Annotated in this window: 41 protein-coding genes (1 of these 41 running past the window's edge); 32 read left to right on the forward strand and 9 right to left on the reverse strand. The window is 43.5% G+C overall.

The genetic code is table 11. The annotated features are described in order from the left end of the window. Positions 1-42 precede the first annotated feature (42 nt). The 6 genes from ACK4EX_RS02525 to paaA all read left to right on the forward strand — a co-directional run bounded on the left by ACK4EX_RS02525 (position 43) and on the right by paaA (position 10,946). Positions 43-5,901: a PKD domain-containing protein gene (locus ACK4EX_RS02525; protein ID WP_409770373.1), complete on the forward strand. Its 5,859-nt coding sequence runs from the start codon at positions 43-45 to the stop codon at positions 5,899-5,901. 9 nt (positions 5,902-5,910) lie between these two features. Next, a complete protein-coding gene (locus ACK4EX_RS02530; protein WP_409769412.1) occupies positions 5,911-7,017 on the forward strand; it encodes a PorP/SprF family type IX secretion system membrane protein in 1,107 nt (368 codons plus the stop codon). Between the two features lie 144 nt (positions 7,018-7,161). Further along, positions 7,162-7,287: a hypothetical protein gene (locus tag ACK4EX_RS02535; protein ID WP_409769414.1), complete on the forward strand. Its 126-nt coding sequence runs from the start codon at positions 7,162-7,164 to the stop codon at positions 7,285-7,287. Positions 7,288-7,644: 357 nt separating this feature from the next. Continuing rightward, positions 7,645-7,779 carry a hypothetical protein gene (locus tag ACK4EX_RS02540; RefSeq protein ID WP_409769415.1) on the forward strand — a complete coding sequence of 45 codons (135 nt, stop codon included), beginning with the start codon at positions 7,645-7,647 and terminating at the stop codon, positions 7,777-7,779. An 85-nt stretch (positions 7,780-7,864) separates the two neighbouring features. After that, the gene (ligA, locus tag ACK4EX_RS02545; protein WP_409769417.1) at positions 7,865-9,892 is read left to right on the forward strand and encodes an NAD-dependent DNA ligase LigA; all 2,028 of its coding nucleotides are present in this window, start codon (positions 7,865-7,867) and stop codon (positions 9,890-9,892) included. Between the two features lie 106 nt (positions 9,893-9,998). Then, on the forward strand, positions 9,999-10,946 hold the full coding sequence (gene paaA, locus ACK4EX_RS02550) for a 1,2-phenylacetyl-CoA epoxidase subunit PaaA (protein WP_409769419.1): 948 nt from the start codon (positions 9,999-10,001) through the stop codon (positions 10,944-10,946). A 69-nt stretch (positions 10,947-11,015) separates the two neighbouring features. On the opposite strand, the gene recG is transcribed toward paaA, so the two are convergent. Beyond that, complete coding sequence (gene recG / locus ACK4EX_RS02555; protein ID WP_409769421.1) at positions 11,016-13,124, reverse strand: ATP-dependent DNA helicase RecG; 2,109 nt, start codon at positions 13,122-13,124, stop codon at positions 11,016-11,018. A 125-nt stretch (positions 13,125-13,249) separates the two neighbouring features. On the opposite strand from recG, the gene ACK4EX_RS02560 reads away from it, so the two are divergent. Beyond that, positions 13,250-13,807: a 1-acyl-sn-glycerol-3-phosphate acyltransferase gene (locus ACK4EX_RS02560; protein ID WP_409769423.1), complete on the forward strand. Its 558-nt coding sequence runs from the start codon at positions 13,250-13,252 to the stop codon at positions 13,805-13,807. Between the two features lie 57 nt (positions 13,808-13,864). Next, a complete protein-coding gene (locus tag ACK4EX_RS02565; RefSeq protein ID WP_124396803.1) occupies positions 13,865-14,704 on the forward strand; it encodes a mechanosensitive ion channel family protein in 840 nt (279 codons plus the stop codon). A 39-nt stretch (positions 14,705-14,743) separates the two neighbouring features. Here the strand turns inward: ACK4EX_RS02565 and ACK4EX_RS02570 are convergent, their stop codons facing one another. After that, a complete protein-coding gene (locus ACK4EX_RS02570) occupies positions 14,744-14,995 on the reverse strand; it encodes a type B 50S ribosomal protein L31 (protein ID WP_124396804.1) in 252 nt (83 codons plus the stop codon). Between the two features lie 86 nt (positions 14,996-15,081). On the opposite strand from ACK4EX_RS02570, the gene ACK4EX_RS02575 reads away from it, so the two are divergent. From ACK4EX_RS02575 to ACK4EX_RS02655, 17 genes are all read left to right on the forward strand, one after another. Next, a complete protein-coding gene (locus tag ACK4EX_RS02575) occupies positions 15,082-16,572 on the forward strand; it encodes a right-handed parallel beta-helix repeat-containing protein (RefSeq protein ID WP_124396805.1) in 1,491 nt (496 codons plus the stop codon). Between the two features lie 12 nt (positions 16,573-16,584). Beyond that, a complete protein-coding gene (locus ACK4EX_RS02580) occupies positions 16,585-17,025 on the forward strand; it encodes an NfeD family protein (RefSeq protein ID WP_124396806.1) in 441 nt (146 codons plus the stop codon). A 77-nt stretch (positions 17,026-17,102) separates the two neighbouring features. Then, entirely contained in the window at positions 17,103-19,397 is a 2,295-nt protein-coding gene (gene topA, locus ACK4EX_RS02585) for a type I DNA topoisomerase (RefSeq protein WP_409769426.1), read from the forward strand. A 12-nt stretch (positions 19,398-19,409) separates the two neighbouring features. Continuing rightward, on the forward strand, positions 19,410-20,594 hold the full coding sequence (locus ACK4EX_RS02590) for a formimidoylglutamase (RefSeq protein ID WP_409769428.1): 1,185 nt from the start codon (positions 19,410-19,412) through the stop codon (positions 20,592-20,594). Between the two features lie 88 nt (positions 20,595-20,682). Then, complete coding sequence (locus ACK4EX_RS02595; protein WP_409769430.1) at positions 20,683-21,630, forward strand: type IX secretion system membrane protein PorP/SprF; 948 nt, start codon at positions 20,683-20,685, stop codon at positions 21,628-21,630. A 43-nt stretch (positions 21,631-21,673) separates the two neighbouring features. Next, a complete protein-coding gene (locus ACK4EX_RS02600) occupies positions 21,674-23,137 on the forward strand; it encodes an SUMF1/EgtB/PvdO family nonheme iron enzyme (protein ID WP_409769432.1) in 1,464 nt (487 codons plus the stop codon). A 43-nt stretch (positions 23,138-23,180) separates the two neighbouring features. Continuing rightward, positions 23,181-23,855: a gliding motility protein GldL gene (gene gldL / locus ACK4EX_RS02605; RefSeq protein ID WP_409769434.1), complete on the forward strand. Its 675-nt coding sequence runs from the start codon at positions 23,181-23,183 to the stop codon at positions 23,853-23,855. Positions 23,856-23,891: 36 nt separating this feature from the next. Continuing rightward, on the forward strand, positions 23,892-25,433 hold the full coding sequence (gldM, locus tag ACK4EX_RS02610; RefSeq protein WP_409769435.1) for a gliding motility protein GldM: 1,542 nt from the start codon (positions 23,892-23,894) through the stop codon (positions 25,431-25,433). A 2-nt stretch (positions 25,434-25,435) separates the two neighbouring features. After that, positions 25,436-26,263 (forward strand): gliding motility protein GldN, encoded by an 828-nt coding sequence (gldN, locus tag ACK4EX_RS02615; RefSeq protein ID WP_409769437.1) that lies wholly within the window; start codon positions 25,436-25,438, stop codon positions 26,261-26,263. A gap of 104 nt (positions 26,264-26,367) precedes the next feature. Further along, positions 26,368-27,687, forward strand: coding sequence for a T9SS type A sorting domain-containing protein (locus ACK4EX_RS02620; RefSeq protein WP_409769439.1), 1,320 nt, complete (start codon positions 26,368-26,370; stop codon positions 27,685-27,687). A gap of 2 nt (positions 27,688-27,689) precedes the next feature. Further along, complete coding sequence (locus ACK4EX_RS02625) at positions 27,690-29,861, forward strand: hypothetical protein (protein ID WP_409769441.1); 2,172 nt, start codon at positions 27,690-27,692, stop codon at positions 29,859-29,861. Between the two features lie 13 nt (positions 29,862-29,874). Beyond that, a complete protein-coding gene (locus ACK4EX_RS02630; RefSeq protein WP_409769442.1) occupies positions 29,875-32,133 on the forward strand; it encodes a T9SS type A sorting domain-containing protein in 2,259 nt (752 codons plus the stop codon). Between the two features lie 56 nt (positions 32,134-32,189). Beyond that, positions 32,190-33,638: a hypothetical protein gene (locus ACK4EX_RS02635; RefSeq protein ID WP_409769444.1), complete on the forward strand. Its 1,449-nt coding sequence runs from the start codon at positions 32,190-32,192 to the stop codon at positions 33,636-33,638. Then, positions 33,622-36,489, forward strand: coding sequence for a TonB-dependent receptor domain-containing protein (locus ACK4EX_RS02640; RefSeq protein WP_409769446.1), 2,868 nt, complete (start codon positions 33,622-33,624; stop codon positions 36,487-36,489). The genes ACK4EX_RS02635 and ACK4EX_RS02640 overlap by 17 nt, the downstream gene beginning before the upstream one ends. Positions 36,490-36,496: 7 nt before the next feature. Further along, complete coding sequence (locus tag ACK4EX_RS02645; RefSeq protein ID WP_409769448.1) at positions 36,497-37,507, forward strand: PorV/PorQ family protein; 1,011 nt, start codon at positions 36,497-36,499, stop codon at positions 37,505-37,507. A 1-nt stretch (position 37,508) separates the two neighbouring features. Then, on the forward strand, positions 37,509-38,708 hold the full coding sequence (locus tag ACK4EX_RS02650; protein WP_409769450.1) for a hypothetical protein: 1,200 nt from the start codon (positions 37,509-37,511) through the stop codon (positions 38,706-38,708). Positions 38,709-38,818: 110 nt separating this feature from the next. Then, the gene (locus ACK4EX_RS02655; RefSeq protein WP_409769452.1) at positions 38,819-39,229 is read left to right on the forward strand and encodes a gliding motility-associated C-terminal domain-containing protein; all 411 of its coding nucleotides are present in this window, start codon (positions 38,819-38,821) and stop codon (positions 39,227-39,229) included. A gap of 18 nt (positions 39,230-39,247) precedes the next feature. Here ACK4EX_RS02655 and sufD read toward each other — a convergent pair whose 3' ends face one another. The 4 genes from sufD to ACK4EX_RS02675 are packed head-to-tail and all read right to left on the reverse strand — an operon-like array spanning position 39,248 to position 43,141. Beyond that, positions 39,248-40,567, reverse strand: coding sequence for a Fe-S cluster assembly protein SufD (sufD, locus tag ACK4EX_RS02660; protein WP_409769454.1), 1,320 nt, complete (start codon positions 40,565-40,567; stop codon positions 39,248-39,250). Between the two features lie 19 nt (positions 40,568-40,586). After that, positions 40,587-41,339: a Fe-S cluster assembly ATPase SufC gene (gene sufC / locus ACK4EX_RS02665; protein WP_409769456.1), complete on the reverse strand. Its 753-nt coding sequence runs from the start codon at positions 41,337-41,339 to the stop codon at positions 40,587-40,589. 35 nt (positions 41,340-41,374) lie between these two features. Then, complete coding sequence (sufB, locus tag ACK4EX_RS02670) at positions 41,375-42,805, reverse strand: Fe-S cluster assembly protein SufB (protein WP_409769458.1); 1,431 nt, start codon at positions 42,803-42,805, stop codon at positions 41,375-41,377. 12 nt (positions 42,806-42,817) lie between these two features. Continuing rightward, on the reverse strand, positions 42,818-43,141 hold the full coding sequence (locus ACK4EX_RS02675; RefSeq protein WP_409769460.1) for a HesB/IscA family protein: 324 nt from the start codon (positions 43,139-43,141) through the stop codon (positions 42,818-42,820). Between the two features lie 141 nt (positions 43,142-43,282). Between ACK4EX_RS02675 and bshA the strand changes: the two genes are divergently transcribed. The 5 genes from bshA to ACK4EX_RS02700 all read left to right on the forward strand — a co-directional run bounded on the left by bshA (position 43,283) and on the right by ACK4EX_RS02700 (position 52,366). Next, complete coding sequence (gene bshA, locus ACK4EX_RS02680) at positions 43,283-44,404, forward strand: N-acetyl-alpha-D-glucosaminyl L-malate synthase BshA (RefSeq protein ID WP_409769462.1); 1,122 nt, start codon at positions 43,283-43,285, stop codon at positions 44,402-44,404. Positions 44,405-44,474: 70 nt separating this feature from the next. Further along, positions 44,475-45,497 carry an endonuclease/exonuclease/phosphatase family protein gene (locus tag ACK4EX_RS02685; protein WP_409769464.1) on the forward strand — a complete coding sequence of 341 codons (1,023 nt, stop codon included), beginning with the start codon at positions 44,475-44,477 and terminating at the stop codon, positions 45,495-45,497. A 13-nt stretch (positions 45,498-45,510) separates the two neighbouring features. Beyond that, positions 45,511-45,897, forward strand: a complete 387-nt coding sequence (locus ACK4EX_RS02690; RefSeq protein WP_409769466.1) for a response regulator — start codon at positions 45,511-45,513, stop codon at positions 45,895-45,897. Between the two features lie 29 nt (positions 45,898-45,926). Then, positions 45,927-48,797, forward strand: a complete 2,871-nt coding sequence (locus ACK4EX_RS02695) for a chemotaxis protein CheB (protein WP_409769468.1) — start codon at positions 45,927-45,929, stop codon at positions 48,795-48,797. Between the two features lie 11 nt (positions 48,798-48,808). After that, positions 48,809-52,366, forward strand: a complete 3,558-nt coding sequence (locus tag ACK4EX_RS02700) for a PAS domain S-box protein (RefSeq protein ID WP_409769470.1) — start codon at positions 48,809-48,811, stop codon at positions 52,364-52,366. Here the strand turns inward: ACK4EX_RS02700 and ACK4EX_RS02705 are convergent. Then, positions 52,363-52,923: a MarC family protein gene (locus ACK4EX_RS02705; RefSeq protein WP_409769472.1), complete on the reverse strand. Its 561-nt coding sequence runs from the start codon at positions 52,921-52,923 to the stop codon at positions 52,363-52,365. The two genes, ACK4EX_RS02700 and ACK4EX_RS02705, sit on opposite strands and share 4 nt — an antisense overlap. Before the next feature lie 86 nt (positions 52,924-53,009). Between ACK4EX_RS02705 and ACK4EX_RS02710 the strand changes: the two genes are divergently transcribed. Further along, positions 53,010-54,380 carry a PAS domain S-box protein gene (locus tag ACK4EX_RS02710; RefSeq protein ID WP_409769474.1) on the forward strand — a complete coding sequence of 457 codons (1,371 nt, stop codon included), beginning with the start codon at positions 53,010-53,012 and terminating at the stop codon, positions 54,378-54,380. A gap of 98 nt (positions 54,381-54,478) precedes the next feature. On the opposite strand, the gene ACK4EX_RS02715 is transcribed toward ACK4EX_RS02710, so the two are convergent. Together ACK4EX_RS02715 and ACK4EX_RS02720 are read right to left on the reverse strand one after the other, a co-directional pair. Next, on the reverse strand, positions 54,479-56,791 hold the full coding sequence (locus ACK4EX_RS02715; RefSeq protein WP_409769476.1) for a TonB-dependent receptor domain-containing protein: 2,313 nt from the start codon (positions 56,789-56,791) through the stop codon (positions 54,479-54,481). Further along, entirely contained in the window at positions 56,775-57,344 is a 570-nt protein-coding gene (locus ACK4EX_RS02720) for a hypothetical protein (RefSeq protein ID WP_409769477.1), read from the reverse strand. The genes ACK4EX_RS02715 and ACK4EX_RS02720 overlap by 17 nt, the downstream gene beginning before the upstream one ends. 213 nt (positions 57,345-57,557) lie before the next feature. On the opposite strand from ACK4EX_RS02720, the gene rpsA reads away from it, so the two are divergent. Beyond that, positions 57,558-57,671 carry the 5' portion of a 30S ribosomal protein S1 gene (gene rpsA / locus ACK4EX_RS02725; protein ID WP_409769478.1) on the forward strand. 1,812 nt of this gene lie beyond the right edge of the window, so 114 of the gene's 1,926 nt are visible here — the first part of the coding sequence; it begins with the start codon at positions 57,558-57,560; its stop codon lies beyond the right edge, outside the window.

Here is a 57,671-nt window from a genome sequence, read left to right on the forward strand (position 1 = left end):
GCATCCTTTTCGGTACCTACATCGGGCTGTTCGCCCTTGCAGGTGCAGGTGGTCAATGCTTCATCGCCCGGGGTGAGCTATCAGTGGTATCTGAACGGACAGCTGCAGGCCACCACTGCGGAGAATCCGCTGTTCACCTTCACCAACGCAAGCCACACCCAGGACAGCATCATTCAGATCAAGCTCGTCGTAACGGCCGGCACCGGTTGTAAGGACTCCGTCACCCAGACAGTGACTGTATATCCAAGGCCATTGGCACAGTTCAGCATTCCATCGCCTGTGTGTGCCACTTCCACAGTCACAGCTGTCAACACCAGCCAGGGCAAGGGGCTGAGCTATCAGTGGTATGTAAACGACCCGGCCGTACTGATCAGCAATGCGACGACAGCAGCACCGACTTTTACTTTCCCCGACAATCAGACAGCCACACCGATCACCTATACCATCAGTCTTGCAGTAACTTCAACGGATGGCTGTAAGGACTCAGCCTGGCAGGCCGTGGTAGTGAACCCGCGTCCCACAGCAGCCTTTCAGTTGCCCGCACCGGCCTGTTCGCCCGCTGTGCTGCAACCGACAAACCAGAGCACCGGAAGCGGATTGCAGTATGCGTGGAGCATCACCCCGGCGGTATCCTCCACAGGGCTGAACACGGCTACGCCCACCTTCAATCTGCCATTAACCACCAGCGACAGCGCAGTCTATACCTTAAAACTGGTGGTGACCGACGCCAACGGCTGTGTGGACAGCCTCAGCAAGCAGTACTGGGTATATCCCAAGCCGAAGGCTGACTTTACGGCATCGGCCGACACGGTGTGCGACGGAGTAGCCATCACCTTTGTAAGCACCTCTTCATCGAATCAGTCAGGCTTTCCACAGGTGAGCCATCAATGGAACTTTGGCAACGGACAGACCTCGACGGATTCGTTGCCTGTGCCGGTACTTTTTACCAACAGCGGCACCCAGGACACCACCTACACCGTGCGGCTGATTGTGACCAACGCCTTTGGGTGTGTAGATACGGTGTATAAAAACATTCTCGTCCGTCCGAACGCCAGGGCACAGCTGCAAGTAAACGCTGCCTTTGACTGTGCACCCTTTAAGATCGACACATCGGTAGTGAAAGCCGTTCCTTATCCATTTGCCAACGCCACCTATACATGGAAGATTTTTGACAAGAACTTCAACGTGCTATCTACCCAGACAGGTCAGCACGCCCTGAACCACACCATTGTAAACGATGGCGACACGGTGTATGTGCGGTTGGTGGTCAGCTCGCTGTATGGCTGCAAGGCCGACTCGGTGACCCAGATGATGTACACCATTGTCAATCCAGTGGCATCCTTTTCGGTACCTACATCGGGCTGTTCGCCCTTGCAGGTGCAGGTGGTCAATGCTTCATCGCCCGGGGTGAGTTATCAGTGGTATCTGAACGGACAGCTGCAGACCACCACTGCGGAGAATCCGCTGTTTACCCTATTGAACAACAGCCACACCCAGGACAGCACAATAGTAGTCAAGCTGGTGGTAACAGCCGGCACCGGTTGTAAGGACTCCGTCACCCAGACGGTGACTGTATATCCAAGGCCATTGGCACAGTTCAGCATTCCTTCGCCTGTGTGTGCCACTTCCACAGTCACAGCCTCCAACACCAGCCAGGGCAAGGGGCTGAGCTATCAGTGGTATGTAAACAACCCTGCCGTACTGATCAGCAATGCGACGGCAGCAGCGCCGACTTTTACTTTCCCCGACAATCAGACGGCCACACCGATCACCTATGCGATCAGCCTGGCCGTGACCTCAACGGATGACTGTAAGGACTCAGCCTGGCAGGCTGTGGTGGTGAACCCGCGTCCCACAGCAGCCTTTCAGTTGCCTGCGCCGGCTTGTTCTCCAAAAGTGTTGCAACCCACCAACCAGAGCAGTGGCAGCGGATTGCAGTATGCGTGGAGCATCACCCCGGCGGTATCCTCCACAGGGCTGAACACGGCTACGCCCACCTTCAACCTTCCTCTGACCACCAACGACAGTGTGGTATATACCTTAAAACTGGTAGTGACCGACGCCAATGGCTGTGTGGACAGCCTCAGCAAGCAGTACTGGGTATATCCAAAGCCAAAGGCTGACTTTACGGCATCGGCCGATACGGTTTGCGACGGAGTGGCTATCACCTTTGTCAGCACCTCATCTTCCAACCAGAACGGCGTGCCGCAGCTGAGCCATCAATGGAACTTTGGCAACGGTCAGACCTCGACCGACTCATTGCCTTCGCCTGTGGTTTTTGTCAATACCGGCATCCAGGACACCACCTATACTGTGCGACTGATTGTGACCAACGCCTTTGGCTGCCTGGATACGGTGCACAAAAACATTCTCGTCCGTCCGAACCCGATTGCTCAATTAGACACCGGCCTCACAGTGGCTTGTGCGCCTTTTACCATAGATTCCACAAACATCAAAGCAATTGTCTATCCGTTGGCCAATGGGGCTTATACATGGCAGGTTATTAATAACAATCAGATTTTAGCCACATTCAATGGCCATAACGCAGTAAACTACACCATGACGAGCGATGGCGATACGGTAATAATCCGATTGATTGCCACTTCGCTCTTCGGCTGTGGAAGCGACACAGCTGACCAGCTTTTCATCACCATACCCAATCCGAACCCAGGTTTTGTGCTGTCGGATACAGCTGGTTGCCATCCGCTCACGGTGCAGATCACCGATACCTCATCGGCAGGCGTTACCTACCAGTGGTATGTGAACGGGGTACTTTCTTCCACTGTAAAAAATCCTCAATTTACCCTTACAAACACATCCTTCACCACAGACTCCATTTATACCATCAAACTGGTCATCACATCCATAGCCACCGGCTGTAAAGACTCAACAGTGCAGACCGTAAAAGTCTATGCTCGTCCGCTGGTCAACTTCCAGACTACTGAAGCCTGCCACAGCTTTGCCACACAGTTTACAGACCTAACCACCACCGTCGATACCATCATTCAGCGCATTTGGATATTGGGTAACGGGGATACCCTCTTTGGAAGCGCAAATCCGTCCTATACCTATGCTGTGCCTGGCGTTTACAACGTTACCCTAATCGCCGTGGACAGCCGCGGATGCAGCAACTTTATCACTCAACCCGTCATCGTGCGGCCTAATCCTGTGGCCAACTTTTTTACTCAATCGACTTGCGGACAGGACACACTTTGCATAGGCCAGCCCTTTGCTCTGATCAGCACCTCTACAATCGATTCGACTTTAGGCGGTACCCTGACCTATCAATGGGACATCCTAAACAACGGCACCATCGACTACACTTCGGCACAGCCGACCCATACTTTCACCCAGACAGGCACCTTCCCGATTAAGCTGCGCGTAATCTCTCAGTACGGCTGTGTGGATTCCGTGGTTAAAAATGTATATGTCATTCAGCCTCCAATAGCCAAATTCTCTCTTAGTGACGACTCCATTTGTGGCTCAGTCAATATTGGCATCATCGACTCAAGCTCCGGCCGACGGGATTTTTACTATTGGGAAATATTTGTAAAAGGTCCTCAAAACAACGAAATTATATTCTACACCGATAGCAATCCTAACCTGACACAAGGCCCGCTGCTCACTCCTTCGTACAACAACACCGATACGACCTACTATGTGCGACTGACTGTGGGCAATTGCTGCGGCATCTCTCAGGCTTTGGACAGCGTGGTCGTGATTCCGATACCGGTTCCTGACTTTCAGATTTTGCCTGACTCTGGCTGCTCGCCTCTCACCGTTACGCTCCAGCTCGACGGGCTTATTCCGCCCAATGCCGATTCGTTGACCATCGATTTCGGATTTAACAATCAAAAAACTTCCGTCACACCTACTATCGTCCAGACCGGCAACGGCCCAATTAAAATCTGGGGTCAGCCGTCGTTCACCTACACCTATACCGGTACTTCAGCAGATACCACCTACTACATCACCTTGCGTGCCTTCAATGCCTGTGGTGACACCACCAAAGTACTCCCCGTAAAGGTGGCTCCCAATACCGTGCAGGCATTTTTCCAGAGCGTTCCGAACATCGGCTGTGAACCACTGACTGTCAACTTTCAGAACCTATCCTTTGGCGCTTCCTTCCACAGCTGGTGCTTCGACTACAACCCTGTCACTAAACAGTGCAACGGTCAGACCTCCGTAGCCCAGAACCCAAGCTACACCTATCCGGTAGCAGGTACCTACACAGCGGCTCTCTTTGCTACCAATGGCTGCGGATACGACACCATTATGACCCAGATCCAGGTATTTCCCAGTCCAATCGCTGATTTTATTTACAACAACAACGTGTGTGCTGGAGATACCGTCTTTTTCACCAATACATCCATCTTCCCGCAAGGCCAGATCGTTCAGTACAACTGGAATTTCGGCAATGGCCAGACCTCCAATCTCATCAATCCCTATATGGTGTACAATCAAGCCGGAACCTACAATGTATGTCTCTACATTCAGTCAAATACCGGCTGTGGAGATTCCGTGTGCTATCCGGTTACAGTATTCGGAAAGTCATCCATCAATTTCTACGCGCAGAACAAGTGCTTTATCGATCAGCCCATACAGTTTTTTGACTCCACCAGTTCGGCGGGTGTGATCCAGACAATTTGGAAATTTGGAGACGGAAATACTTCTATCGCGGCCAATCCACAGCACACCTATTCAGCGCCGGGCATCTATCAGGTGACCCTCATCAAACAGATCAACCAGGGCTGCATCGACAGCATTACCAAGCCGGTACATGTATATCCCATGCCCACAGCAGCCTTTGCTATGCAACTGATTGCCGGCGACAGTTGCAACATTCCACAAACCTATAAGTTTATCAACCAGAGTCAGGGAGCGTTCGGATTTCAATGGGACTTTAACTTCAACAACAATCCCGGACAATTCACTTCTGTACTAAACGAACCCACTTTCACCTACAGTCAGCCCGGCGTATATCAGATCCGGCTGATCGCTACCAATGGCTATGGTTGTACCGATACTGCCTACCGCACCATCATCATCGGCAATGGAGTCTTCCCCGACTTCACCCCCGACTCGGCTGCCGGATGTGTGCCACTCACCGTACACTTCCAGGATGCATCGATTTACTCCGTAGGTATCGATACCGTCAAAAACTGGCATTGGAACTTCGGCGATGGCAATACCCTCTCCGGCATACCCAATCCCACCCACACCTACACCATAGCCGGTAAATACACCGTCACACTTACCGTTGAAATGGCCTCAGGCTGCATTGATAGCGTGACCAAAAACGGCTTTGTGGACGTCTATCACCGTCCGGAAGTCAATTTCGACATCCTCTTCGAATCGCTCAGACGCATCCGACTAGTAAACTATACCTTCGAGGGCGGTGTGCTCACAAATTATGAAATCGACTTTGGCGACGGCACCACCTCAAAAGACAGCACCCACCAGTACGACATCCAGTTGCTCGGCCGCGACTCGATCCAGATTTGTCTCAAAGCCACCAACTCCCTTGGCTGTGACTCAACCCTTTGCAAGCGCATATGGCTATGGAAGCACCAGCTCGACGTACCCAACGCCTTTGCTCCTGACCTTACCGAGGTAGGCGAAGGCAACGTTTTCTTACCTAAAGGGCACAACCTCAAGGAATACCATCTCCGCATCTACGACGCCTGGGGTAACCTGATCTTCGAATCGCGCTCCCTCGACGATAAAGGCTCACCAAACGAACCCTGGGACGGCCGGCACAAAGGCACCGGCAATGTCCTGCCAATGGGTGCTTATGTCTGGACGATTCATGCCCGCTTTAACGACAATACCCTCTGGGAAGGCAAACTCATGCCAAACGGCGAACGGCTCACCTTTGGCACCGTAACCCTGATTCGTTAAAAAAATTAGATGAAAACTCTGCTCCCCATACTCCTTGCCCTTATTGCTTTGCTCCCGGCGAAAGCACAAGACCCCGTCTTCTCCCAGATGCTGCTCAACAAAAACTACATCAATCCGGCCTACGCCGGCTATACAGGCGACATATCCTTCGACCTGCAGTCGCGCGTACAGTGGCTGCGCATACCGGCCTACTTTCTCACTAATGCCTTCTCCTTTCACGGCGGCTGCAATGCCACAAGGCTCGGCTACTCCATCACCGGCATGCACGATATGCGCGGTGAAGGCTTCTTGCAAAATACCCGTATCAACGGTGCCGTGTCTGTAAACATTCCGGCTTACTCCAGCCGACGTCTGCGCCCCCGCTGGCTTCGCGACAAAAAATTAATCTGGTCCACAGGCCTAAACATAGGCGTAGGCCAGCGGTATCTGAACTGGGATCGACTCACCTTCACCGACCAGTACGACATCTACTTCGGATTCGTACGCCCGCAGTCGCTCGTACAGCCCCAAAACGTAGCTTCCAACATCATCATTGACCTCTCGGCCGGCACACGCGCACGCATGCAGCTCGGCGATGCCGGCTCTTACGCGTCAGCCGGGTTTGCCATCTGGCATCTCAACCGCCCGGTAGAGTCCTTCTTTTTCACCGACAACCGGCTGCCCATGCGCTACACTGGCCACGCCTTCTTCCACTGGCAGACCGAGCGCTATACCAACAGCCCCCGCTATCTATCCATCGGATGGATCGGCAACTACCAGCTCGAGATGCAAACCAACGTCGTAATGGCCTACCGCGACTTCGGCCTTGGCTACATGCTCGGGGCCGGCTATCGCTCTGAGCGCATCTATGCCCTCACACGCAGGGTCGATTCCTGGGTCTTTCAGATACACGTCCGCCAGGAGCCCTTCTACCTCAGCTATTCCTTTGATCTCACCATGTCGAGCCTCGGCCCGCACCGCACCTTCGGCACACACGAGTTTGGCATTAGCTACCTGCTCAAGGGCTACAACATGTGCACCGGCGCATTTCGCCGATCCCGGCGCAAGAAGGCCGACTGCTTCTACCTGAACGACGACCTCTACGGCAAACTCGGCTTCACCGGATACCACATGTAGAGCACCCGTATCGTGCAGGCTGACTTGTTTTTTGAGTTTTTTTGTAGGGCGTGCCCCCTGACAAGGCGCCTGCAGCGCCTTCGTCAGGGGTCGGGCTATCCGCTCATATTCGCCTTGCGGGTGTAGGCGGCACATCGGGCTGCGGTGGCTTCGCCTGTCGCCTCCTCGCCCTGTGTGCCGCATGCTCCTCCCGCTGCGGCTCATATCCGCTTCTATCCCTCACGCAGCGCGCGACCCTTTAGGTCGCGCAACGATTATCCTGGATACTGATCACCTTCCAACACCCGCATTGCCCTGTTAGAGTCCTCCCTTGCTAAAACCTGTTCTCAAAATCCAGTAAACCCAGGCTTACATCACCTTCGTTCAAATGCTCACATCTTAGCCTCAAGATATAGGTCATGTGTGCACTTAAAACCCGACATCCTCCCACCACAATCTACAAGGAGACCTCATGAATTGCTACCTTCCGAACCGGGATTTGCTTCCGGATTTTCAAAAGTCGTTTACAGGTTTTGAAAATTAATTAGCAGCATTCATCTATCAAAATTTAACATCAATAGTCATCAGCTCTACAGAGATCAAGGGGTTTAGTCTGGTGTTCTGGCAGTGTGTGGTGCCGATTGCGTAATGCATGCGAAGGGCGCGCGACAGCGCGGAGCAAAGACTGAGCCTGCCGAAGCTGAGCACAGAAGCGAACGTGTACTCCGAAGCACGCCAACCCGAACGACTGAGCTAAGCGAAGGAAGTGAGGGGCACGCCTAAATAAAATTCTATCTCAAAATTTATAAACCCCGATCCGAAAGTGGTGCACACCCTAAGTTTGTAGGCACGATTAAGCCTTACATGTATGACTGAATTGGAGGCTTTGGCACGTATCGAAGAGCTTCGAGCCCAACTGCACCACCACAACTACTGCTACTACATCCTCGACAAGCCTGAAATCAGCGACCGCGAATTTGACCGGCTGATGAAAGAGCTCGAAACACTTGAGGAGCAATACCCACAGTTTGCCGACGAAAACAGCCCTACCCGGCGCGTAGGCGGGGGAGTGCTCGAAGGCTTCGAAAATGCACCCCATCGCTACCCGATGCTCTCGCTGGGTAATACCTACAGCGAAGGCGAGTTGCGCGACTATGTGGCACGTACCGAACGCATGGCCGGTGGTAAATGCCAGTTTGTATGCGAACTGAAGTACGACGGCACGGCCATCAGCTTACTCTACCGCGATGGCAGGCTCGTACAGGCCCTCACCCGTGGCGATGGTGCTGTGGGCGATGTGATTACTGATAATGTGCGTACGATCCGCTCCATACCTCTAAGGCTTACCGGCGACTATCCGAAGGAATTCTACATTCGCGGTGAAGTATTTATGCCCCTTGAGGGTTTCAGGCGGCTTAATAAAGAGCGCCTGGAGCAGGGACTGGAGCCATTTGCCAATCCTCGCAACTGTGCCTCAGGTACACTTAAACTGCTCGATACCAGCGAAGTAGCACGCAGACCTCTGGATTCGTATATGTACTTCGTCATCGCTGATCCGCCCGTAGCCGCATCTCACTACGAATCCATGCTTAAGGCACGTCAGTGGGGGTTTAAGATTCCAGATCCGGAGAAGCGCATGGTACAATTGGCTGACAGCGTGGAGGAGATAATGGACTTTGTGCACTACTGGGATGCGGCTCGCCACGATCTGCCTTTTGAGACCGACGGTATAGTCATCAAGGTAAACCAGTACCACCTACAAGAGGAGCTCGGCTACACGGCCAAGTCGCCGAGATGGGCCATTGCCTATAAGTTTAAGGCAGAGCAGGTGCGTACACGACTGCTCGACATTACTTACCAAGTAGGGCGAACAGGAGCCATTACACCCGTAGCCGAGCTCGAGCCGGTCTTCTTGGCAGGCACCACAGTAAAGCGCGCTTCCTTACACAATGCCGATCAAATTGCCCGACTTGACATACGCATTGGCGACTTTGTGTACGTGGAAAAGGGCGGGGAGATCATCCCAAAGGTGGTAGGAGTAGACCTTACGGCACGTGCTGCTGATTCGAAACCCCATCAGTACATCGCTCAATGTCCGGAGTGCGGCACTGACTTAATCCGTTTGCCAGGCGAGGCACTGCACTATTGCCCCAATCAGGAAGGTTGTCCGCCCCAGATCATCGGTAGGCTTGAGCACTTCGTAAGCCGAAAGGCAATGGACATAGAAGGCCTCGGTAGCGAAACAGTGGAACTGCTCTATCGGAATGGTTTAGTAGCCGACGTGGCCGATTTATATACCCTCAAAGACAAAAAAGACCAATTGCTTGCTCTCGAGCGCATGGCTGAAAAAAGTGTGACTAACTTGCTGGAAGGCATTGAGCGAAGCAAGCAGCAGCCCTTTGAGCGGCTGCTCTTCGCGCTGGGCATTCGCTACGTGGGTGAAACAGTGGCTAAAAAAGTGGCAAGGGCCGTTGGCAGCATCGATCGACTCATGACTGCCACTGTTGCCGAACTTATGGCCATTGACGAAGTAGGTGAAAAAATAGCAGAAAGCATCGCGGAGTACTTTTCAAAAGAAAAAAACCGCCAGCTCGTGGAGCGCCTGCGCACTGCAGGGCTGCAGATGGCTGTAACGGTTGAAGAAACAGAGCCAAAGTCTGATAAATTAAAGGGATTAACAGTGGTGATTTCTGGCGTCTTTCATACCATAAGCCGCGACGACCTGAAGGCACTGCTCGAAAGTCATGGGGCTAAGGTAGGCAGTGGAGTTACCGGAAAGACAGACCTGCTAATCGCCGGCGACAACATGGGCCCAGCCAAGTTGCAGAAAGCTCAACAGCTCAATGTGCGCATCATGACAGAAAAGGAATTTTTTGCGTTTTTAGAATGCCACTGACGATTTTTACCGTTCAGAATGCATTTTTAAAAAGAACAGAGAACTTTTTTCCATCTCGGTAGTATTGAAAAGTGGTATCTTTACATCGTTAAATTATTCATTTGAAATGATTAAAGACGAAAATGAAATGCTGGAGCGCTTCCAGCAATATGTGGATGGAGAAAACAAAGTAGAGCCCAAAGACTGGATGCCCGAGGCCTATCGAAAGACGCTGATCCGGCAAATCAGTCAGCACGCACATAGCGAAGTAGTAGGTATGCTTCCCGAGGCCAATTGGATAACACGTGCCCCTTCGCTACGGCGTAAGATTACTCTGCTAGCCAAAGTTCAGGACGAGGCAGGACACGGTTTGTATCTCTATTCAGCGGTGGAGACCCTCGGCGTAAAGCGCGAAAAAACGATCGAAGATCTTCTCAGCGGCAAAGCCAAATATTCCAGTATTTTCAACTATCCTACACTCACATGGGCCGATATCGGCGCCATAGGTTGGCTCGTCGATGGTGCTGCCATTGCCAACCAGGTGATGCTGTGTCGCACAAGCTATGGCCCGTATGCCCGTGCAATGGTGCGCATCTGCAAGGAGGAGAGTTTCCATCAGCGCCAGGGATATGAAATAATGATGACCCTGGCCTTCGGCACACCAGAGCAGAAAGCGATGGCACAGGATGCACTGAACCGCTGGTGGTGGCCTGCACTGATGATGTTTGGCCCGTCTGATGACCACTCGCCAAACAGTGCCCTGTCAATGAAATGGAAAATCAAACGCAAATCAAACGACGAACTTCGTCAGGAGTTTATCGACAAGACTGTTCCACAGGCCGATTACCTTGGACTTACCATTCCAGATCCTCACTTGAAGTGGAACGAAGAGCGCGGTCATTATGACTTCGGCCCAATCGATTGGGAAGAATTTTACAATGTGATTTCAGGCAATGGACCGTGCAACAAGCAGCGACTCGATGCCCGTCGCAAGGCGCACGAAGAGGGCCGTTGGGTTAGGGAGGCTGCTGCAGCCTTCGCCCGTAAGCGCGCTATGGAATTGCAGGAAGCGTAATTTTAATAGTAAAATCCACTTCAATTCCCGACTCCACGAGGGTCGGGTTTTTTTATTTGTAAAAATTCTTCAACTAATCTTCGCATACGAAGCGCTGGAGGCGTACAAGTGCTGGTAGTAGAGCAGAGAAGGGCGGTGTTCTGGTTTGGTGAGTTTTGGATCGTCTTTGTAAAGAGATAAAGCTGCATCGCGGGTTACTTGTACTAAGTGTTGATCGGTGGCCAGATTGGCGATTTTCATATTGACCAAGCCACTTTGCCGGGTGCCCATAATGTCTCCTGGGCCACGCAATTGAAGGTCAATTTCGGCAATTTCAAATCCGTCGTTGGTACGGCACATAGTTTCGATGCGCACTTTAGCATCCGATGAAAGCTTGTTGCCCGTTACCAAGATGCAATACGATTTTTCAGCGCCCCGGCCTACCCGTCCGCGTAACTGATGCAACTGTGATAGGCCAAAGCGTTCAGCATTTTCAATCACCATCACCGTAGCGTTTGGCACGTTTACACCCACTTCGATCACTGTGGTAGCCACCATGATGTTTGAAATACCCTTTACAAACCGCTCCATCTCATGGGCTTTGTCTTCGGGACTCATGCGGCCATGTACCACGCTGAACTGGTAATCGGGCAGCGGAAATGCCCGCTGAAGGTTTTCAATGCCTTGCTCAAGTGCCAGAAGATCAAGTTTTTCTGACTCTTCAATGAGCGGATATACCACGTATATCTGCCTTCCTTTGGCAATTTCGCTTTTCATAAATCCGAAGAGTCTGAGCCTGTGTGCTTCGGTCACATGATAGGTGGCCACGGGCTTACGGCCCGGTGGCAATTCGTCGATCACCGACACTTCCAGATCGCCGTATAAGGTCATAGCCAGGGTACGCGGTATTGGCGTGGCGGTCATTACCAAAATGTGTGGTGGCTGAGTGTTCTTTTTCCAAAGTTTGCCTCGTTGTTCTACTCCAAAGCGATGTTGCTCGTCGATCACGGCCAATCCGAGGTTATTAAAAGAGACTGTATCTTCGATCAGCGCATGTGTACCGATGAGAATGTGCAGTGAACCATCTTCAAGCATCCGATGAATCTCACGGCGCTCAGCTGTTTTAGTACTTCCTGTGAGAAGTTTTACATTCACAGGTAGGCCAAATAGCATCTCGCTTATGGTCTGGTAGTGTTGTTGGGCGAGAATTTCAGTAGGAGCCATCATACACGCCTGGAAGCCAGCATCTACGGCCATCAGCATGGCTTGAAGGGCTACAAGGGTCTTGCCACTGCCTACATCGCCCTGTAAGAGGCGGTTCATTTGCTTGCCACTGGTCACATCAGCCCGAATTTCTCGCAAAACCCTGATCTGCGCATTTGTGAGCTTGTAGGGTAGCTTTTGGTGGTAAAAAGTGCGTAAATGATTGTGTATTTCCCTGAAAATAAAGCCTTTGTTGTTTTGGCTTACAAGCATTTTTTGCCACACGACTGAAATTTGAATAAAAAACAGCTCTTCGAATTTCAGTCTTTTGCGGGCTTTTTGAAGTTGCTCTTCGCTTTGAGGAAAGTGTATGTATAAGAAAGCTTCTTCGCGCGAAATCAATTGGTGACCTTCAACGACCTTAAGGGGTAGTACCTCCTGCCATTTGCCCTTTATTAGTTCAAGGGCATTTTGTATAATCTTGGAAATTCCTTTAGAATGTAAACCTACGGCGGTGAGTTTCTCGGTGGTGGAATAGACGGGCTGCAGTACGGAGGCTACTTGCTGCTCAGCATTTGACTTCTCTTCGAGCTCAGGATGTATAAAGCTGAACGTGCCATTGAAATAGTTGGGTCTGCCAAAGAGAACGTAGGTTTTATCGAGTTTGATGTAGTCTTTTATCAACTTAAAACCTTGAAACCATGTGACTTCTACTGATCCGGTATCGTCGTAAAACAAACCTGTAAGAATGCGTCTGCCGTTTTTGGTTTTTGACTCTTGAATAGACTTGAATTTTCCAATAAGTTGAATGTCAACTTCAGTAGTTTTGATGTCAGAAATTGTATGAAAAGTCGTGCGATCGACATATCGGAAAGGAAAGTGGTGCAATAAGTCGTCGAGGGTATGTATGTTCAGTTCTTTGCGCAGCAGTTCACCCCTTTTTGGGCCAACGCCTTTGATGTATTCGATAGGAGTATGTGCTAATTCAAAATTCAAAAAAGATCATTTTTGCAAAAATGATTAAGATGTACAGAAATTTGAAAGTTACCAACCATCTAATTTGGCATAGGGCCAACAAATTCTCTTAAATTTTTTATTTTCACCAAAATTTCTTGGAAGCAATGAGGTATTTATTGGCATCTTTTTTCTTTAGACTATTTGGATGGAAACTACAGGTAATCGATCTATCGATGATTCCCGGCACAGTGATGGTAGCAGCGCCACATACATCTAATTGGGATTTTCCAATAGCACTTTTTGCTTTCTGGAAGATGCGAATTCCATTTAAGTACTTCATTAAGGACAGTTACACCAAGTCGCCCCTGGGCTGGTTTTTCAAGTGGACCGGGGCTATTGGCGTAGATCGCAGCAGATTGAAAAACAATCTCGTGGAATATGCGGCCGAACTACTGAAGAAAAATCCAAAAATGGTGATATTGGTGCCTGCTGAAGGAACGCGAAAGCGTGTTGATCGCTGGAAAACAGGATTTTATCACATAGCCATGAAGGCAGGTGTCAACATCACTCTCGGCTTTGCCGATTATGAGAAAAAAACTGCCGGGGTATTGGGTGTGCTAAAGCCCAGTGGGGTTTTTGAAAAGGACATGTCAAAAATTCAGGAACAGTACAAAAACATAAAAGGCAAGTATCCGGAGCTATACAACGAGAAAATTTTTTAATTTTTTGGTTCTTGTTTACAATCTTTAAAATTTTTGTCATCAATAAATCGTATGTCTATGGAAGAAATCACAAACATCTCGTCACTTAAACAAAATCTTGAACTCAATAAATACATACAATTAGCCGTGGAATACGGCTTGATCCTGTTAAAGGCGCTTGTCGTACTCATCATTGGTCTATGGTTGGTTAAGCGACTGGTAAAGACCGTTGAGCGGATCATGATACGCTCCAGTGTCGATGAAACTCTTCGCCCGTTTTTACTTACCATTATCGACATTGTCTTGAAGGTTGCGCTTTTCATCGCAGTTGTTGGAATTTTGGGTATTCAGACCACCTCTTTTGTAGCAGTGCTTGGTGCGGCTGGTCTGGCTGTGGGTCTGGCCTTGCAGGGAAGTTTGTCGAATTTAGCTGGAGGGGTAATCATTCTTTTGCTAAAACCTTTTAAAGTGGGGGAAGTGATTGATGCACTCGGCTTTGCTGGAACAGTAAAGGAAATTCAAATATTTCATACGATACTCCACACCTTCGATAATCGCCGGATCGTAATACCCAACGGGCAATTGGCTAATTCGAGTCTGACCAACATAACACGTAATCCTATCCGTCGGCTTGACCTTGAAGTTTCTGTTGCCTATGGCAGTGATATTGATTTTGTAAAGCAAACCATCACAGAGATAATCAAAAGTGATGAACGCTTTCACAATGAGCCTGATCCGTTGGTCAGGTTACTTCGTATGGCCGACAGCGCTATCGTATTTATTATTCGCGTTTGGGTTGATACGGACAAATATTGGCCTGCGTATTTTGATTTATTGGAAAACTTGTATAAAGAATTCTATCGCCGGGGAATTTCGATTCCATTTCCGCAGCTCGATGTGCACATTCAGCAGAAATAAAAAAGGGGGCTTAAGCCCCCTTTTGTAAAAGTAAAGTTCTTATTTTTGAAATTTTGCGTACTTATTGCGAAACTTATCTACACGACCTGTGGTATCTACGATCTTCATCTTTCCTGTGAAGTAAGGGTGAGAAAACGAAGAAATTTCCATCTTCACCAAGGGATATTCTACGCCGTCAATGGTAATTGTATCTTTAGTTTCAGCACAGCTCTTAGTGATCACATAGTCACCAGTGCCCATATCTTTCATCACCACTGTACGGTAATTTTTCGGATGAATATTTTCTTTCATTTTTATGTCGATTAAAAAGCTTTTAGAAAATGGCCTGCAAAAGTAGGCAAATCGCTTGTTATTTTGCAACTGATTTTCTGAACTAAATGATTCGTCTAAGAGCTTTAACACTTTTTACACTTTCGTTGCTTGTCATCACACTTCTGTCTTGTCGAAAAGAATTTGAATTTACATCTACACGACTTGATTTGCGATTTTCGGCCGATACTTTATATCTCGATACAGTTTTTACCGGATTAAATTCCTCTACGCGAATACTGAAGGTTTTCAACACCTCGAACGAAGGTATACGCATCGAATCTGTCGCACTGGCACGTGGTGAGCAGTCATGGTACCGGCTGAATGTCAATGGCATTAGCGGCCGAAGTGTCGAAAATGTAGAAATCGGTCCTCGCGACAGCATTTACATATTTGTAGAAATCACGCCACTGTCTAACAGCCTTGAGCTTTTATATGTAGATAGCATTGAGTTTCGGTCAGGAGGCAGGGTGCGCCATGTGCACCTGGTCAGTCTTGTTAACGATGCTTATTTTCACTTTCCGAACAGATACATTCCAGGCCTTGGCATTCCCTACTCTGTGGCTCCTTGCAACACAACTTTGCCAAATGACAAGCCACATGTTATCTATGGGTATTGGGTGGTAGATAGTCTTTGTACACTTACCATACTACCCGGCACTAAATTGCATTTTCACTCCGGAAGCGGAATTTGGGTGTATAATGGTGGAACGTTGCTCGTTGATCCACAGAATACAGGTTCGTATGAAAATCCCGTTATTTTTCAAGGCGACCGACTAGAGCCCTTCTACAAAGAAATTCCCGGGCAATGGGGTGGAGCTTTGGGGGGAATTTTCTTAATGGGAGGCAGTAAAAACAACGTGATTCAAAATGCTTTGATTAAAAATGGCACTATTGGCATTGTGCTCGACAGCCTTGATTCGCCCAATTCAAATACTTTTATTAAAAACACGAGGATTTTTAATTTCTCTCGGGTAGGCATACTTGGAGGGTTTGGCAGTGCTGAAATTCAAAGTACAGTGGTGGCAAACTGTGGATTGTATTGCTTTTATGCCCTGGGCGGTCGCTACAGTTTTACATTTACCACCTTTGCCAATTATTGGAATCAAAGTGCACGTGGAACCCCAGCTGTAGCCATCACCAACTTTTTTGAAGACCCCGATCGGCGCATTCAGGTGCGCGATATTCTTAAGGCAGATTTTTCGAGCTGTATTATATATGGTGCAAACAATCAAGAGCTTGGACTGTACAGAGCTCCAGCATCGAGCAATGGGACGTTTTCATATTTTTTCAGAAATTCTCTGATCAAAGTGGATAATGACTCAACAAAGAGGGGATTTGATATTTCCAATCCCTTGTTTTTCCAAGATTGTAAGTTTAATCTCAATCCGAGATTTAGAGATATTCCGAGCAACAACTACTCGATTGATTCAATTAGCCCTGTCATTGATCAAGCTTTTTTCAACGATGCCATTGCCATACCTTTGGATATACGAGGTCGATTTCGCTCTAATGGAGGACTGCCCGACATTGGAGCCTATGAATACTATCAACAGTAAAAATTTTGAAGTATGGATTACATCACTGGCACACAATGGTGGATTATCGCAGGCATTTTGCTACTGATTCTTGAAATTTTTACGCCTGCTTTTTTTGCAGCAGCATTGGCTGTAGGATGCTTTATTACGGCGGTCTTTTCTTATTTAGGAACTCCTACTGAAATCAGTTGGTTGATTTTTTCTGCAGTTTCAATCATCACAGTTATTTATCTGCGACCATTAGCGAAGAAAATGTACAATGGCAAGCAGTTGAAAACCAATGCAGAGGCTATGATTGGTCGCACAGCTGTGGCCGAAACAGACATCAATACCGTTCAACCCGAAGGTTATGTAAAACTCGATGGCGTAAGTTGGAAGGCTGTTTTGGCTGACTCTTCAACATCTGTATTCAAGGGAGATCACGTCAAAATTGTAGGATACGAAAGCATCGTGTTAAAAGTGAAAAAAGTGTGATTAAGGCGAATATTCTATCAGTAATCCTTTGGTTTAGATGGTGTAGTTGAACGTAATTTGCAGCAAATTACCCGCCGATGGCAAAAAATTTACTCATAGTAGAGTCGCCTGCAAAGGCAAAAACCATTGAAAAATTTTTAGGAAAAGATTACAAAGTAGAGAGTTCGTATGGCCATATCAGAGATCTGGATACCAAGGGATTGAGTGTAGATGTTGAGAACAATTTTAAGCCCAAGTACGTCATATCTCCCGATAAAAAAGAGATTGTCAATAAATTAAAAAAATTAGCCCAAGAAGCCGAAACTGTATGGTTGGCTAGCGATGAAGACCGCGAGGGAGAAGCAATATCTTGGCATTTGGCCGAAACGCTGAAGCTCGATCCCATGAAAACCAATCGCATTGTTTTTCATGAGATTACAAAAACTGCCATCGAAAATTCCATAAAAAATCCCCGAAAAATTGACCTTAATTTAGTAAACGCACAACAGGCGCGACGTATTCTAGACCGCTTGGTGGGCTTCGAAATGTCACCTGTGCTATGGAAAAAAATCAAAAGTGGACTCAGTGCGGGCAGAGTGCAGTCGGTGGCAGTTCGACTTATCGTAGAGCGCGAACGCGAAATTCATCAATTTCAATCCACTTCCTACTTTCGAGTAGTTGCAATCTTCCAAAGTGCTGATGGCAAAACCTTTAAAGCTGAACTCAATCAGCGCTTCGATACAGAGGATCAAGCCCTTGATTTTCTTAAAAAAGTTACGGGATTTCCCTTTCAAATAACCGATGTAGAGAAAAAGTCGGCGACGCGCTCGCCGGCGCCCCCGTTTACTACTTCTACACTTCAGCAGGAAGCATCGCGCAAGCTCGGTTTCTCCGTATCGCAAACCATGACCCTTGCTCAGAAACTTTACGAAGACGGTTATATCACTTACATGCGTACCGACAGCGTAAACCTGAGCGAAGAAGCTTTAGCCGCGATACAAAATCAAATTAAATCCGAGTTTGGCGAAGAGTACTCCAAAGTGCGTCGATATACGACCAAGTCAAAAGGCGCACAGGAAGCCCATGAGGCAATACGTCCGACGTATTTCGACAAGAAAGTAGCAGGCAGCGATGCCCAGCAGAAAAAGCTATACGAACTCATCTGGAAACGGGCTGTTGCCTCTCAAATGGCGGATGCTCAAATTGATAGAACTATCATTTCCATCAGTGCTCCTGGCGATGAACTCCTTTTTCAAGCAAAGGGTGAAGTCATCCGCTTTGATGGATTTTTAAAACTTTACATCGAAGGCACGGATGATGAGGAGACCGATGAAGATTCAGCCCTTTTGCCAAATGTGCAAAGGGGTGATTCTGTAAAAGCACTTGAAATTCAGGCTACTCAACGATTCACAAAGCATCCACCTCGCTACACGGAAGCTTCGCTCGTCAAGAAACTCGAGGAGCTTGGCATCGGTCGTCCATCGACCTACGCCCCCACCATTGCTACCATTATAAAAAGGGGTTACGTTCATAAACCCGTCTTAGAAGGTAAAACCAGAGATTACAAAATTTTCACCTGGGAAGACGGTTCTGTAAAAGAAAAAACCGAAACCGAAGTGACCGGAGCCGAGAAAAACAAACTCCTGCCTACAGATATCGGCTTTTTGGTTACAGATTTTTTGGTTGAAAATTTCAACGACATCCTTGACTATCAATTTACTGCCCAGGTCGAAGAAGAATTTGACGAAATTGCCCGCGGTCAGAAAGACTGGGTGGAAATGATCCGTAACTTTTACAACCACTTTCATCCAACGGTGGAGGAGGCATCTGAGAAAAAAGAAAAAGTGAAAGGCGAGCGCGTTCTCGGCACCGACCCAAAAACAGGTAAAATCGTATATGCCAAAATAGGTCGATACGGGCCAATGATTCAAATTGGAGAGAATACCGACAGTGAAAAACCACAGTTTGCAAGCCTGCTGAAAAATCAGTCAATTGAAACCATTACATTAGAGGAGGCCTTAAAGCTCTTTGAATTGCCTCGCAAAGTAGGAGAATACGAAGGTAAAGAAATTGTAGCTGCAGTAGGCAAGTATGGTCCTTACTTAAGATATGGCGACTCTTTTATTTCCTTAAATCCCAACCAAGGAGTAAGCCCACTCACCGTAACACTCGAGCAAGCCATTGAACTGATTGAAGAGAAGCGAAAGTCATCCGATTCGGGAATAATCCAAAAATTTGATAGTGTGACTCCTGAAATTCAGGTGCTAAAAGGACGTTACGGTCCCTACATTAAACAAGGCAAAAACAATTACAAAATTCCTAAAGGCACAAATCCGCAAGACCTTACCCTTGAACAGTGCTTACAAATTATCGAAGCCCAGAAAGCCAAATAATAACCTCGCTACATGGAATTGAAAGAGTTGCTCTATCCGGTACCCGACTACTGCGTAGATGAAGTCAGAGAACAGCTGCCCACTCGACTTGGCAGTTTGATTCGATATCACAGCGAGTTCGAAGGATTACCCGATCTTGAAAACGCCAGACTCGCCATAATCGGTGTGCCTGAAGACAGAGGCTCGCAACATAACAAAGGTAGCGCTTCGGGTGTCGATAAAATTCGCTATCAATATTACAAGCTCTTTCCTGGCGAATGGAATACTGATGCAATCGTTGATCTCGGAAATATACAAAAGGGTTATACTCTTACAGATACATATGCTGCTTTGCAATATGTATGTGAAGAGTTGATTGTGCGACAGATCATACCTATAGTGATAGGTGGTTCAAACGATTTGCTCTATCCGTTGTACAAAAGCTTTCAAAAAGCTGAACAATTCGTTAACATCAGTGCCGTAGATCCTTTTTTCGATCTTGGTAACCACACTAACGAGGTAAATGACGAAAACTATCTAAGTCACATTGTTTTAAACCAGCCGTTTCTCCTAAACAATTTCACAAACATCGGTTACCAGAGCTATCTAGTGAGTCCCGACGAAGTGCAGCTGATGGAAAAAATGTATTTTGACTATCACCGTTTGGGAGACGTTAGACCAGTAAAACGAGTTGAGCCGCTCATCCGAAATGCCGACATTGTTTCTTTTGACATGATTAGTGTTAAAGCAGCTGATAATCCCGGGCATGCTCAGGTACAGCCCAATGGATTTACCGGTGATGAGGCATGCTCCATCATGCGTTATGCCGGATTGAGCGATAAGTTGTCGGCTATCGGGTTGTTTGGATACAATCCTGCTTTTGATCATCACGCCATTTCAGCCTCATTAGCGGCACAAATGTTATGGTATTTCATTGAAGGGTATTTTTTGAGAAAGGGGGATTATCCTATCTGTTCGAAAAAAGATTTTTTAAAATTTACAGTGATAATTGAAGAAGGAGATTATACAATTGTTTTTTACAAAAATCCTAGAACAGGTAGATGGTGGATGGAAATTCCCTTAAATAATCCTCTGGATAAGAACATCGAAAGACACCTTTTAATACCCTGTGATGAGGAAGATTACAACAATGCCGTGAACCAGGAAATACCACTGCGATGGTGGAAAGCCATGCAGAAAAATGCGCTGATTTCCTGAGAAAATCGGAAAATTAAAATTTCCCTTTTGGAAAATTAAAAAAGTCATAAATTAGCCAAAACTTAAAGCGATTACATAACTTGGGCGCATGAAGAAATTTTCGGTCCTATTTTTTATTTTTTTCCTTACAAAATTCACATTTGCCCAGCAGGAGATTCAGTTTACGCAATTTATGTTTAATCGTACTTTCTATAATCCTGCTCATACTGGAATGTCACCCGCCATTTGTGCTACTGTTTTTAACAGAAGTCAGTGGGTTGGTTTCGATGGTGCCCCTGTTACATTAAGCGGTGTGCTTGAGTCGCCTATCAATTTTTTACATGGAGGCTTAGGTCTAAGACTTTACAGAGATCAAATCGGTTTTTTTGACGATATAAATTTTGGTTTGTCCTATTCGTACCATATCGAGCGTGCTGAAGGCAGATTAGGTATTGGTCTGCGAGTAGATTTGGTAAACAAGTCAATCGGCAATGCTGATTGGATTACTCCGAGCGGCAACCTCTGGGTAAGTGATGGATCGATTGGTGCTCCTGCTTCGAGTGGTCTATCACCCGATATCTCGTTTGGTATTTATTATGAAGGAACAAAGTTTAGTGCAGGACTTGCATCCACCCGACTGCTCGAGGCAGAAACCGATTTGCAAAATGGCACAGGTGGGGTTGTGAAGTTTAGAGGTCGTCGTACACTTTTAGGAAACTTTGGATACAACTTTACTTTTGAAGGCACCAATTGGGTTTTTGTGCCAGGTACTTTTATAAAATATGATTTCACAAAACTTCAGGCTGACCTTAACGTGATGGCCTATTACAACGAGAAATTCTGGGGAGGCTTATCTTATCGATTTGTCGATGCCATTGCACTTATTGCCGGTGCGCAAGTGCTTCCCTCGTTAGCTGTTGGGTATTCATATGACCTTACTACTTCTTCGATTCGCAGAGTATCATCTGGTAGCCATGAAATCTTTTTGAGATACTGCTTTAAGATCACAATTCCTCCGAGAGAAATTGGCAGTTATAGAAATGTTAGATTTTTGTAATATAGCGGCCTGAAATAAATACCTGAAATCATCGTTAAAACGAATGACTAAAAAACTACAATACAATCGTCAAATAAACCACAATATGACAAGAGTTGCCTCATGGCTATTTTTGGCTGGCGTTGTACTGAGCTCTTGCAGGAGTTCAGACCACGGTGAGCTTGTAGGCGTAAAAGATAGACCAAGATGGTATCCTTCAGAGCCATATGGAATGGTCTTCATTAGACAAGGTTCGTTTAATATGGGCAATTCTGATCAGGATGTGCCTTATGCACAAATTAGCCCTACCAAAACAGTTTCAGTACCTGCCTTTTGGATGGATCAAACTGAAATTACCAACAATGAATACCGTCAGTTTGTAGAGTGGGTGAGAGACTCCATCCTCAGATATCGCCTTGCTGAGAATGAAAACGTTCAAGGATATGAGTTTATCACTCCCGATAACGTAAAAAGGCCGACATTTTTTGACGAATACATGAATGCCAACTATCCGGATTCTATGAAGCGCACCTTAAATTGGGAGCCTAAATTGATCTGGGATGTTCGCAAATATCCAAGTGAGGAATACACACAAATCATCGAGTCGATGTATTTGCCTCCCGAAGAGCGTTTTATGGGTGAGCGAATAATCGATGCTCGTCAACTCAATTACGTATTCTTTTGGATAAACAAGCAAAAAGCTGCTCAAAAGTCAAACCGAGTGATTTTCGATTATTTTGACGACGACAACGACGGTAAAAAGTTTTCATACCGCGATTACATTAAAGACACCAAAGAAGAATCAGACAGGTCTTCTTTCTTTGAGCAGTCAATTATCAATGTCTATCCCGATACACTCTGCTGGATTCACGATTTTGCCTACTCTTTTAATGAGCACATGCATGACGATTATTTCTATCATCCTGCTTATGACGACTACCCAGTAGTGGGAATCACTTGGAAGCAAGCTCGCGCCTTCTGTAATTGGAGAACCAAGTACAGAAACGATTACCTCGTTTCCATAGGTGAACCAAAGGAAAAAGAATTCCGCCTGCCCACTGAAGCTGAATGGGAGTATGCTGCCAGAGGTGGTATCAACAATATGACATATCCTTGGGGTGGTCCTTATGCCATCAACTCATCAGGTTGCTATTTGGCCAACTTCAAGCCCATGCGCGGTAATCTGACGGCCGACGGTGGTTTCTATCCGGTAAAAGTGACTGCTTATAATCCTAATGGCTATAACTTATTTAACATGGCCGGAAATGTGGCCGAATGGACTTCAACGGCTTTTGATGCGGCCTCATATTACTATGTAAGTGACATTAGTCCTGATTTTCAGTACAATGCCAGCGAACGTGATGATGAGACTTTGAAGCGGAAAGTAATACGCGGTGGTTCTTGGAAGGATGTAGCCTATTATCTGCAAGTGAGTACACGCGACTTCGAATACCAGGATACCGCCAAGTCTTATGTCGGATTCCGTTGTGTTCAATCGTTCCTCGGTAGAGATATTAAAGATTTTTAACCAACAAGTCAATCCTATTGTTTAACTCTAATCTAAATCAAACATGCCACTCATCGATGTAAATGGTAAAAAGTTTAAAAACTTCTTGGCAAAACTTTACGGTTTTGGTGCAGCCGTTGTAATCTTAGGTGCAATGTTTAAGATTCTGCACTGGACAGGTGCTGACATTATGCTCATAGCAGGTCTATCTACTGAAGCCGTGATCTTCTTCTTCTCAGCATTTGAAAAGCCCGCTCCTGAATATGACTGGACACTCGTTTATCCCGAACTTGCAGGTGTCGAAGATCTGGATTCAAAAAATTCAAACTCATTGGTTCAACAATCAACTAGCTTGACTCAAGAGCTCGATATGATGCTAAAGGAGGCTAACATCGATGAGGAACTTATCCGCAGCCTGGGTGACGGCCTCAGAAAATTTGGCGACGCTGCCTCTAAGCTTAATGAAACAATAGATGCCGCTGCTGGCACTCAGAAATACAGTGAGCAAATCACTCTAGCTGCTAAGCATATGGAAAGTCTTAACGCTTTGTATGCTGTTCAACTCGAAGGCACTGCCAGCCAAATGGAACTTCAAAATGCTCTGATAGAAAAACTTGGCAACAGCATTGAAAACACCGAAAAACTTTCATATGAGCTGAACGAACTCGTGACAAACATGGCAGCTCTGAATAAAGTATATGGTGGAATGCTCTCTGCGATGGGAGTGAGCAGACAATAACCAAAAATTAATCTTTCTTTTATTAAGAATTAAAAGATGGCACAAGGTAAACTTAGTCCAAGGCAACGAATGATTAACATGATGTATTTAGTGCTCACGGCACTTCTTGCACTAAATATATCTAAAGATATACTTGACGCACTTACCAAACTCAATGAAGACCTCGCTTCTACTGTAATGACAGTAGAGAAGAAGCTCGGCTTTATTTACGAAGCTTTTGATAAAGCAGCTGCCGAAAATCCTGAAAAGGCCGGTAAATGGAGAGACATGGCTTATGAGGTAAAAGAGAAATCAACCGAAGTTTATAACTACATCGAAGGCATTAAGAAAGAACTTGTTGAAATTACTGGTGGAATAGATGAAAAATCCGGTAAACCAAAAGGCCTGGACAACAGAGAAAAGGTAGCCAACTATCTTCTCAATGATCCTTCAGTAGGTGGAGCAGGAAAGGCAAAAGAACTTAGAGCCAAACTCGAGAAATTCAGAGAAGATATGAAGACCTATGTGTCTGACAATCCTTCTTTGATTTCGATGCTCGATGCAAACTTCAATACCGGCAAGCAAAAAGTTGGAGATGTTCAAGTAGAATGGGAAAACGCCACATTTGAGCACTATCCACTTGCAGCCGTACTTCCTTTCTTAACCGGTATTCAAGCAAATGTGCGAAATGCTGAGGCTGATATCATTTCTCATTTACAAAGCAACATAGGTAAAGCGGATTTGAAGTTTACTGACGTTTATGCCGTAGTAAAGCCAAATGCCCTTTACTTGACGCAAGGCGAAACGTACGAAGCTGAAATTTTCTTAGCGGCTTTTGATGCTACCCAAAAGCCCGATGTATATATAAACGGGCAAAAGCTTGATCCTTCAATGATCAGCAACGGGATTGCAAAATACCGCGTAAGCGCGTCTTCTGTAGGTGAAAAATCTTATTCAGGTAAGATTGTAATTCGCCAAAATGGTGAAGAAAAAGAATACGAAATCCCAACCCAAAAATATACCGTTGCTCCTTCGTCAGTTGTTATATCACCTACAGCAATGAATGTACTTTACCGCGGTGTGGATAATCCGTTGGAAGTAGGTGTGCCCGGTGTGGATCCCTCAAAAGTAGAGGTGAGAGGTCCAGGCCTCACCAAAAAAACAGATGGTACTTACACCGTTGATATCACCAAATTAGAGGGTACCACAGCTACCTATGAAGTGTATGTAAAAACCGACGAAGGAACCAGAAAAGCCGGTGAAAAGAAATTCCGCATCAAAGGTTTGCCTCAGGCTTCAGGAATGATTTATAACAGAAAGGGTGGTCTTTTCTCAGCTAACGCTGTAAAAAATGCTGAAATTCAAGCTGTTTTTGAAGACTTTGTGTTTGACCTATCATTGAAAGTCGTATCATTTGAAGTTGTTGTACCCGGATTTCCACCTCAGCAAATTAGAGGCGACAGATTTGACGATGCTACGCGCAAGAAGATTGAAACTCTGAAGCCAGGTTCGAGCATCACGATTCGCAATATCCGCGCTATCGGCCCCAAAGATTTTCAGGTAACCAACATATCTCCGATATCTATTGACATTCAATAAACATGAAAAATAGAATTTTCCTTGTTGTATCCCTAGCATCTGTTGTTACACTCAGTGCTCAGGTGCTTACCCCGCAGGACGACGGTATCATCCCTGCTGCTACTCGCTTTCACAACAACAATAAGGTGTTTGAATATCCTTATTTAAGAGAAGCTGATCTGATGTGGAGTACACGTCACTGGGAGCGAATAGATCTCAAGGAAAAAGCAAACTTCCATCTTTACTACCCTGAAACTCCGCTTCCTGACAGAAAATCTCTGTTCAACGTATTAATTGATGGCATTTTAAAGGAGGCTACAATCGTCGATGTATTTGGCGACGATCGATTTGAGATTCCTTACACTGCCGAAGAGGTAAGCCGTTATGTTAAAACAATTGACACCATTTTTAACCCAGACGATCCCTCTAAGATCGACCTGATAGATACCATTGAGATTAAAAGTAAAGACGTTATCGCCTATTACATTAAGTCTGATTGGTATTTCGACAAGCAACGTGGCGAACTTAAAAATAGAATCATTGCAATTGCCCCGGTGGTAAAAAATCCAAGGACTAAGGATATTTACCCATTGTTTTGGGTTTGGTTTCCAGATGCGCGATATGCTTTGGCAACTAATACTGCGTTCAATCGTGGTAACAATATGCAGCGCCTTACCTTCGACCAAGTGTTTCATCTCAGATTTTTTACCTCTGTAATTTACAAAGAGGAAAATGTGTATGATCGATCTATAGCAGACTATAAGAGAAAATCAACATTGGAGCAACTGCTTGAAGGTCAGCAAATAAGAGAGAAACTGAGAAACTTCGAAAACGATTTGTGGGAGTTTTAAGATTCTTAATTGAAAATAAATATGCCGTGGTAAACCCACGGCTTTTTTGTTTAGTAACAGTTTATTAAAACAAAAAAATCTACCTTTGCAGACAAAGTAATTCAATGATTAGATATTTACATCTACTCCTGTTCATTATTACTCTCTCAGTTCGTGCTCAGTCGTACGACACGATCCGGATAATGACCTACAATCTCCTTTATTACAGAGTTAATTTTGAACAATGTAACAATACGACAAACAATCCGAATAATAAAGATAATTACATAGCCACGATCTTCGACCATGTAAAACCAGATATATTTATCGTTCAAGAAATGGGGGTTAATCCTGGTGCTTTTGATGGACCGCTTGTTACTTTTCATCAAAATATCTTTCTGAACAGAGGATTGACACATTACAAACGAGCCAATTTTACAAGAAGTAACAACTCAAATATTGTTAATGCATGTTTTTACAACTCAAGTAAAGTTGAACTGAAATCCCAATTTTTATTAACTACGGGCAGCAACAATCAGAACATTACAAGAGGTATAGACTTTTATACATTTTACTACAAACATCCTAACCTCGGTCAACCTGGAGTTGATACCGTCTTTTTTACATGTATCGGATTACATTTAAAAGCTGGAAGTACTCAAGCTGACATCACCCAGCGTCAATACGCCTTAGAAGCTGTAATGAATCACATCAACAACAATATTGGTCAGGCGAATATTTTAATAATGGGCGACTTTAATATGAACGCTTCTACCGAACCTGGATTTCAGGCTCTCATCAATCACCCCAATCAAAACATTCGCTTTTACGACCCTTTAAATTCCCTTGGTACCTGGTTTAATAATTCTACTTATGCTTTTTTGCATACACAATCTACTCGACTTAATCAAACTAATAACAATTGCTTTGTGGGCGGTGGGCTCGACGACCGCTACGATATGATCTTAATTACCGACCCCATCCGCAATGAATCGAAGGGTATGAAATATGTACCAAATTCTTATAAAATTCCTGGAAATGACGGCCTGAGATTTAAAAACTTTATTACTTCAACTAATCCAGTACCAAATACCAGTGTACCACCAGCAGTTTTGACAGCCTTATACGAAAATTCTGATCACCTGCCAGTCTATTTGGACGTGACTGTAATGCGCAGCAACCTCAGCATATCTGAATTTGCACACAAAAAATGGAAGTGGAATGTTAGTTACTCAGATGGGCAATTAAAATTTTTACTTGACGGATTATATCCTGAAAACATTGACGTCTCAGTCACTGACATGACGGGCAAAATAGTGTACCGATCAAAAATTGGAGTTTTAGAAAGTGAGTTTAAGCTCAACTTGCCTTTAGCAAAAGGCATGTATATCGTAAATGTTTCTGATTCCGGCCATAGTACCAGCAGAAAAATAATCGTATATTAATAATGAAGCTCCGATTCGGATATTCCATTTTTGCAACTTTATTGATTATCAGTGCTCGCTCTCAACAGTTTGAAGAACGAGTCACTACAGCAAGCAATGTTAGACTTACGGTGACCAATGCTGGTACCTTTGGCAATGCATTCAGAGGATATAGAGATGGTACCGGTAGGCAGAGTTGCGAATATCCTGCGGGTAGCGGAATCGAACATCTCTTTGAGGGAGGTATTTGGGTAGGAGGAGTGCGTCGTGGCGATGGTAGTATTCTTGTAAGCACCTCTGCACTCGATGCACCTCAAGGATATGCTCCGGGTAGAGCAGGTTTTGAATTTACCATTCCTGTAGGCGCGCCACCCATGCAAGAGCGATCTGCTCTGACCGATTCGCGCTTTTATTCTCCTTCAGCAGTTTCACATCAAGATTTCATTGCTGTTTTTAACGATGTGAGTCAGACGGTGCCTGGTACTTCAATACCCATTACCGGACACCAATTTCCGATGAATATTCAAGTGACCCAAGAGACATACAACTGGAACTATTCGTTTTCAGACTTTTTTGTCATTGTAAATTACAAAATAAAAAATATTGGAAATGCTGCTTTCGACAGCCTTTATGTGGCTCTGTGGAATAATACTGTAGTACGCAATGTAAAAGTAACTCCAGCTGGTGCTGGAGGTAGTGTATTTTACAGCCAAGGAGGCAATGGTTATATGGATTCGCTAGGCTTGGCTTACTGCTACGATGCTACCGGCGATGTGGGCTTTACCGAAAGCTACATAGGTCAAAAATTTTTAGGAGCTGAGGATAAGTTTGGATTTCATCATTTTCTGCTTGATAGTACTTTCAATAAAAAAACAGGGCAATGGGTCAAGGAAAATTTTAAAGCTCACTACAACGCCTGGCAATTTAACAATTCTAGTAACCCTATTTTCTTCTTCCCTACCAGCGATGAGTTGAGATACAACAAAATGACTGCCGGTCTAAATCACCATCCGTGTTGGAATGAACCTACTTCGTCGGCCTGTCAATCTACATTGGGTGTGAACTTACAAGCCGAGCTAAATAAGAGTGGAAACCGCTCTGATATTGTAAGTGTGGGTCCTTTTAACGATTTTCTACCAGGCGATGAAATCATAGTTGCTTTTGCTTATGTAGTTGCAAAGAAGTTTGAAGATGGTAATCCAAATTCTGTGAACAGCGAAGTTCAACGCAAAAATTTGATTACTAATGCGAATTGGGTGCAAGTGGCGTATAACGGAGAGGATAAAAATTTCAATGGTATACTGGACCCAGGAGAAGACAAGGATGGCGACGGAAAAATTACTCGTTTCATTTTACCAGCCCCACCAGATATTCCCCGAACACGTCTAGAGCCTTCAAATGGCAAAATTGATATCTATTGGTCTGACAACAGCTTATATAGCATTGACCCGATACTTCAAGAAATGGACTTTGAAGGCTTTAGAATTTATTTGACAAAGCCAGGCTTTGATGTGGTGAGTGTTCAAGACATAGCTTCAGCTTTTGTATTGGTTGGTGAATATGACATAATAAATGGCGTCGGCAACGACGTGGGTCTTGATAGAATTCGCTTAACAACACCCGTTAAATTTGATGGTGATACAATAGAATACCACTTTAAATACACGATTGATAATCTGCTAAATGGTTGGCAATATGCGGTTTCGGTTACAGCTTTCGACCGAGGAGACCAGTCCCTCAATTTGGAAAAACTGGAGTCCTCGCGACTGGCGAATCAGTTCAGGGTTTTTCCGGGGATGCCGGCAAATGAAAATATGAAAGAAAATGAGCCCTTTGTGTATCCAAATCCTTATTACTATGGTAGCTCATGGGAGGGCATCAGCAATTTTCAGGAAGAAACTCGAAAAATTTACTTTGCTAACTTACCAAAACGTTGTAAAATCTCCATTTACAATCCTGTGGGGGATTTAATTGATGAAATTTTACACGACGAAAATTACAATGGCAGTGATATCCGTTGGTTTAGGTCGTTTGCTGCAGAAAATCCGGACAGAAACCGCTTCAGCGGTGGCGAACATGCCTGGGATTTGCTTTCGAAAAATACGCAAATAATTTCAAGAGGTCTCTATCTTTATACAGTTGAAGATCTTGAGACCAATAAGCGATACACTGGAAATTTCGTAATAATTAAATAAATCGTTCATTCTTATGAAACACATTTATTCTTTTTTCTTGACTCTCGCTCTGGCATTTAATGTGGGTGCACAAACCACAGTGCCATATGTGAGCATTCAGAACATTCAGTATGTTTCGCCAACGAATTTGGCTAATTGCGTTGACTCTTCTCAGTATGAGAATCAGCTTATTCGCACACGTGGAATTGTGATTGTAGACGGTGGTAGAGTAGAAGTGCCATCATCTGCAGTGCAAGGTGGTTTCAGACCATTTATGTACATTGTAGACACTGCTGCTGCCGGTCAGATGGGTCCATTCAAGGCAGTGGAGGTAGCTGGGTGGTATCCGAGCGGCAATCAGTTGATTCCGCATCCCGTGGCATGGCAGGTAGTAGCTGGAGATGTGGTGGAGGTGATAGGAATAGTGAAAAATTTCAATCATCAAACACAAATTGAGCCTCAGCAATTTAGCCACATCAATTTGATATCGTCAAATGCTCCGGTACCACAGCCTGTGGTCGTCAGTGTTGGCCAGCTCAATGACAATAACCGAGTGAACCAGCTCACAACGGGAGAGCAGTGGGAAGGTGCTTTTGTTGAAATTCAGAATGTAACTGTTGTAAGCGTTGATTATTTCTCAAATGGTACTCGCGTGAGCTTTGACGTGGTAGATGGCAACGGAAACAGAATTAATATCTCAGACCGGTTCATTGCACAGAAACTTCCAACATATCAGGTTACAAACCCAAACTCTCCATACGCAACTATTAACGGTGGACCGGGTACAGGTAAATTTCAGCCCCCTGTAGTTGGAGCTTTTTATCAGAAGATTAGAGGCATCATTTTGCACTCAGCCAATGGATGTACCGGCCTGAATGGTCGTGGTTACGAGCTCAACCCATTCGACTCAACACACTATGTGCTTGGAGCTACTCCTCCCGTTATCAGCGACATTCAGAGAATACCTCCCGTGCCTAATCCGACTCAGAGTGTAAAAATTACTTTCACTGCTAATGATCCTGACGGCACTGTGGCGAACGCCAAAGTATTCTACAGCACTAATCTCTCAACTCCAGTTGCCCAGTTTGACTCAATAACAGCAACCCTTAAGCCCGGTACTACTGATGAATATGAGGTAACTCTGCCCCCTCAGCCGCTCAATACTGTTGTAAGATACTACATCAGAGCAATTGACAATCAAGGCAACATAGCTCGTCAACCTGTCGGTACTTTTAACAATGAACCGCGGGTGTTCCACTATACAGTACGACCTGCCGGAATGGTGATCCCTGACATTCAATATGTTTTAGATGGTGGTGCTTCGCCATACGTAGGACGCCAGGTTACCGTGAAGGGAATTGTAACTGCTACTGCCAAAGATCAAGACCTGGGATATGTGTATATTCAGGATCCCAACTACAACGAATGGGCCGGCATTTGGTGCGTAGGTGTGGGCTTGTTTGATCTCTTCAGACATGAAGAAGTTGTAGTAACGGGAGTGGTTGAAGAGTTTTTCAACTACACCCGCCTTCAAGTGGTCAATGTGCAAAAAACCGGCATACTCGACAGCACTGCCGTACAACCTGTTATTCTCAATCCTTCGGACAGCGCTACACTTCAGCCTCTTAATATGGAGAAATACGAAGGTATGCTTGTTCGCTTCCAGCATCCTACTCAGGGTCAGAAGATCCGAATTACAGAACCAAAACTTACTTTCGGGGAATACAGAATTGGTACTCAGGCTGGAAATATTACACAGAACAACTCCTTCAGAGTACATGCCGGTCGTCAGAGCAGTACTGCTTTCAGCTCACTTTGGGTACAGCTTGTGACCGATACCATGTATGCTACCGTTGATGGTACGATGAACGTTCCACCAATAGTAACAAGCGATACAATGACCTTTAATGCCGTGCAGGGAATCGTATTCTTCAGCTTCTCAAACTACAAGCTGCACCCAAGAGCTAACGATGACTTCACCGGTGCAAACTTCCCGATGTTGCCTGTGACAAACCGTCCGAAATCTCCTCTGAATACCAAGGAGTTCGAAAATGTACGTGTAGCTATTTATCCGAATCCGGCGAAGGATGTTTTGAATATTACCTCTTCGCTTTCAGAAAATGCTACCGTAACGATTTCCGATGTACAAGGTAGAGTTGTAAAGCGCATCGAGCTTCGCCCGTTTGAAGTTAATACATATGACATTACAAGCTTCAAACCCGGCCTTTACATAGTCACTCTTACCTCTAATAAGGGTTCTATAATTTCAAACTCTAAGCTTGTAATACAATAATGATTTAGACAAAGGCCGGCCAGACAGCCGGCCTTTGCTTTAATAAATTAAAACATATGCGCTCCAGAAGTCTGTTGTATCTCTCAGCTATACTCGTCGGGCTTACTACTTGTAAAAGAGGAAGTTTTACAGAAAATCAACCTCCTAAAACACAGCTTTTTCTCGACGAAATAAATAGAGTAGGAGAAAATAGGCTGAACTCCACTGTGTTTCTTTCTTGGATTGGTACAGATGCCGATGGATATGTAATAGGTTATGAATTTAGCATCGACAATCAAAACTGGTTTTACACAACTCGTACTGACAGCGTTTTCCGATTTTCGATAGCTGCTGGCAAAGACACTGATGACATCAACTTTTGGATTCGCGCAATCGATAACCTGGGAGCTAAAGACCCAAATCCGGCTTATTTGAAAATACCACTGCGAAATACACCACCAGTGGCTTTATTCGATAAATTAGCTTTGCCTGCTGATACAGCGATCGTAGCAGCTACTTTCAGATGGAGAGCCACCGATGCAGATGGCGACAATACCATAACGAAAGTGGAAATACGAGCCAATGACGGCCAATGGATTGAGATTCCGAGAAATTCGAATTTGTTTACCGTAGTTTTAAAGAAACCCTTTCAATCTGGTACACATCAGGCTGATGTTTTTATAGACAACCAGCGGACACCGCTTTCCACTGGTTTGGATAAAATTCATTACAATCAACCTAATGTGCTTTATATCAGGGCATTTGATATTGCCAATTCGGTTAGCCAATTGGATACGTCGAATGTCTTTGTGATGGTACCTGCCTCAAAAGACTTTCTTATTCTCGGTGGGCAGCCTTCCAACATCTGGGATATTTACAGGCCGATTTTTAACCAGATAACGCCAAACGGGTATGATTACATTGATCTAATTCGAAATCAGGGAAAGTATCGTCCGAAATTTTGGAATCCTACTTTTCGTCACATCATTTCACAGTATCAGAAAGTCTTTGTTTTTACTGACCCGACAAACTATCAGAACCCTATAAACGGTCAGTCAGCTTCACTGCTTGTATTCATGGCTCCAGCTATGGCTGAGTACAACAATATTGGAGGTAAATCTCTTATCACCACGACCCTTACTGCCAATGCTGACATAAGTGCATTTTCTATTGCATATCCTATTGATGGGCTTGTAATTTCAGGAGGTCAGGCTCGACTAACGCCTGACAGTACAATTTTTTCGGTACAAGGTACTCCTCAACAATATCCTGCTATGAAACCTCAGTTTGTACTAACTGGACTGGTTCCGATAGTGCGATCACCTGACTCAGAACCTTTTTACCGCGCTCAAATTACACGCTTACAAGGCTGGCAAGGCGACAACCTGGTAGGTGTACGCCGGAAAAACGGCCAGGGAAATGTGCAACAGGTATTTTTTGGCATAAACCTACACCACTTTGCTCAGGACGGCACCAACTTACAAGTGTTACTCCATCAAATCATTAACAATGATTTCAACTGGTAATCGAAAGGCATTTTTTACCGCGCTCTGTTTAGTATTTGCACTGCTTTCATTTGCCCAGCCCAAATCAGGTACCGGTGCTCTTAAAGGAAAAGTAACCGATGCCACCAATGGTGAAGAATTAATTGGTGCCAGCGTAATTATCGTAGGTACTTACATGGGGGCATCTACAGATGTGAACGGAATGTTTATAATCCCAAACATCAAGGCAGGTGATTATGTAGTGCGCGTACAGTATATCGGGTATACTACGCAAATTCTAACTGATATTACCATCAAGCCGGGCGAGACAAAGACGTTGAATGTGGCCCTTCGGCCTCAAACCGAATCACTCAACGAAGTAACCGTAGTAGGCCGCAAGAGTACGGTGAACCTCGAAAGTGCGAAAAGTGAGGTAACTTTTAAATTCGAAGAGATTTCGCAGATGAACGTGCGCAACGTTCAAGAGCTTGTCGCTATGCAGGCTGGGGTAGTTAAAACTCAGGATGGTCTGCAAATCAGAGGTGCCCGTGTGTATGAGACCGAATACATCATCGACGGAGTTTCTGCCCAAGACCCCCTGGCAGGCACTGGTTTTGGTGTCGAAGTGAGCTCCAGTGCCATCAATAGTTTAAACCTCATTACCGGTGGCGCAGGTGCAGAATATGGCGGAGGTTCATCGGGGGTAATATCGACGACCATTCGTGAAGGAGGAGACAAATTTGAAATTTCAGGCAACTGGCAGCGCGATTATTTGATAAATAGTAAAAATCCAACATCCTTTAACACAGATATTGTCGAAGTCACTTTTGCTGCTCCTATTCCCGGTACTAAGAAAAAACTGACCCTCTTTAATAACCTAACTACACGCCTTACCGACGAATATTTCGGTCCCACGGCTAATCAACTGATTTCATCGCTTTTACCGGATCAGTCCAAGCTGCTTGCCCCGCGTTATTCCAATACGCACATTCATACCCTGAAGCTTGCATACCAGCTTAAGCCAGGTACCAAGATCACCTTTACTAATCAATTCAGCTTGTCCATCAATCAAAATACGCGCATGCTTCAGATTGTAGGTTTTGATGCCATCCTGGTTCCGGGATTTCAATACGCTCGCAGTCAGAACTTAGACAATGCCACCACTTACACACACAAGTCTATTTTGAATGCTATTAATATCAATCATTTGATTACTAAAAAGTTAGGAGTTAATATTTCATTGGGTAGGCTTTTTACAAATCTGAGGGCTGATGCCAATGGTCGCCCCTTCAGAACGCAGACCGTGGATCAAATTTTTGATGAAGATCATATAACTACTGACCCTGTTGAAATTTTTAATCCAGGCGATCCTTCAGGTACATATTATGTTTTGCCGGGTAATGGACTAGTAAATAACGGAGGTATAAGCCCAATCTGGCACGATCACTATGCACAGGAGTATTCCATTCGCACCAAGTTTACCTACAATCCCAATGACAACGTGAATTTTATTTCGTTTGGTTTCCAGCATTCAGCAAACGAATATCAGTGGGTAGATGTACTCAGACCCTGGGTAGGTGCGCCTATTAAGATCAACGACAGCACTTTTACTCCATCAATTAGCATCGGTTCTTCAAACGATATTTGGTCGGTAAAACCCCATAACGGAGGCCTGTTTGTTGAAGACAAAATCACTTACAAAGGCATTCAAGCAACTTTAGGTCTTCGACTTAACTATTGGGCAATGGGACGCTTTGCCGATGAAGCTGTAGAAAATCCAGCCAGTCCTGTAATCAATCAAGTGCGTCAGGATTATTTGGATAAAACAACAAAATTGCTTGGGCTTCGCTGGAAAGCCCGGCTCATGCCACGCATCAATGTTTCATTTCCAGTGACTGAAAACAATGTGCTTTATTTCAACTACGGTCACAGCATGCGCATGCCTCATCCGCGATTTGTGTACGCAGGTCTCGACCCGGTATATCAAAACAGATCTTTTCTGGCCAATTTAGGAAATCCTGACATCGACCCTGAGATCAACGTGAGCTACGAAGTAGGCATCAAAACGAAGGTCAACAAGGATTTTGGCTTTACGCTAACAGCTTTTAACAACAATCGCTTCGACTATATCGTATCGCGCTCAGTAATTACACGCGATCCGACAGGGCGTTTTGTGACGCGCACCATGTTTATCAATCAAGACTATGCGCGTATCGCTGGTGTAGAATTTGGTTTCAATTATCGCCTCTATACACATTACAATTTCTTTGGTAATGTGGCATATCAAGTAGCGCGTGGTAAGTCAAACTCCGCGCGTGAATCGGCCCTGCAAATCGCTCAAAACGGCGAAGTACAGCTTAGCCGTGAGCAGTTTCTCGCATTCGACAGGCCCTGGAACATCAATGTGGGCGTAATGTTTAATCCCGATTCTACATTCAGAGTCTTTGGCCGAAAGATTACAGGATTCAGAGCTTTTGCTATTTATCAATACACCAGTGGTTTCAGATACACGCCAATGAAACGCGTAGGAGGGCTTGAAGTTAGACCAGGTGTAGAGCGACCGCTCTTTATGCCTGAAAATGATAAATTTTTGGCACGCCTTGCCACACCCTGGCATAATGTGGACCTTAAAATCAGCTACGATTATTTCATAAAACGAAATACCGGTTTTACATTTTCAATTGAAATGCGCAACGCGCTAAACAACAAAAACGCTCAAATCATCAATCCTGTGACTGGAAGAGCTTATGAATATGGCGATGATGTACCCAACGATTGGCGCGACCCACGTCCGGAATACAACGGTCCGCAGGAACGTGGACTTGATCCCCGAAATCCTGCTCGCTATTTGCCACCTCGCCAGTTGCTCTATGGTGTAACCTTTAGATTTTAAACTGAAGATGAGGAAAATACTTTTAGCAATCATCTTGCCTTTTTGGATGCATCTGTTGAAAGCTCAGGTATTTCCGAGCTATGGTGGCGAGCGCGCCGGTTTATCGGCTCTTACGTTTTTAAAAAACGACATCAATCCTCGTTCTGTGGCTATCGGTGGAGCATCCTCTGCCTTAAATGGAGATGCTTTCTCAATTTTGTCCAATCCGGCTGCTTTAGTTCAACTGAAAGACAAAGGCTTTACCCTTGCCAACAAGTTTATTGGGGCTGGTGTGAATCAAAGCTTTGTATCGTTTGTGAATCCGCAGAGTGATCAGACATCTGTCTGGGGTTTTTCACTTAATTCACTTACAAGCGGTTACATTAAAGAGCGAACAGAGTTCATGCCTGGTGGTACCGGTCGTGAATTTTCCGTAGTCAATATGGCCTTCGGTGCTACATATGCTAAGCTGCTCAGTGAACAATTCTCTTTTGGTCTTACCATGAAGTATGTGTATGAACATGTGGCTGGATTTAACAACCACACTGCCGCTGTCGATCTTTCTTTTCTCTACAAAACTGACTTTAAGAAATTGCAATTTGCAGCAGTACTGCACAATTTCGGAGGAAGTAGCTCTCTGGCTTCGCGCGAAGACATCCCTGTCACTTTTAATAGAACCACAGGTATTGCCCTCGAGACAAATCCGGTGCCCACCGTGTTTTCCATTGGTATGTCGATCGAGCCTTACAGAGCCGACAAACATGCTCTGCTGGCAGCCTTTCAGATCAGTCACCCAAACGACAACAGTGAAAACATTCGCTTAGGGGCTGAGTATTCATACGACGATCAGTTTTTTGGTCGCCTTGGCTATAAAATCAATGTTTTAGGACATGTCTATCCCACCGCTGGGGTAGGTGCAGCTGTGCCTTACGGAAGCGGGCAGTTGGTAATGATCGATTATGCTTTTACTGCCACCCGATTTTTTGGCTCACAGCATCTGATTGGCGTTCGTTTTATGTTGTCAAAATCGAAAAAATAAGATGAAAAAACTTTTGCTGATTTTGTTTGCTTTTATATTGATTGGCGGCTGTCGAAAGTATTTTGGCGAAAAAACAGACCTAAGCTTTATCGATGTTCCCCAATTTACCAATAGAGAAATAGCCTATGTACCTATTTTACCAGCATTCAGCGGCTTTGTAAAGCCGGTAGATATCGTTGTGGGTTTTGACCAGTTAATTTATGTGGCCGATGAAGGCGCACAGGAAATTGTGCAAATCGACGAAACAGGCCGCATATTGGGTAGCTTCCCTGTGCCTGGCTTGCGAGCTGTAACTCAAGACCGCCGGTTTGATCTGCTAGCCATTGGAACTGCTGATACCGTAATTGCCGGTTCTACTTTTACCTTTTCGTGCATTTACCGCATACGTATGACAGGGCCTCAGGGCTATAGACTCAATCCATCGAACGCTCAGATAATTCGTAAGATTGTTCACCCTTTTTATTACAAAACCACCTATTCAAACTCGGATTTAAACGTTCAGTTTAACAGAATCGGGGTAATAGCTTCTACCAATCCGGCAGAAAATAATTCTTACTTTGTCACTCGTACAGGTCCGGCTAAAAATCCTATCCTTGGCCCTGATGATGCCGTCTTGTTGTTTAACAACAACGATCAATACGTTACTCCCGTAACGGTTTCCACCTCGCAAGGTACTTTTAATGACTATTTTCAAAAGCCTTTCGGAATCACCACTTTTGCGAAACCTCCACAAATCACAGCCCGCACAGGTCAGAGCTTTATGGTTACAATGCTTGAGCCTAATGCTGCAATCAAAGTGCAATACATCGAGCGCATTGAAAGTGAATTCGGAGCAGAATACAGGCCCAGATTCTTCCCTTATGGAGATACATCCAAATCAGATGGTGGCTTACATGAGCCTTTTAAATTTCAAGAACCCGTGGGCATTACATTGAGTGGAGATGCATCTAACTTCATCTTTGTAGTGGATAGAGCAAAAGATTCACTCTATCAATTTTCGGGTAATGGGCTCGAAGGGGTTCAACCACCAGCAGCTACGGGTATTACCAAGCTTCAAAAAGCCAGCTTTGGCGGCCGGGGTAACGATTATACCCAATTCAGATCGCCAATGTCAGTGGCTTTTTTTAAGAAAATTCTCTATGTAGCAGACTCAGAAAACGGAAGAATCTTGCGCTTCAGGCTTACCTTAGACTTTGATTAATTGGTAATAAAAATTCACTGCGACGGTTTTAGTGGAAATATTGCGAATTTTTGTAAGCATGTGTAGCGATTAATACAGTATTCTTCTATTTTTGTTTGGATTTTCAGAATATGCTCAAAAAACTCATCATACTTTTCACAAGCATTTTTGGAGTTTCACTCACCGGTTTTGCTCAAGGTGGTAACGATCGCATACCCCCGGAAGATCGTATTAATGAATGTGTATTATTTATACCAAATGCTTTTACTCCCAATGGCGACGGCATTAACGATCGTTTCGGAATTAAGATAAATCCCAACTGTTTTATGGTCAGTTTTAATATGAAAATTTTTGACCGCTGGGGAAGAATGATCTTTGACGCTAATGACTATCGCGAGCCTTATTGGTGGGATGGAAATTTTGACGGCAATCGAATGAAGGAGGGTACCTACACTTATCACATAATTGCCGAATTTGAACTACCCGACCGCAGCGATCGGGTAGAAATTCGACGACAAGGATTTTTTACATTAATCCGATAATTTCCTATACTAGTTTGCTTACAGTTCAAATCCAAAGTCAATATTGTTCTTCTGATTGAGTATAAAACGAATTTTAGACTTCAATTCAGGTAGTTGTACCTTATCGACAATCTCAGCAGCAAAAGCCAGTAAAAGGAGGGCCTTTGCTTTGGATTCCTCAATACCTCTTTGACGAAGGTAAAACAAGGCTTCTTCGTCCATTTGGCCTACTGTACATCCGTGTGAGCACTTTACGTCGTTTGCAAATATTTCTAATTGCGGCTTCGTATCTACAGTAGCTTTTTCAGAGAGTACGATGTTGTTGTTTTGCTGAAAAGCGTTAGTCTTTTGCGCATGTGGAGCTACGTATACTTTACCATTGAAAACGCCCGAAGATTTACCGTCGAATATGCCTTTGTATAGCTCATTGCTTTGGCAGTGGGGCGCAATGTGGTGGATGGCTGTGTGATGGTCCACAAACTCATCGCCTGTGAGCATAGTGAAGCCCCATAAATGGGCTTCTGCCATGTTTTCGATCAACTTTACAGTTGGATTGTTGCGTACAAATTTGCCGCCAAGGCTTACAGTTGTGAGATTAAGTACAGCGTAACTCTGGAGTTGATATACTGTATTGTCTATCAGAGCAGCTTCGTTGTTGTCGTTCTGTAATTTGTAATGGTCGAGTATTGCTCCATTGTGGAGAAATACCTCAGTTGCCGCATTGGTGAGCACAGGAGCACCACTGAGGGAATAGTGACTCTCAATGACTGTGGCCCTCGAATTTTTTCCCAAAACCAGAAGGCTTCGTGGTTGGTGAAGCACTGGCTGAGCGCAATCGGTAGAAAAGTAAAGGATTTCAATAGGTTTATCAACCACTTTATTGTCGGGTACATATACGAATGCCCCTTCGCGCGCAAAGGCAGTGTTAAGTGCTGAGATGCTATCGCCGTAATTGATGAGCTTTCCGACATACTCGTGTGCAAATTCTTCAAATCTATTGAGCAAGGCTGAAAACGTGCAGATATCATACTGCTGATGGGTAGTGTGGCTCAGCCAAGAGGCGTAATACCCATCCACAAACACTATGCGGTAGGTATCGGTTTCTGAAAGAAAGTATTTTCTGACAAAATTAAGGTCTAAATTCTTTTCTTTTGGGTGAAAGACTCTGTAATCGTATTTGGTAATTGGCTTTAGATTGGTGTACTTCCAGTCTTCTTCCCGTTTGGTCGGAAAACCTTTTTGTTCGAATACCTCGAGAGCCTTTTGGCGGAGTTTATGAAATTCGGATTTTTTCTGTCCGTTGAGTTGGTTTTCAAAAACGATAAATGACGAAAGCAAAGTGTCTTTCAATAGTTCCATTGTTGAGCTTATGTGAGCATTAAACTGCAGCTTCTTCCTTAATCCAGTCGTATCCCTTTTCTTCGAGTTCGATAGCTAGTTCTTTTGTACCTGTTTTTACAATTCTGCCTTTGTAGAGCACGTGTACATAGTCAGGCACGATGTAGTCGAGTAGGCGCTGGTAGTGGGTTATGACTAAGAAGGCGTTTTCGCTGGTGCGGAGTTTATTAACACCATTAGCCACGATGCGCAAAGCATCGATGTCGAGGCCTGAATCGGTTTCGTCGAGTATAGCGAGCTTGGGTTGAAGCATGGCCATTTGGAAGATTTCATTGCGCTTCTTCTCGCCTCCTGAGAAGCCCTCGTTCAGCGATCGGCTGAGGAAGGACTTATCCATGCTGAGCAATTCCATTCGCTCGCGCATGAGCTTAAGCATTTCCTTAGCCGGCATGGGTTCCAGGCCGTGGGCTTTGCGATTTTCGTTTATGGCAGTTTTTATAAAATTGGTAACCGAAACCCCCGGAATTTCTACCGGATATTGAAACGACAGAAATATGCCGAGATGAGCACGTTCTTCAGGCGCAAGTTCTAAAATGTTGACACCTTCAAATTCAATGGAGCCCTCTGTTATCTGGTAATCTTCCTTACCGGCGATTACGTTGCTCAGTGTACTTTTTCCTGAGCCATTTGGGCCCATGATGGCGTGAATTTCGCCTTTATGAATTTCGAGGTTTATTCCTTTTAGTATTGGGGTATCATCTACAGATACATGAAGATTGCGTATCGTAAGCATAGAACCTGATGTTGATTTTGATTATAGAATTAAATTTAACCTACTGATCCTTCAAGACTTATGGCGAGAAGTTTCTGAGCCTCTACGGCAAATTCCATTGGCAGCTGATTGATCACTTCTTTGGCAAATCCGTTTACAATCAGGTTGATTGCTTCTTCGGTGGGTATGCCGCGTTGATTGCAGTAGAAGATCTGATCTTCGCCAATTTTACTGGTGGTAGCTTCGTGCTCTACTTTGGCAGTAGGATTTTCAATTTCGATGTAGGGGAAGGTATGTGCACCACACTGGTCGCCCATGAGCATGCTATCGCACTGTGAGAAGTTGCGCGCGTTTGTAGCCCGTGGTCCTATTTTTACTAGTCCGCGATAGCTGTTTTGGCTTTTGCCTGCTGAAATTCCCTTAGAAATAATGGTGCTCCGGGTATTTCGACCGAGGTGGATCATTTTGGTTCCAGTATCAGCTTGTTGGTGATGATTAGTCACAGCTACAGAGTAAAATTCACCAACGCTGTTGTCTCCCTTCAAGATGCAAGAGGGATATTTCCAGGTGATGGCTGATCCTGTTTCTACTTGTGTCCAGGAGATTTTGGCATTGCGCTCACAAAGCCCTCGCTTGGTTACAAAGTTGTACACGCCACCTTTTCCTTCCTTGTCACCGGGATACCAGTTTTGCACAGTCGAATATTTAATCTCAGCGCCTTCCAGAGCTATGAGCTCTACTACAGCGGCATGGAGCTGGTGCTCGTCGCGCATTGGAGCTGTGCAACCTTCCAGATAGCTCACATAGCTACCCTCATCGGCTATTACCAGTGTGCGCTCAAACTGGCCGGTACCGGCTTCATTGATTCGGAAATAGGTGCTTAACTCCATAGGGCAGCGCACGCCTTTTGGTATGTAGCAAAAGGATCCATCGCTGAAAACGGCTGAATTCAGCGCTGCATAGAAATTATCGGTACGCGGAACCACAGTGCCCAGGTATTTGCGCACCAAATCGCCGTGTTCGCGTATGGCTTCGCTCATCGAACAGAAGATTATGCCAAGCTCAGCGAGTTTTTCTTTAAATGTAGTCTTTACAGAAACACTATCGACCACTACATCGATGGCTACGCCTGCCAGGCGTTTTTGCTCCTCGAGACTGATGCCGAGCTTTTCAAAAGTTTTAAGCAGTTCAGGATCTACTTCATCCAGGCTATTGAGCTGCTTTTTAGGTTTTGGGGCTGAGTAGTAAGATATGGCCTGAAAATCAGGTTTTTCGTATTTTATGTTTGCCCATTCCGGCTCCTTCATGGTTTGCCAGATTCTGAAGGCCTCAAGCCTCCATTCAGTCATCCATTCAGGCTCATTTTTCTTTGCCGATATCAATCGAATGATGTCTTCGTTGAGGCCTGGAGGAACCTTGTCAGCATCTATCGGAGTGTAAAAACCGTATTTGTAGTCGCTTTGCGTTACTTTTTCGAGTATTTCCATAACCGGAAGTTTTTATACGGCAAAACTTTCACCGCATCCGCAGGTGCGTTTTGCATTGGGGTTGTTGAAAACGAAGCCTTTACCGTTGAGTCCGCCGGAGTAATCGAGGGTAGTACCTACCAAATATAGAAGGGATTTTTTATCTACAGCTACTTTTATTTCTCCGTGTTCGAATACCTTGTCGTCGGGTGCCGGGTCAGCAAACTCCAACTTGTACGACAGGCCGCTGCAACCGCCTGAAGTTACGGTTACACGAATACATCGTGAGGTACCTTGCCCTTCGCTCTCCAGCAGGTGCAACAGTTGTTTTTTTGCGCTGTCAGATACCTGGATCATAATTTTTAATTAATCTAAATTTCAACGCAAAAGTATAACACAGAAACCGCTTAAAATTTATAAAGTTTATAAAAACATGACATTTGGGACAAAGTTAAAGTTTACATACAAGATTTTTTTAAAGAACTACTTTTGCTTTGTATGAATGTAGGAATTCTTTGCCACCCAACCTATGGAGGCAGCGGTGTAGTAGCCACTGAACTGGGGATGTATTTTGCTTCGAAAGGTCATAAAGTGCATTTTATAACCTATGCTCAGCCTGTAAGGCTCGATATTCTGGCGGAAAACATTTATTACCATGAGGTCAAAGTTCATGAGTATCCGCTCTTCGAATTTCCACCCTACGAACTTGCTCTGACCAGCAAGGTAGTGCAAACTGCTCTAAAGTGGAAGCTCGAAATAATTCATGCGCATTATGCCATTCCTCACGCCTATGCGGCAATTAATGCCAGTAGAATCTTAAAAGAGCACGGGGTTCATCTGCCGGTTATCACCACACTGCATGGTACCGATATCACAATTGTAGGTCGTAATCCGGCCTATCACGCAGCTGTCAACTATTCCATTAATCACAGCGATGTAGTTACTGCGGTTTCGCAAAGCTTGAAAGAGGAGTCGTATCAACATTTTAACATCTCTAAAGAGATCGTCGTAGTGCCAAACTTTGTGAATTTCGACGAATTCAATCGCGACATTCCTTGCATTAAAAAACAGTTTGCACCTGACGGACAGAAGGTCATCACACACATCAGCAATATGCGCCCTGTTAAGCGCTTGGGCGATGTAATCGAAATTTTTGCTCGAGTGCGCCCGCACATATCCGCACGTCTGCTCATGGTGGGCGACGGCCCTGAGAAGGAGCCTGCAAGAGCACTAGCCAAAGACCTCGGTGTAGTTGATGATGTAATCTTTGTGGGAAATGCAGTGGATATCTACAGGGTTATTAAATGTACAGATGTTTTATTGCTCCCCTCTGAAAAAGAAAGCTTTGGTCTTGTGGCACTGGAAGCTATGGCAGCAGGTAAACCCGTAGTGAGTACCAACACAGGCGGACTGCCGGAGGTAAACATTCACGGTGAAACAGGTTTCCTGGCTGATGTGGGCGATGTAGATAAAATGGCCGGATATGTTTTAGAACTTTTAAACGATTCTAATCTATACAAAAGCATAAGTGAAAAGGCATTTGCCAAAGCAAAAAATTACGACATCAATAAAGTAGCACCTATTTACTTAGAATTATATCAAGATTCTTTAGGACGTTAAAAAAAAATTTTAAAAATCATATATTAAATTACATATTCATGATTTACTTTGATAGAAAATTGCTCCAACTGTGGACACGGTTTACTATTTAGCCTGGTGGAATCTTGAAAATTTACTCGATGTAGAAAACGCCGACAGACCTGAATGGCGAAAGAAAAAAATTGGCAAATACATCATCGGTTGGAATGAAGAGATCCTACTTAAAAAAATCAGAAACATTGCTTCAGCCATAGCTGAAATGAACAACGGATCTGGCCCTGATATTATTGGTGTATGTGAGGTAGAGAATGAACGACTTTTGCACCTTTTGGCCGACAACCTTTCAATTACAGGAAGAAAATATTCCTTTATACATTTCGATAGCAACGACAAACGGGGTATAGATATAGCTTTTCTTTACGACGCAACTCTTTTTGAAGTACCAAAAAATCTTTTATTTACCGTAAGGCTACACAAACGCTCAGCTACAAGAGATCTTTTACAAGCAGAATTTATCACAAATAAAGGACAGTCATTAATCGTAATCGGAAATCACTGGCCCTCGCGCACAGGTGGTCAGTATGAGACAGAGCCATTTCGCATAATGGCTGCAGAAACACTAAGCTACTGGCTGTATCAGATTGCTGAAAAACGCGGAAATGACCAGCCAGTGTTAGTAATGGGCGACTTCAACGATGAACCATTCAGCCGCTCTATCACCGAATATGCTCTCTCTACACCGAATATTCGCCTGATTAAATCTGCCAGAAAAGATGGTAACGGCATTTATACACCTTACCTGCTTAATCTCCTCTGGAATGAAATGGCAGATGGAAAAGGTACCTACCTGTACAGAGGCAAGTGGAGTGTATTAGATCAAATCATGGTGAATCGCGCTGTAGCTCTCAACAAAGGATTCACCGTGCTCAGCGCCGGCATTTACGACCACCCTGACCTGATGACTCCAGGTTTGAATGCTTCGCCTAAAGCTTTCGGTGCTCCCAGCAAAGCCCGTCGCGATAGAAAAGGTAACATCCGTGAATCATATGGCACTTTTTGGTCAAAAGGCTATAGCGATCACTTGCCTGTTGTAGTATTATTGAAAGAAAATTAAAACGCTTTGTATCATGAAAATCATGTTAGTAGATGATGATCCGGTCTTCAACTTCATTGCCCGGAAACTCATTGAATCAGCCAAAATCGACTTTTCACTCGAAGAGTATCTCGATGGATCTGAAGCACTGGAGGCCTTGAAAAAAAAGGAATCGCCCGATCAGCTTCCCGATCACATCCTGCTGGATATCAATATGCCCAAGGTGAATGGATGGCAGTTTCTCGAAGCATTGAGAAACATGAACATAGAAAAAGATATCACCGTAACCATCGTCACTTCCAGTATTGATGGGGAAGACCGCCGTAAGGCGTTTACCTATCCAGAAATCGACGAGTTTTTAATAAAACCCATTTCAAAAACCGACCTATCTGAAATTCTTTTAAAGAATAGATCGGTGTAGGTGGATTTATCTTTTATTTATCAGGCACCATGAAAACTAAAAATGGCAAACAAAATCTGCCGGAATATGTGGTAGGAATAGGAGCATCGGCCGGCGGGTTGGAGGCTCTTCAGGAGTTTTTTAAAAATGTACCTAACAATTCTGGTCTTGCTTATGTTGTAGTTCAGCACTTATCTCCCGACTACAAGTCGCTGATGAATGAGTTACTTGCAAGGTTTACTTCAATTCCCATCCAGATTATCGAAGACGGTATGCTCCTGGAGGCCAATCATATCTATCTGATACCTCCTAAAAAAAATCTAACCGTTTTTCATGGTAAGCTACTACTTGAGGAGCACAAGCCATCCAAAGGAATCAATCTGCCCATAGATATCTTTTTCCGCTCTTTGGCTTCAGACTATGGCAAGAAGGCTATCGGTATCATCCTTTCAGGTACTGGTAGCGATGGTACGCTTGGCATTAAGGCAATCAAAGAAGCCGGCGGAATGGTAATGGTACAAGACGAAAAAACAGCCAAATTCGATGGCATGCCTAAGTCTTCCATTGCGACCGGTGTGGTTGATTTCATTCTTCCACCTTCCAAAATGCCGGAAGCTATTATCAATTATATAAAACATCCATTTATCGAAAATAAAAATGCAATCGAAGAAATTCTGACTCAAAACATTGATCAGCTGGCTAAAATCATGCACATTCTGCGTGAATATAGCGGTACCGACTTCTCCTATTATAAAGAAAATACCATCATACGCCGGCTTGAACGCCGAATGTCTATTAATCGTCTCAATTCCATTGATGAGTATCTCATTCTTCTCAGCACCGACGATCAGGAGAAGGATATCCTATATCGGGAGTTTCTCATCGGAGTCACTCGATTTTTTAGAGATGAAGGTGCATTTGAATTTTTGAAAGACCAGGTGCTCCCTGAGTTGCTTTCAAAAGACAAAAAAACCGTTCGCATTTGGTCCGTCGGCTGCTCTACCGGCGAAGAAGTTTATTCCATCGCTTTGCTGGTACGTGATTTTATTGACACTTTTAATCTTACAACCGAAGTAAAAATCTTTGCAACAGATATCGATAAAACCGCCATCGAAATAGCAGGCCAAGGAATCTATGCCGAAAGCGTAGTGAGTGATATTGACCCGGTACTGCTGTCAAAATACTTCATAAAGAAGGACAATACCTATCAGATCGCCGAATCCATCCGAAAAATGGTGATCTTCGCAACACACAACGTATTGAAAGATCCTCCTTTCTCGAAAATTAATCTCATCGTCTGCCGCAATCTCTTCATATATCTCAAACCCGATAGCCAGTATAAAGTACTTAACAAGTTTTACATGTCACTGGCTCATAAGGGAATCCTGTTTCTAGGCACCAGCGAAACGCTTGGAGAACTGAGCGAAGCATTCGAACCGATAAACGTAAAATACAAAATCTTCCGCAAAAAAGAAGGCTACCAGCCGGTATTCATCCCGGAAAGTAGTCTTTCATTTCAAAATAACAACCGTTTTACAAGAGAACCCCGCACAGGATTGCTTCGCGAAGTAAAACGCCAGTCAGAACTCAGCGAAAAAATCATAAATGCTGTACTCCCACCCTCAATAGTGATCAACAACAAACTTCAGATCCTACAGGTAATTAATGACATCAACCCCTTCGTTACTATTCAATCCGGCAGGTTTAATCAGAATCTTGGCACGATCATTCATCCCGACCTCCAAATTGTGATTAACAACATAATACGCCGGCTTAAAAATGAAGGCGATGTCGTATCGTTTGAAAATATCCGATTCGAACATTTACCTGACAGTTATGATATACAGGGAACTAAAATTTCTGACACCGATACAGAGTCTATCTATCTGATCAGTTTTAACAAAGGAAAGGCTAAAAAGCAGCAGAAAAGTAACGAAGAGGTACTTTCACTCGAAGACCATTACCACGATCGCGTCAAAGAACTCGAATATGAACTCCAGTTTGTAAAAGAAAGTCTGCAGGCTACTGTAGAAGAACTGGAAACTTCAAACGAAGAGTTACAATCATCAAACGAAGAACTGATAGCAGCCAATGAAGAGCTACAAAGCACCAATGAAGAGTTACAGAGTGTAAACGAAGAACTTTACACCGTAAACAGTGAATTCCAATCAAAGATAGATGAGCTTACGCAGCTCAACAGCGACATTACGAACCTGCTGAACAATACCGGTATAGCTGCTCTGTACCTCGACCGGAAAATGTGTATCCGGAAAATTACACCCTCTTTCAGCGAACTAAGCCATGTAATGGATTTCGATATTGGTCGCCCGATTCACCACTTTTCAAATTCGATTCTCTATCCCGAATTTCTAAACGACATAAAATCCGTTCAGAAGGACCTGCAGATAATAGAAAAAGAAATAGAAATCGGTGAAAACAACTATTACTTACTCCGTATTGCTCCTTATCGTACTGATTTTCAGGCTGTAGATGGAATATTGGTGACCCTCACAAACCTTAAAAACATCTACGAACAGCGCAAAGCCCTTGAAACAGCTAACAATCGCCTGCAGATGGCTCTCGAAATGGGAAATATGGCCTGGTGGGAATGGGATATTCAGACGGGACAGGTAAGCATGCACGAAAAGAAGGCAACAATGCTCGGTTACACTTTGGAAGAATTTCCCAAAGATGTATATGCTATCTGCGATTATTTGCACCCCGATGACTATGAAAACACCATGCAGGCCATGCGGGATCACCTGGAGGGGAAAACACCAGCATGGGACATTGTGTATCGCATCAGGTGCAAGGATGGCAGCTATAAAAAATATCATGACCGCGGAGGAGTAGTGAGCCGTGATGAAAATGGAAAACCACTGAAAATGGTAGGAATAGTAATGGATGTTACAGCTAATTAACTCACATGGAAATGGAAAATAATAAAAAGGATATACAAAAGTCTATCGATCAATTTTTGTCGGAATATGCCAATAAAAAGACAGAACAAACTAATGACCAGAAAATTAGTGAAAATTTGCATATATTCCAACAGGAACTGGAATATCAGAATAATGAGCTAAAAAGAATTAACGTACAACTTGAGAGCAAAAACATATTCATAGAAAATTTATTCAGAATCATACCTTCTATTCTTTTATTAGTAGATGAAAATTACAACATAATTAAGCGTAATAATGCATTTGAAAATTCATTTAAACTAAATGGAGAGCTACTCAATGATTTCAGGAAAATTATTGCTAATGATTCCCAGTCCGAATTGTATTATCTGCTAAACAATACTAAGCAAAGGGTTACGCTAAAAGGAATAAATAACAGATTGTATTTAGCTGATGCTTCCACTACACTATTCAATGAAAAGAACTTAATATTACTACATCTTACTGATATTACAGAATTAGAAGAAAGTAAGCAAAAAATAAAGTTAGAAAACGATATAAAGAATCTTCTTTTTGAGATAAATAAAATACATTTTGAAGAAACAGACGAAGATTCAATAATTCAAAATGTAGGTCAAAAATTAGTCAATGGTCTTGCAAAAATATTGTCCGTAGAAAAAATTTATTTATTCGATTTTAGTCAAAGTGATCGAACCTTAAAATTTGAATCTTCCTTTCTAACAGAGCGATTGAAAATAAGGGTTGATATTGAAAATTATTTCACGAATGAAATCGATTGCTTACTTTGCAAAAAAAGTGGTAATTTTGATAGTGATCTAAGATTTAAAAACATTGAAAGTAAAATCCTTGCAAGCGGATTTTATTTACATAAAATATTTTTACAGGAGAAAGAAGTTATTAACGGTTGTATTTTTATTTTATGTAAACACAAGTTAGATGATAAATTAATTGATTACATCAGATTTGAAATATTAAATATTTTTTTTAAAATAATCGGAGAATCAAAAATATATGAAAATGAACGCAAATTAAAGGCTATTGTAGAAAATTCTCCTGACGGACTTGCCGTTATCGAAAACGGAAAATTAATTTATGCAACAGACAATTACTTCAAAATCACTTCTATTCCAAAAACCGACCCGAGATGGAAGGATTTAAAGAATATTTTTGAATACATACACCCCGAAGATAGAGATAATGTTCGGGAACTTATATTAAGAGCCTTAGCCAATAAAGAAACAAATCTGATGTATGAATTCCGAATACTAAATATTGAAGGTAAATACATCTGGCAACAGGACCGCGTAAATATACTTTACCTTGACGAAAACAGACACAGGCTCTATGTAACTGCCAGGAATATTACAGAACAGAAAGAACAGCTGCAGCAGTTAAAAATCCTTGAGGCGGCAATTGATCAGTCTGATTCCTCAATCGTAATAACAGATAGTGCTGGAAATATTCAATTCGTAAACAAAGCTTTTACCAAAATAACGGGTTACACATTCGAAGAAGTCAAAAACAAAAATCCGAGAATTTTGAAATCAGGATTAATACCTGAAGAGGAATACGAGAAACTCTGGTCACTGATCACAAGCGGTAAAAGTTGGTATGGTGAGTTTATAAATAAGAAAAAAGATGGTTCTCTTTACTCGGAAAGTGCAAGTATTACCCCAGTAATAATAGATGGAAAGATTACCAATTATGTAGCTGTAAAAAATGATATTACAAGCCTTAAAGAGCTGAACAAAAAATTCGAAACATTATCACTCGTTGCTTCCCATACTCAAAATATAGTAATCATCACTGATAATACAGGTCATATAATATGGGTCAATAAAAGTTTTGAAAAAAATACCGGCTACACTTTTGATGAAGTATTTGGTAAACGACCAGGGGAGTTTTTGCAGGGAAAAGACACCAATCCTATGCATGTAAAAACGATACACAAAAAACTCAAAGAGCTGGTACCCTTCAAACAGGAAATTCTGAATTACACAAAAGATGGAAGACCCTACTGGATTGAAATGAGTATTACACCCATTTTTGATGAAAAAGGTAATCATACAATGTACATCGCTGTTGAAGACGATATAACCCAAAGAAAGGAATATGAACGAAAAATTATTGAAAGTGAACGCAAAAACAGAGCTATTCTACATGCGCTACCAGATCTACTCTTTATAATAGACAAGAATTTACGATACATAGATTTTCACGCTTATGATCCATCGCAAATACTTATTCCTCCGGAAAAATTTCTTGGAAAAACAGTGATGGAAGTAATGCCCAAACAGCAAGGTGAAATCGTCTCTTCAGCCATAAATGAAACTTTCAGAACAGCCGAATTAAGGGAGTTTATTTTTCATTTGGATGTAAAAGAAAAAAGAAGATATTACGAAGGAAGATGCGTGCTGAAAGACGTAAATTCAGTGCTTATTCTCATTAGGGATATTACTAAATTAAAAACTTTCGAACAAGATCTGATTAATGAAAAATTGCTTTTCAAAACTGTCATTGATCATTTACCGAATACCATCTATGTAAAAGATTTAAATTTTAGAAAAATTCTTGTAAATAAAGCTGAAGTCTTATACCTGGGAAAAACTTCTGAAGAAGAAGTTCTAGGAAAAACTGATGATGAGTTTTACACCGAAGAAGTTATCAATGGAATTATAGCTGAAGACAACGAAGTTATCTCCACTGGTAAACCGATTCTCAATAAAATAGTGGAATACACAAACAATTGGGCAGAGAAAAAATATATGATGATTTCAAAATTGCCATTCCGAGATGTAAATGGCCAAATAGTTGGCATAATCGGTATTGGTGTTGACATCACTGAAATTAAGAAAAAAGAACTGGAATTGCAAAAAACCATCAATGTAATAACCGATCAAAACCGTCGTCTTAGAAGTTTTACATACATTGTAAGCCATAACATTCGTTCTTACGCAGCCAATATTGACGGACTCATTGATCTAATAAACAGCCATCTGATTTCAGAAGGGGAAAAGCCTGAAATGCTTAAATTACTCAAGCAAGCTTCCTCAAATCTGATGGAAACAATTACAACGCTCAATGAAGTCATTAGCATTGAGAAAAAAGTGGCTGAAAAAATTCAACCGGTTGAACTCAAGGTCTTAATTGATAAAGTTTTAAATGTCGTAAATAAAGACATTACAGACAATCAAATAATCGTAGTAAACAATGTACCTGATAATGCAAAAGTGATGTTTAATCCGGCGTATCTTGAAAGCGTGATACTTAATCTCACAACAAATGCAATACGATACAGGCGTACAAATGTCAGAAGTTTTGTGAAATACTCGTTCCGCGAAGAAAAAGGCAATAAAATCATTGAAGTATCAGACAACGGTAAGGGCATTGACCTTACGAAATTTGGCAGTAAAATTTTCAACTTATTTGAAACTTTTCACGGCAATCCTGATGCTAAAGGATTAGGCCTATTTTTAACCAAAGCTCATGTGGAGGCTATGGGTGGAAAAATCGAGGTAGAAAGCAAGGTAGGTGAAGGAACTACATTCAGAATTATTCTGAAAAATTAAAAAAGTAGTTTAATGTTTTGAGTAAAAAGTTTGATTGAAATCGCCAGCAAAACGATACCAAACGTTTTACGTAAAATTCCCAGTCCACTGTTGCCAAAAAGTCTTTCGAGTCTTTCAGTATTTTTCAATACGATGTAAACAATAATTGAATTAACAATTATGCCTGCCAGAATGATTTTGTAATCGTATTCTGCCCTGAGGGAGATAATGGTGGTGAGGGTACCTGCGCCTGCAATCAGTGGAAAAGCTATGGGAATTATGGAAGCAGTATCGGGATTTTCCTCTTTGTAAATGCGGATTCCCAGTATCATCTCAATCGCCAGAAAAAAAAGAACCAAAGAACCAGCAACGGCAAAACTATTCACATCCACTCCCAATAATCCTAAAAATTTTTCACCTGTAAAAAGAAAAACGATCATAATAACAGTAGCTACCAAAGTGGCTTTTTCAGACTGTACATGCCCTACCTTTTGTCGCAGTGAAATGATCAACGGAATCGATCCAAGTATATCAATCACTGCAAAGAGAACCATCGTAACGGTTAAAAATTCGTCCATAATAAATATTAAAGGAGTTGCAAAATTATTTTTTGATACTTTTGAAATAGCAAAACGTTTGATTAAAAGTCCCCATTTCCTTTCATATGATGAACAGTGAGTTTTGCGCTGAGCAATATCTGCCTGCTTTTCTGCGAAACAGTAGAGAGATAATGATATTGGTTACTGATCTGGAAGGGAATATTATTTATGTAAACAATGCTTACCTTGATTCGTTCAGATTTACATTGGAAGAGACAATTGGTAAAAACTACCGCTCACAAATTTTTTCTGGCGATGAAGATATTATTCTGGAAACAGTTAAAAAATGTTTAGTTAATCCCGGAATTCCTGAAAAAATACTCATAAGAAAACACAAAAAGAATCAACCAGATTTTTATTTTTCAGAATGGGAATTTTCGGCTTTTACAAATGAATTAAATGAGCCGATCGGTATAATTTCAATCGGAAAGAATGTAACAGATTACCATCCTCTTAAATCATCAGAAAGAGATGAATACTTAAATCTTATTAACAGTTTGACTTCTGAGTCCTGGGCGTTTTATGATACCGAACTCAGGCTTAAGACGTGCAATCAAAAAGCTATCGAAATAGCAAAAAAGGTATTTGGTATTGAGCCAATGAGAGGCGACAGTGCAATGATGTATGTGGGAGAAGAGCATAAAGATGAAATGAAAAAAGCTTTTGATATGGCATTAAACGGTCAGGAGTGCCAGTTAGAACTTGTGACAAAAAATGACGAATTTTTTGTGATCAATCTTAAACCGATTTACAACGATAAAAATAAGCTTATTGGAATAGGACATTACTGTCTGGATGTAACAAATCTCAGAAAAAATCAGAGAGAAATTAATAAATTGAATCTGAGGTTTCAAACACTAATTAATCAATTAAACGGAATCGTGTTGATTCTGGATTTAGAGGGTAAAATCAGATATATCTCTGATACAGTAACAAAATTTTCCGGCTTTAAACCAGAATTTATTCAGGATAAAAACATTTCGGAATTTATTCATCCCGATGATTTGTCTGAGGTTTTCCAAAGTTTATCGCAACTCAGAGATTCAAATGATTCAGCATTAGTGGCATTTCGTTCTGTCAATGCTGATGGCTCCTACAACTGGTCGCTCGGTAGGGGAACGGTGATCGAAGAAGGGGGCGAAAAATACATTTTAGGAGTAATACTGAATATCGAAGAGCTTCGTCAGAAAGATGAAGTAATACAGAAACACCACGAAAAATTTCAGCAGATAGCCTGGCTACAGTCGCATGAAGTACGAGCTCCTTTAGCTCGGTTGCTTGGTCTTGCCGATGCTATTTACACAGATTTAATCGAGGACAAAGACGAACTGAAACAATTTATCCTTCACATTAAGCAAGCCGCATATGACCTCGATACAGTCATTCACAAGATCGTACAGATGACAGAATCGAATTTCAGCCAGAATACGAAATAGTTTTAAGTATTAAAAACCTCCTCACATTATAATAATCCTTATTTCAACATTCTTTTAATTGTTTTAATTCTTATTTCTTCCCTTCTCTGTTACTTATTTCAGAAACTCCAGACAGTACTAATAATCAGATTTCTGCCTATCTCATCAGCGAAATATTTCCAGCGATTCAGATAGTCGCGGTATTTCTGGTTCAGGAGATTTTCAACCCCTATAGAAAATCGAAAAAGGTTTTTCTTAGCAGGTATGGCAAAGGATATTTCTGAATTTAGCAAAGCGTAACCGGCAGGAGCAGGCATAAAATCTTGCTCTGGCAGTAAGCGCCATTGTCGCGCTGCAAACAAACCAGTAATGCGCCAGTAGATGTTTTTGATTTCTTTAAGGTCAGATAAATCGATCTTTAAAGCTGTTTGAGCGCGGTTGGCAGGCATCCAGGCAATCGGCTGAGATAGGCTTAGATTTTGGGCGTATAGAAAAGAACCTTTTACCTCAAAAGTTAAGAATTCTAATGGGTTTATTTCTGCATTTACATCAAGGCCTGTCAATATGACCAAACCGTGCTGCTTGTATTTGAAAACAGGAAAAGCCCCGCGTATCGTGGAGCGAAGTTCGCCGGTAGGCTCAAGGTTTATAAAATTGCGAAATAAGTATATATAGGCATCAGCCTGAACGGTTAGGGCTCCGGAATGGTAAAGGGTATTTACATGTTGTTGAAATCCGAATTCGTTGTGCAATAGGCGATTTCCCTCTTCTATGCCTGCCACACCCTGATGTAACCCAAAGCTGTACAGCTCGTTCACATCTGGAGCCCTTAACGTGAGTTGTCCTTCGTACGTAACGACTTTTTGAGGGTCCTTGAAAATGTTAGTGACAAGATTAGCCGTGTAGGACTGAAAGGTTCTGAATTCCTCATGTACAACTAATGGCACACTGCGTTCGATCGGAAAAGCTTGTATTCGAGTGAGTTCATAGCGCAGCCCATATGAAACCTCTCGGGCGTATATCTTTTTAACATTCGAGTGGAAAATAGCAACCCTGTAACTTAAAAAGTCGGGTATGAGAGGTAGAATGCCTGTCTCCGGATTGTTTGTATTATCGGTTACTCTAAGCTGAACACCTGTTTTTTGGAATGCAGAGCGATATGATATTTCATTAAAAAAGTCGTTCTGTTTCAGGTTAAGAGCCGGGCGATCGTTTTCACCACTTCGGCGGAAGTCGAACTCCCGCCGGTCGTTGTGTTGAAATCCAATCCTGAAGCGAAGTATTGAGGAGGAAGGCAGCTTTACTTCCGTCAGATTATTCACCGTATGATGATTTACTTCCTGCCTGGGCAGGTCGATTCTGGCTGAAAACTGCTCTTCTGTAAAGAAAGGTCTGTCGCGATTCATTGCTTCCTGTAGATCAGAGACATTGCCAATATGAGCACCTCTGAGTATACCTATTTTGGTTTGAAAGTAGTTGTAATTGAGGGTGTTTTCTATTTTTTTAGAAAAGTTATGACGCCAAAGCAGCCCGGTTGAAAATTCGCGTATCCCGGTATTGCGCAGATAATAGCCCGGTGTTTTAAGGTCACCGGATGTTTTGTAGGCGATATCAGCTCGTATACCCCCCGAGTGTTTGTCACCCTTGTTTAGCTTGATGTGATTCCAAAAGCCCCGGCCATTTGTAAAAATTCCTGTCCCGATGCTACCATGCAGGTGTTCGTCGATGAAATTGGCTTTTTTATCCGCTATAATTGCCCCGCCCATCTGACCGGCAGCAAGTTCCACAGATGCTATGCCTCTTACTACTGATATGCTGTCGTAGATCCATGAACTGATTTCCGGCGCATGATCGTTGCCCCACTGCTGCCCGGCCAGAGGCATTCCGTGATTGAGAATGGCAATGCGCTGAGCATTCATGCCACGGATTACGGGCTTTGCTATTTGCCCGCCGGTTCGTAGCACATTTATGCCGGGTATTGATGACAGGATATCGGCAATGGGTTTAAATTGCAACCGTTCGATTTCAGCTGCTGATAGATGCTTTTGCGAGGCATTGCCGGGCAACGCTCTTTTTTCGGTGATTGAGACTTCCGGAAGTTCAATGACGGAGTGCTGCAGGCCAACTATCAGTGTAGTATCGCCCCTCAACTGCAGAGACCCAATAATGGGTTGGCATCCGGCGTGTAAAATGGTATAGTGATAACTGCCGATACACAGCTGGCTGAATTCGACTTTTCCATCACTTCCTGTTGAAGCCGACCTACTCAGGTTTCGGCCATTTGAAAGCGTTACAAGGGCATCCTTCAGAGGCTTTTTACCTACTGCATCATTAACCTGTAAGGCAAGCGAATAATGGCAGTTTGACTGCCCTATTGTCCAGGTAGGCAGTACAAGCAACAGTATGAAAAGCTGACTAAGGCTTGATTTCAATGGGGAAAGTAGCTTCTATGTCCGTTGAACCCCCGGCATTTTCAATATTACCCTGTGCGACACCCGGCGCATTTTTATTAGGGTAGTGCCGCAAAACAATTCGCAAGCTACCCGTTGAAGGGCTGCCTGTGATTACATCAACCTGCAGGCCAAGGGGTTTTCCATTAGGGTCAAAATCTTTGTAAATAAATTGAGCATCAATCCCTTGGGGTATGAAAAAAATTTGATGGTCATTAGCCGTCGCCAAAATATCTACATTCACGTTGCCGGGAGGGTTTTGGGTTTCGTCCCACAGTCTAAGGCTACCGTGATAGGCTTGATTGGCCTTAACTTCACCTACTTGCGTCACTTGAGGTGGAATACCTCCCATGCCATCTACATCAAAGAAGCGAAGAAAAACACTGTCTAATGGATTTTCACTATTTTTTAAGAGAAATTCAAGCGTGGTAATCAGTTCGTTTTCTTTGGGAACTTCTGGTTTTTCTTTCTTGCAAGCGACTGAAAACAAGAGTATTAGAATGCTAGTGGAAAGTATTTTTACCAAGAAATTCATAAATGCAACTTTGTTGCAAATATAATGGTAAATTTTCTTTAATAACGAGCCTCGTAAACTGATTTTAAAGCCATAAATTTCGTTACATTTGCAGCCCCTTTCCGGCAGCCTCGAAAAACTCAGAAAGGGACGTGAAAATGAATTGTTTAACACCTTCATTTTTTAAATGCTGCCTAAGAGTTTTTTTTAAAAAATGAATACAAATACTTCTTCATGAACGAAGAAAACAAAACCAACCAAGAAAATCCTGAAATGGATACCCATGCTCAGGTATCTGCTGAGTCAACTACAACAGCAGAAGAATTCCACAACACAGTTGAAGAAACT

It is taken from the genome of Thermaurantimonas sp., assembly GCF_046299575.1.
In the GTDB taxonomy this organism is placed as follows: domain Bacteria; phylum Bacteroidota; class Bacteroidia; order Flavobacteriales; family Schleiferiaceae; genus Thermaurantimonas.

What these genes read in the sequence shown, in the direction of transcription:
- ACK4EX_RS02575 (WP_124396805.1), top strand. Translation starts at nt 15,082, where the DNA reads ATGATTCGTCTAAGAGCTTTAACACTTTTTACACTTTCGTTGCTTGTC.
- ACK4EX_RS02635 (WP_409769444.1), top strand. Translation starts at nt 32,190, where the DNA reads ATGCGCTCCAGAAGTCTGTTGTATCTCTCAGCTATACTCGTCGGGCTT.
- ACK4EX_RS02625 (WP_409769441.1), top strand. Translation starts at nt 27,690, where the DNA reads ATGAAGCTCCGATTCGGATATTCCATTTTTGCAACTTTATTGATTATC.
- ACK4EX_RS02590 (WP_409769428.1), top strand. Translation starts at nt 19,410, where the DNA reads ATGGAATTGAAAGAGTTGCTCTATCCGGTACCCGACTACTGCGTAGAT.
- sufC (WP_409769456.1), bottom strand. Translation starts at nt 41,339, where the DNA reads ATGCTTACGATACGCAATCTTCATGTATCTGTAGATGATACCCCAATA.
- bshA (WP_409769462.1), top strand. Translation starts at nt 43,283, where the DNA reads ATGAATGTAGGAATTCTTTGCCACCCAACCTATGGAGGCAGCGGTGTA.
- sufD (WP_409769454.1), bottom strand. Translation starts at nt 40,567, where the DNA reads ATGGAACTATTGAAAGACACTTTGCTTTCGTCATTTATCGTTTTTGAA.
- ACK4EX_RS02565 (WP_124396803.1), top strand. Translation starts at nt 13,865, where the DNA reads ATGGAAGAAATCACAAACATCTCGTCACTTAAACAAAATCTTGAACTC.
- ACK4EX_RS02655 (WP_409769452.1), top strand. Translation starts at nt 38,819, where the DNA reads ATGCTCAAAAAACTCATCATACTTTTCACAAGCATTTTTGGAGTTTCA.
- ACK4EX_RS02595 (WP_409769430.1), top strand. Translation starts at nt 20,683, where the DNA reads ATGAAGAAATTTTCGGTCCTATTTTTTATTTTTTTCCTTACAAAATTC.
- ACK4EX_RS02695 (WP_409769468.1), top strand. Translation starts at nt 45,927, where the DNA reads ATGAAAACTAAAAATGGCAAACAAAATCTGCCGGAATATGTGGTAGGA.
- ACK4EX_RS02710 (WP_409769474.1), top strand. Translation starts at nt 53,010, where the DNA reads ATGATGAACAGTGAGTTTTGCGCTGAGCAATATCTGCCTGCTTTTCTG.
- ACK4EX_RS02650 (WP_409769450.1), top strand. Translation starts at nt 37,509, where the DNA reads ATGAAAAAACTTTTGCTGATTTTGTTTGCTTTTATATTGATTGGCGGC.
- ACK4EX_RS02645 (WP_409769448.1), top strand. Translation starts at nt 36,497, where the DNA reads ATGAGGAAAATACTTTTAGCAATCATCTTGCCTTTTTGGATGCATCTG.
- paaA (WP_409769419.1), top strand. Translation starts at nt 9,999, where the DNA reads ATGATTAAAGACGAAAATGAAATGCTGGAGCGCTTCCAGCAATATGTG.
- ACK4EX_RS02600 (WP_409769432.1), top strand. Translation starts at nt 21,674, where the DNA reads ATGACTAAAAAACTACAATACAATCGTCAAATAAACCACAATATGACA.
- gldM (WP_409769435.1), top strand. Translation starts at nt 23,892, where the DNA reads ATGGCACAAGGTAAACTTAGTCCAAGGCAACGAATGATTAACATGATG.
- ACK4EX_RS02690 (WP_409769466.1), top strand. Translation starts at nt 45,511, where the DNA reads ATGAAAATCATGTTAGTAGATGATGATCCGGTCTTCAACTTCATTGCC.
- ACK4EX_RS02580 (WP_124396806.1), top strand. Translation starts at nt 16,585, where the DNA reads ATGGATTACATCACTGGCACACAATGGTGGATTATCGCAGGCATTTTG.
- sufB (WP_409769458.1), bottom strand. Translation starts at nt 42,805, where the DNA reads ATGGAAATACTCGAAAAAGTAACGCAAAGCGACTACAAATACGGTTTT.
- ACK4EX_RS02720 (WP_409769477.1), bottom strand. Translation starts at nt 57,344, where the DNA reads ATGAATTTCTTGGTAAAAATACTTTCCACTAGCATTCTAATACTCTTG.
- ACK4EX_RS02620 (WP_409769439.1), top strand. Translation starts at nt 26,368, where the DNA reads ATGATTAGATATTTACATCTACTCCTGTTCATTATTACTCTCTCAGTT.
- ACK4EX_RS02705 (WP_409769472.1), bottom strand. Translation starts at nt 52,923, where the DNA reads ATGGACGAATTTTTAACCGTTACGATGGTTCTCTTTGCAGTGATTGAT.
- ACK4EX_RS02700 (WP_409769470.1), top strand. Translation starts at nt 48,809, where the DNA reads ATGGAAAATAATAAAAAGGATATACAAAAGTCTATCGATCAATTTTTG.
- ACK4EX_RS02540 (WP_409769415.1), top strand. Translation starts at nt 7,645, where the DNA reads ATGCATGCGAAGGGCGCGCGACAGCGCGGAGCAAAGACTGAGCCTGCC.
- gldL (WP_409769434.1), top strand. Translation starts at nt 23,181, where the DNA reads ATGCCACTCATCGATGTAAATGGTAAAAAGTTTAAAAACTTCTTGGCA.
- ACK4EX_RS02675 (WP_409769460.1), bottom strand. Translation starts at nt 43,141, where the DNA reads ATGATCCAGGTATCTGACAGCGCAAAAAAACAACTGTTGCACCTGCTG.
- gldN (WP_409769437.1), top strand. Translation starts at nt 25,436, where the DNA reads ATGAAAAATAGAATTTTCCTTGTTGTATCCCTAGCATCTGTTGTTACA.
- ACK4EX_RS02640 (WP_409769446.1), top strand. Translation starts at nt 33,622, where the DNA reads ATGATTTCAACTGGTAATCGAAAGGCATTTTTTACCGCGCTCTGTTTA.
- ligA (WP_409769417.1), top strand. Translation starts at nt 7,865, where the DNA reads ATGACTGAATTGGAGGCTTTGGCACGTATCGAAGAGCTTCGAGCCCAA.
- topA (WP_409769426.1), top strand. Translation starts at nt 17,103, where the DNA reads ATGGCAAAAAATTTACTCATAGTAGAGTCGCCTGCAAAGGCAAAAACC.
- ACK4EX_RS02570 (WP_124396804.1), bottom strand. Translation starts at nt 14,995, where the DNA reads ATGAAAGAAAATATTCATCCGAAAAATTACCGTACAGTGGTGATGAAA.
- ACK4EX_RS02530 (WP_409769412.1), top strand. Translation starts at nt 5,911, where the DNA reads ATGAAAACTCTGCTCCCCATACTCCTTGCCCTTATTGCTTTGCTCCCG.
- ACK4EX_RS02560 (WP_409769423.1), top strand. Translation starts at nt 13,250, where the DNA reads ATGAGGTATTTATTGGCATCTTTTTTCTTTAGACTATTTGGATGGAAA.
- ACK4EX_RS02630 (WP_409769442.1), top strand. Translation starts at nt 29,875, where the DNA reads ATGAAACACATTTATTCTTTTTTCTTGACTCTCGCTCTGGCATTTAAT.